The 57,671-nt window shown below is 41.4% G+C and carries 50 protein-coding genes (2 of these 50 running past the window's edge); 32 read left to right on the top strand and 18 right to left on the bottom strand.

Annotated elements, in window-relative coordinates:
• The 8 genes from BS1321_RS11240 to BS1321_RS11205 form a co-directional block, all read left to right on the top strand.
• Window positions 1-1,834: the 3' portion of a heavy metal translocating P-type ATPase gene (locus BS1321_RS11240; RefSeq protein WP_063236196.1), read on the top strand. Its footprint begins 293 nt before the window's first position; 1,834 of the gene's 2,127 nt are visible here — the last part of the coding sequence; the start codon falls outside the window, past its left edge; it ends in the stop codon at window positions 1,832-1,834.
• 284 nt (window positions 1,835-2,118) lie between these two features.
• A complete protein-coding gene (gene hflX / locus BS1321_RS11235; RefSeq protein WP_063236195.1) occupies window positions 2,119-3,384 on the top strand; it encodes a GTPase HflX in 1,266 nt (421 codons plus the stop codon).
• Window positions 3,385-4,085: 701 nt separating this feature from the next.
• Entirely contained in the window at window positions 4,086-5,444 is a 1,359-nt protein-coding gene (locus BS1321_RS11230; protein ID WP_411836496.1) for an NAD(P)-dependent oxidoreductase, read from the top strand.
• 26 nt (window positions 5,445-5,470) lie between these two features.
• Window positions 5,471-6,757, top strand: a complete 1,287-nt coding sequence (preA, locus tag BS1321_RS11225) for an NAD-dependent dihydropyrimidine dehydrogenase subunit PreA (protein ID WP_063236193.1) — start codon at window positions 5,471-5,473, stop codon at window positions 6,755-6,757.
• 14 nt (window positions 6,758-6,771) lie between these two features.
• Window positions 6,772-8,190, top strand: a complete 1,419-nt coding sequence (hydA, locus tag BS1321_RS11220) for a dihydropyrimidinase (RefSeq protein ID WP_063236192.1) — start codon at window positions 6,772-6,774, stop codon at window positions 8,188-8,190.
• 42 nt (window positions 8,191-8,232) lie between these two features.
• Entirely contained in the window at window positions 8,233-9,717 is a 1,485-nt protein-coding gene (locus BS1321_RS11215; protein WP_063236191.1) for an NCS1 family transporter, read from the top strand.
• A gap of 16 nt (window positions 9,718-9,733) precedes the next feature.
• Window positions 9,734-9,949, top strand: coding sequence for a hypothetical protein (locus tag BS1321_RS11210; protein ID WP_063236190.1), 216 nt, complete (start codon window positions 9,734-9,736; stop codon window positions 9,947-9,949).
• A 167-nt stretch (window positions 9,950-10,116) separates the two neighbouring features.
• Window positions 10,117-11,751, top strand: coding sequence for a PucR family transcriptional regulator (locus BS1321_RS11205; RefSeq protein ID WP_063236189.1), 1,635 nt, complete (start codon window positions 10,117-10,119; stop codon window positions 11,749-11,751).
• A 126-nt stretch (window positions 11,752-11,877) separates the two neighbouring features.
• On the opposite strand, the gene yhfH (BS1321_RS11200) is transcribed toward BS1321_RS11205, so the two are convergent.
• From yhfH (BS1321_RS11200) to yhfH (BS1321_RS27485), 5 genes are read right to left on the bottom strand one after another with little or no spacing between them, the layout of a single operon-like run.
• Window positions 11,878-12,018: a protein YhfH gene (yhfH, locus tag BS1321_RS11200; RefSeq protein WP_082201098.1), complete on the bottom strand. Its 141-nt coding sequence runs from the start codon at window positions 12,016-12,018 to the stop codon at window positions 11,878-11,880.
• Window positions 12,019-12,046: 28 nt separating this feature from the next.
• Window positions 12,047-12,184 carry a protein YhfH gene (gene yhfH, locus BS1321_RS11195; protein ID WP_094246607.1) on the bottom strand — a complete coding sequence of 46 codons (138 nt, stop codon included), beginning with the start codon at window positions 12,182-12,184 and terminating at the stop codon, window positions 12,047-12,049.
• Between the two features lie 28 nt (window positions 12,185-12,212).
• Window positions 12,213-12,350, bottom strand: a complete 138-nt coding sequence (gene yhfH, locus BS1321_RS11190) for a protein YhfH (protein ID WP_094246607.1) — start codon at window positions 12,348-12,350, stop codon at window positions 12,213-12,215.
• A gap of 29 nt (window positions 12,351-12,379) precedes the next feature.
• Window positions 12,380-12,517, bottom strand: coding sequence for a protein YhfH (gene yhfH, locus BS1321_RS11185; RefSeq protein ID WP_081108660.1), 138 nt, complete (start codon window positions 12,515-12,517; stop codon window positions 12,380-12,382).
• Between the two features lie 42 nt (window positions 12,518-12,559).
• Window positions 12,560-12,694: a protein YhfH gene (gene yhfH / locus BS1321_RS27485; protein ID WP_098372155.1), complete on the bottom strand. Its 135-nt coding sequence runs from the start codon at window positions 12,692-12,694 to the stop codon at window positions 12,560-12,562.
• Window positions 12,695-13,197: 503 nt separating this feature from the next.
• Between yhfH (BS1321_RS27485) and BS1321_RS11180 the strand changes: the two genes are divergently transcribed.
• The 10 genes from BS1321_RS11180 to BS1321_RS11135 all read left to right on the top strand — a co-directional run bounded on the left by BS1321_RS11180 (window position 13,198) and on the right by BS1321_RS11135 (window position 24,374).
• Window positions 13,198-14,088 carry a diacylglycerol/lipid kinase family protein gene (locus BS1321_RS11180; RefSeq protein ID WP_063236118.1) on the top strand — a complete coding sequence of 297 codons (891 nt, stop codon included), beginning with the start codon at window positions 13,198-13,200 and terminating at the stop codon, window positions 14,086-14,088.
• 312 nt (window positions 14,089-14,400) lie between these two features.
• Window positions 14,401-16,434, top strand: a complete 2,034-nt coding sequence (locus BS1321_RS11175; RefSeq protein ID WP_063236119.1) for a Na+/H+ antiporter — start codon at window positions 14,401-14,403, stop codon at window positions 16,432-16,434.
• A 118-nt stretch (window positions 16,435-16,552) separates the two neighbouring features.
• The gene (locus BS1321_RS11170) at window positions 16,553-17,071 is read left to right on the top strand and encodes a GNAT family N-acetyltransferase (RefSeq protein ID WP_063236120.1); all 519 of its coding nucleotides are present in this window, start codon (window positions 16,553-16,555) and stop codon (window positions 17,069-17,071) included.
• Window positions 17,072-17,257: 186 nt separating this feature from the next.
• Window positions 17,258-18,643: a protoporphyrinogen oxidase gene (locus tag BS1321_RS11165; RefSeq protein ID WP_063236121.1), complete on the top strand. Its 1,386-nt coding sequence runs from the start codon at window positions 17,258-17,260 to the stop codon at window positions 18,641-18,643.
• Window positions 18,644-18,812: 169 nt separating this feature from the next.
• Entirely contained in the window at window positions 18,813-19,355 is a 543-nt protein-coding gene (locus tag BS1321_RS11160; protein WP_063236122.1) for a helix-turn-helix domain-containing protein, read from the top strand.
• Between the two features lie 63 nt (window positions 19,356-19,418).
• The gene (locus BS1321_RS11155; RefSeq protein WP_063236123.1) at window positions 19,419-20,528 is read left to right on the top strand and encodes an ABC transporter ATP-binding protein; all 1,110 of its coding nucleotides are present in this window, start codon (window positions 19,419-19,421) and stop codon (window positions 20,526-20,528) included.
• On the top strand, window positions 20,518-21,321 hold the full coding sequence (locus BS1321_RS11150; RefSeq protein WP_063236153.1) for an ABC transporter permease: 804 nt from the start codon (window positions 20,518-20,520) through the stop codon (window positions 21,319-21,321). The genes BS1321_RS11155 and BS1321_RS11150 overlap by 11 nt, the downstream gene beginning before the upstream one ends.
• A 1-nt stretch (window position 21,322) precedes the next feature.
• Complete coding sequence (locus BS1321_RS11145) at window positions 21,323-22,126, top strand: ABC transporter permease (RefSeq protein ID WP_063236124.1); 804 nt, start codon at window positions 21,323-21,325, stop codon at window positions 22,124-22,126.
• On the top strand, window positions 22,123-23,196 hold the full coding sequence (locus BS1321_RS11140) for an ABC transporter substrate-binding protein (RefSeq protein WP_063236125.1): 1,074 nt from the start codon (window positions 22,123-22,125) through the stop codon (window positions 23,194-23,196). The genes BS1321_RS11145 and BS1321_RS11140 overlap by 4 nt, the downstream gene beginning before the upstream one ends.
• A 287-nt stretch (window positions 23,197-23,483) precedes the next feature.
• Complete coding sequence (locus tag BS1321_RS11135; RefSeq protein WP_063236126.1) at window positions 23,484-24,374, top strand: foldase protein PrsA; 891 nt, start codon at window positions 23,484-23,486, stop codon at window positions 24,372-24,374.
• 68 nt (window positions 24,375-24,442) lie between these two features.
• Here the strand turns inward: BS1321_RS11135 and BS1321_RS11130 are convergent, their stop codons facing one another.
• A complete protein-coding gene (locus tag BS1321_RS11130) occupies window positions 24,443-24,985 on the bottom strand; it encodes a hypothetical protein (protein ID WP_063236127.1) in 543 nt (180 codons plus the stop codon).
• 169 nt (window positions 24,986-25,154) lie between these two features.
• Here BS1321_RS11130 and BS1321_RS11125 point away from each other — a divergent pair, with 169 nt between their 5' ends.
• Window positions 25,155-25,619: a MarR family winged helix-turn-helix transcriptional regulator gene (locus tag BS1321_RS11125; protein WP_063236128.1), complete on the top strand. Its 465-nt coding sequence runs from the start codon at window positions 25,155-25,157 to the stop codon at window positions 25,617-25,619.
• Window positions 25,620-28,736: an MMPL family transporter gene (locus BS1321_RS11120; protein ID WP_063236129.1), complete on the top strand. Its 3,117-nt coding sequence runs from the start codon at window positions 25,620-25,622 to the stop codon at window positions 28,734-28,736.
• A 116-nt stretch (window positions 28,737-28,852) separates the two neighbouring features.
• On the opposite strand, the gene BS1321_RS11115 is transcribed toward BS1321_RS11120, so the two are convergent.
• The 4 genes from BS1321_RS11115 to nagA form a co-directional block, all read right to left on the bottom strand.
• Entirely contained in the window at window positions 28,853-29,575 is a 723-nt protein-coding gene (locus BS1321_RS11115) for an SIS domain-containing protein (RefSeq protein WP_063236130.1), read from the bottom strand.
• 62 nt (window positions 29,576-29,637) lie between these two features.
• On the bottom strand, window positions 29,638-30,360 hold the full coding sequence (locus BS1321_RS11110; RefSeq protein WP_063236131.1) for a GntR family transcriptional regulator: 723 nt from the start codon (window positions 30,358-30,360) through the stop codon (window positions 29,638-29,640).
• Between the two features lie 15 nt (window positions 30,361-30,375).
• On the bottom strand, window positions 30,376-31,110 hold the full coding sequence (gene nagB, locus BS1321_RS11105) for a glucosamine-6-phosphate deaminase (RefSeq protein WP_063236132.1): 735 nt from the start codon (window positions 31,108-31,110) through the stop codon (window positions 30,376-30,378).
• Complete coding sequence (nagA, locus tag BS1321_RS11100) at window positions 31,110-32,288, bottom strand: N-acetylglucosamine-6-phosphate deacetylase (RefSeq protein ID WP_063236133.1); 1,179 nt, start codon at window positions 32,286-32,288, stop codon at window positions 31,110-31,112. Before nagA ends, nagB begins: the two co-directional genes overlap by 1 nt.
• 311 nt (window positions 32,289-32,599) lie before the next feature.
• Between nagA and nagE the strand changes: the two genes are divergently transcribed.
• Window positions 32,600-34,510: an N-acetylglucosamine-specific PTS transporter subunit IIBC gene (gene nagE / locus BS1321_RS11095; RefSeq protein ID WP_063236134.1), complete on the top strand. Its 1,911-nt coding sequence runs from the start codon at window positions 32,600-32,602 to the stop codon at window positions 34,508-34,510.
• 358 nt (window positions 34,511-34,868) lie between these two features.
• On the opposite strand, the gene BS1321_RS11090 is transcribed toward nagE, so the two are convergent.
• Genes BS1321_RS11090 through BS1321_RS11075 form a run of 4 tightly spaced genes read right to left on the bottom strand, consistent with a single transcriptional unit; the run spans window position 34,869 to window position 38,719 of the window.
• Complete coding sequence (locus BS1321_RS11090) at window positions 34,869-35,690, bottom strand: ABC transporter ATP-binding protein (protein WP_063236135.1); 822 nt, start codon at window positions 35,688-35,690, stop codon at window positions 34,869-34,871.
• Between the two features lie 15 nt (window positions 35,691-35,705).
• The gene (locus BS1321_RS11085; RefSeq protein WP_063236136.1) at window positions 35,706-36,728 is read right to left on the bottom strand and encodes a FecCD family ABC transporter permease; all 1,023 of its coding nucleotides are present in this window, start codon (window positions 36,726-36,728) and stop codon (window positions 35,706-35,708) included.
• On the bottom strand, window positions 36,721-37,728 hold the full coding sequence (locus BS1321_RS11080) for a FecCD family ABC transporter permease (RefSeq protein WP_063236137.1): 1,008 nt from the start codon (window positions 37,726-37,728) through the stop codon (window positions 36,721-36,723). Before BS1321_RS11080 ends, BS1321_RS11085 begins: the two co-directional genes overlap by 8 nt.
• Before the next feature lie 22 nt (window positions 37,729-37,750).
• Window positions 37,751-38,719: an iron-hydroxamate ABC transporter substrate-binding protein gene (locus tag BS1321_RS11075; RefSeq protein WP_063236138.1), complete on the bottom strand. Its 969-nt coding sequence runs from the start codon at window positions 38,717-38,719 to the stop codon at window positions 37,751-37,753.
• Between the two features lie 491 nt (window positions 38,720-39,210).
• Here BS1321_RS11075 and BS1321_RS11070 point away from each other — a divergent pair, with 491 nt between their 5' ends.
• Entirely contained in the window at window positions 39,211-40,080 is an 870-nt protein-coding gene (locus tag BS1321_RS11070; protein WP_063236139.1) for an alpha/beta hydrolase, read from the top strand.
• A gap of 249 nt (window positions 40,081-40,329) precedes the next feature.
• Here the strand turns inward: BS1321_RS11070 and BS1321_RS11065 are convergent, their stop codons facing one another.
• On the bottom strand, window positions 40,330-42,063 hold the full coding sequence (locus tag BS1321_RS11065; RefSeq protein WP_063236140.1) for an AAA family ATPase: 1,734 nt from the start codon (window positions 42,061-42,063) through the stop codon (window positions 40,330-40,332).
• A gap of 250 nt (window positions 42,064-42,313) precedes the next feature.
• Between BS1321_RS11065 and def the strand changes: the two genes are divergently transcribed.
• Complete coding sequence (gene def / locus BS1321_RS11060) at window positions 42,314-42,892, top strand: peptide deformylase (protein WP_063236141.1); 579 nt, start codon at window positions 42,314-42,316, stop codon at window positions 42,890-42,892.
• A 42-nt stretch (window positions 42,893-42,934) separates the two neighbouring features.
• Here def and BS1321_RS11055 read toward each other — a convergent pair whose 3' ends face one another.
• On the bottom strand, window positions 42,935-43,636 hold the full coding sequence (locus BS1321_RS11055; RefSeq protein WP_063236142.1) for an SGNH/GDSL hydrolase family protein: 702 nt from the start codon (window positions 43,634-43,636) through the stop codon (window positions 42,935-42,937).
• A gap of 129 nt (window positions 43,637-43,765) precedes the next feature.
• Window positions 43,766-45,280, bottom strand: a complete 1,515-nt coding sequence (locus tag BS1321_RS11050) for an MDR family MFS transporter (RefSeq protein WP_063236143.1) — start codon at window positions 45,278-45,280, stop codon at window positions 43,766-43,768.
• A gap of 129 nt (window positions 45,281-45,409) precedes the next feature.
• On the opposite strand from BS1321_RS11050, the gene BS1321_RS11045 reads away from it, so the two are divergent.
• From BS1321_RS11045 to BS1321_RS11030, 4 genes are all read left to right on the top strand, one after another.
• Complete coding sequence (locus tag BS1321_RS11045) at window positions 45,410-45,889, top strand: MarR family winged helix-turn-helix transcriptional regulator (protein ID WP_063236144.1); 480 nt, start codon at window positions 45,410-45,412, stop codon at window positions 45,887-45,889.
• A 190-nt stretch (window positions 45,890-46,079) separates the two neighbouring features.
• Entirely contained in the window at window positions 46,080-46,925 is an 846-nt protein-coding gene (gene efeO / locus BS1321_RS11040) for an iron uptake system protein EfeO (RefSeq protein ID WP_063236145.1), read from the top strand.
• Window positions 46,926-48,212 (top strand): iron uptake transporter deferrochelatase/peroxidase subunit, encoded by a 1,287-nt coding sequence (efeB, locus tag BS1321_RS11035; RefSeq protein ID WP_063236146.1) that lies wholly within the window; start codon window positions 46,926-46,928, stop codon window positions 48,210-48,212.
• An 86-nt stretch (window positions 48,213-48,298) separates the two neighbouring features.
• A complete protein-coding gene (locus BS1321_RS11030; RefSeq protein ID WP_063236147.1) occupies window positions 48,299-50,053 on the top strand; it encodes an FTR1 family iron permease in 1,755 nt (584 codons plus the stop codon).
• Between the two features lie 41 nt (window positions 50,054-50,094).
• Here the strand turns inward: BS1321_RS11030 and BS1321_RS11025 are convergent, their stop codons facing one another.
• Window positions 50,095-50,520 carry a DUF4395 domain-containing protein gene (locus tag BS1321_RS11025; protein WP_063236148.1) on the bottom strand — a complete coding sequence of 142 codons (426 nt, stop codon included), beginning with the start codon at window positions 50,518-50,520 and terminating at the stop codon, window positions 50,095-50,097.
• A 535-nt stretch (window positions 50,521-51,055) separates the two neighbouring features.
• On the opposite strand from BS1321_RS11025, the gene BS1321_RS11020 reads away from it, so the two are divergent.
• From BS1321_RS11020 to BS1321_RS11000, 5 genes are all read left to right on the top strand, one after another.
• Entirely contained in the window at window positions 51,056-51,427 is a 372-nt protein-coding gene (locus BS1321_RS11020; protein ID WP_063236154.1) for a MerR family transcriptional regulator, read from the top strand.
• 190 nt (window positions 51,428-51,617) lie between these two features.
• Window positions 51,618-52,916 carry a hemolysin family protein gene (locus BS1321_RS11015; RefSeq protein ID WP_063236155.1) on the top strand — a complete coding sequence of 433 codons (1,299 nt, stop codon included), beginning with the start codon at window positions 51,618-51,620 and terminating at the stop codon, window positions 52,914-52,916.
• 317 nt (window positions 52,917-53,233) lie between these two features.
• The gene (locus BS1321_RS11010; RefSeq protein ID WP_063236149.1) at window positions 53,234-56,035 is read left to right on the top strand and encodes a response regulator; all 2,802 of its coding nucleotides are present in this window, start codon (window positions 53,234-53,236) and stop codon (window positions 56,033-56,035) included.
• A 28-nt stretch (window positions 56,036-56,063) separates the two neighbouring features.
• Complete coding sequence (locus BS1321_RS11005; RefSeq protein ID WP_063236150.1) at window positions 56,064-56,897, top strand: CheR family methyltransferase; 834 nt, start codon at window positions 56,064-56,066, stop codon at window positions 56,895-56,897.
• Between the two features lie 280 nt (window positions 56,898-57,177).
• Window positions 57,178-57,671, top strand: partial view of a PP2C family protein-serine/threonine phosphatase gene (locus BS1321_RS11000; protein ID WP_063236151.1) — the 5' portion only. Its footprint extends 649 nt past the window's final position; only the first 494 of its 1,143 coding nucleotides appear in the window; it begins with the start codon at window positions 57,178-57,180; its stop codon lies beyond the right edge, outside the window.

Below are 57,671 nucleotides of genomic sequence, written 5' to 3'. Positions count from 1 at the left end.
AATCAGCTGGATATTGGATAGTCGATATGCTGATGGAAGCATAATGCCGGTAATCGGTTATGCAGCTGCAATCATAGTTGGAGGATATTCATTATTTGTCAATGGATTGAAAAATCTTGTCAGACTTCGCTTTGATATGCACACCCTTATGACGGTTGCCATCATCGGGGCGGCCGTGCTTGGTGAATGGGGCGAGGGGGCGACCGTCGTCATCCTATTTGCGATAAGTGAAGCACTGGAAAAATATTCGATGGATAAGGCCCGTAATTCTATAGAATCATTAATGAACATCGCACCTAAAGAAGCCTTGATCCGTAGGGGGCATCACGAAATGATGGTTGCTGTCGATGAGATTGAAGTGGGCGACATCATGATCGTTAAACCGGGTCAAAAGCTTGCTATGGATGGCAGGATCATGAAAGGGGCCTCGACACTTAATCAAGCGGCCATTACTGGGGAATCCGAGCCGGTTTTTAAAACGGTTGAGGGTGAAGTATTTGCAGGAACCTTAAATGGTGAAGGGTTGCTCGAAGTGGAAGTCACGAAGCGAGTTGAGGATACGACGATTGCAAAAATCATCCACCTTGTGGAAGAAGCACAGGCCGAAAAGGCCCCTTCCCAAGCCTTCGTGGATAAATTCGCAAAATTCTATACGCCGGCCATTATGCTCATTGCCTTGGCCATTGCCGTGTTACCCCCGATTGTGATGAACGGGGATTGGAGTGAATGGATTTACCGGGGGTTGGCTGTACTGGTTGTCGGTTGTCCTTGTGCTTTGGTCATTTCTACGCCCGTCGCCATTGTGACAGCTATCGGAAATGCTGCGAAACATGGTGTGCTGATTAAAGGCGGGGTCCATTTGGAGGAAGCAGGAGCCTTAAAGGCGATTGCATTTGACAAAACGGGTACCCTAACAAAGGGCGTACCTGAAGTGACTGATTTCACAGTGTTATCTGATGAGTTGAATGAACAGGACGTGCTGGCTATCGCTGCTGCTTTAGAAAGCAGATCACAGCACCCCCTTGCCACGGCCATTCTTCAAAAGGCTGAAAACCACGATGTGGACTATCATTCTTTATTGGTAGAGGATTTTACTGCGATCACCGGTAAAGGTATAAAAGGGAAAATCAATCAAGGAATCTATTACATTGGTAAACCCGACCTTTTTGAAGAAGAGGCAGGTTTAGTTTTCTCTGATGAGGTGCTTAAATTAATCAGCGGCTATCAAAATACAGGGAAAACGGTTATGGTGCTTGGCGATCAAGTGAAGCTCCTGGCACTCATCGCGGTGTCTGATGAAATAAGGGAAAGCAGTAAGGAAGCAATTCGGAAACTGCATGCATTGGGCATTGAAAAAACGATCATGCTGACCGGGGATAATATCGGAACTGCAAAAGCAATTGGAGCGGCAGCTGGCGTTCATGAGATCGAGGCGGAGCTATTGCCACAAGATAAATTGGGCATCATCAAACAATGGAAACAAAAATATGACCGAGTGGCCATGGTAGGCGATGGTGTCAATGATGCTCCGGCCTTGGCAGCTTCCACGGTAGGAATCGCAATGGGCGGGGCGGGTACAGATACGGCCCTTGAAACAGCCGATATTGCCTTAATGGGTGATGACTTATCGAAGCTGCCTTATACAATCAGCTTAAGCCGCAAAACATTAAAAATCATTAAGCAGAACATCACGTTTTCATTGGTGATTAAAATCCTGGCCTTATTATTGATAGCGCCGGGCTGGTTAACACTTTGGATGGCGATTTTTGCCGACATGGGTGCGACGTTATTAGTTACATTGAATAGTCTTAGGTTATTGAGAATAAAAGAATAGAATAATATTGGCTCCCTGGTGCATCTTAAGGTGCACCAGGGAGCTTTTATTTATGAGCTTCCAATTGTTTCATGTGAAACTTTGAAAAAAATTAATCGGTCCTGTTATTTTTTTTGTTGAATTTTCTTTTTTAGTAAAAGGAAGTCGAATAAAAACACTTGCTTGGGCAGCAATCGTTATGCAAGTGATGTCTGGTTTGCTACAATGTGGCTGGCTTTTAGGCAGCATGATACGTTTGTTGAAGTATAATATAGGGAGTAAGGTATGTACGGAAGGGATTTGAAATGATGGAATTACAGCAGAGGGCAATCTTGGTTGGAGTTAATCTCAACGGTCAAAAGGATTTTGAGTATTCAATGGAGGAATTGGCCAATTTAACGGAAGCATGTGAGGTAGAGGTTGCAGGGACCATCACACAAAATTTGCATCGGGTGAACTCATCACATTTTATTGGTACCGGGAAGATCGAGGAAGTAAAAAATCTCGTTGAGTATAAAGAAGCTAATGTCGTCATTTTTAATGATCAACTCTCCCCTTCGCAACTTCGTAATCTGGAGAGGGACATGGATTGCAAGGTGATCGACCGGACAATCTTGATTCTGGACATCTTCGCGCATCGGGCGAAAACGAAGGAAGCACAGCTTCAGGTAGAAGTGGCAAAGCTTCAGTATATGCTCCCGCGTCTCGTTGGCTTGAGGGAGTCATTAGGGCGTCAGAGTGGCGGAGTCGGTACGAACAAAGGAGCAGGTGAAAAGCAGTTAGAGCTTGACCGCAGGAGAATCGAGGAAAATATAAGTGTTTTGAATAAAGAACTGGAAGACCTTGTTGCGCACCGGCAAACGCAGAGGAAACAGCGGAAAAAGAATGCCATCCCTGTCGTATCCTTAGTCGGTTATACCAATGCAGGTAAATCTTCGATCATGAATGCTCTGATTGAGATGTTCCATCCAACAGCCGAGAAGCGGGTGTTGGAGAAGGATATGCTGTTCGCTACGCTTGAGACATCCGTAAGAAACATTCCACTACCGGATAAAAAGGAATTTTTATTGACGGATACAGTGGGATTTGTGTCTAAATTGCCCCATCATCTAGTGAAAGCATTCCGATCCACATTGGAAGAAGTGGTAGAAGCGGATCTGTTGATCCATGTTGTCGATTTTTCCAATCCTAATCATGAGCAGCAAATAGAGATAACGGATAAGACTTTAAACGAGATAGGCATAAAAGGGATTCCAACGATTTTTGCCTATAATAAAGCGGACCTTACCGAATTGGATATCCCTCAGGTTAATCGTGGCTCTGTGTATATGTCAGCAAAAAACAAAGTCGGCATCGAGGAATTGATAGATCAAATTCGCAAGCATATTTTTGTCGACTATACTCACTGTGAAATGCTGATTCCATTTGATCAAGGGCAGCTGGTTTCTTATTTCAATGAAAATGGTCACATAACGGAAACTGAATATGAGGAAAACGGTTATCGAATAAAGCTTGAGTGCAAGAAAACGGATTATGAGAAATATAAACGATACGTTATTCATCCAAAATGAACCTGCCTGTTGATAAATTGTTTACGGTTTGTTGATAAGTGAAAAAGTCGATTTGTTAATGTGGATAACTTTTGTCGAAATGCTTCTGTTCCGCAAAAACAAAGAGAATAATGCCATATAATATGTGAATAAGTTGTGGATAAAATTGAAAAGCCCCAGGAAACCAAGGATTGAGTTTCTGGGCTTTTTTTATGTGGACAAAGTGTTGATAAGTATGTTTTCAGAACAAATCATCCAAAGAGTATCAGTAAGTATGATTAAAAGTAAGTTTGAATGTAGAAAAATGCCGATGTTTATCACTTATTGTTAGGAAATATAACATGAATATTACATATTGCATATGTGCCAGATGGAAATACTTTACACTTTGTATAATGTAACTTGCTTTTTAACATTATAAAATAAAGAATACTCAATTCTCTGATCCATCATCAGGATTTGAGTTTTTAAGATTAGTAGGGGGGGCTTTTTGTGGCCGAAGGAAGCAGGGACCGAGGCGTGACCAGTGAGAGAATGATAGAAAATAATAATAAACGGAACGAGAGAATTTTGGCTAGGAAATCGCCATGACTGTTTGTTGAATAAATTGAAAAATCATGTTGGCAATGCTTTTAATATGAGGACAGTAGAGAGAAATGAATGCAATTCCTCCCTTTTTATTTTTCAAAATAAATTTTTGGAAGGAGAAATAGTGGATGAGTATGACGAGCCCGTTAAAAGGTGGCCTAGAGATTAACTTTCAGGAAGCGGAGAGGGGTTTATCCCCAAGGGAAGCTTTGGAAGAATCGAATCGATGTTTATACTGCTACGATGCTCCATGTATCCAAGCCTGTCCGACCGGAATAGATATTCCAGGTTTTATTAAGAAGATAGCTTCAGGTAATTTTAAGGGATCTGCCAAGACGATCATGACGGCCAATCCTGTCGGTGCCAGCTGTGCGCGGGTATGTCCGACTGAAGAGTTATGTGAGGGGGCATGTGTCCTGAACCATTCTACAAAGCCAATCATGATTGGCGATCTCCAGCGTTATTCCACAGATTGGGCCATCCAAAATAAACAAGCCCTATTCAAGGCCGGGAAGAAGAATGGCAAAAAGGTTGCCATTGTAGGAAGCGGTCCGGCGGGGTTGTCTGCAGCAAGGGAATTAGCCTTGCTTGGCTACAGTGTAACCATTTTCGAAGCGGAAAAGAATCCAGGCGGATTAAATACTTACGGAATTGTATCGTTCCGTTTGCCTCAGAGCATTTCTTATTGGGAGGTTGAACAAGTAAAGAGTTTGGATGTTGATATTAAAACGAATACACGGGTCGGAGTGGATGTTTCCGCAAATCAGCTGACTGCCGACTATGATGCGGTCATTTTAGCGATCGGCATGTCCGATGTTCCTAAGCTTGGAATTGAAGGGGAGGATTTGGCTGAAGTTTATGATGCAATCGATTTCGTAAAAGCAACGAAAACAGGGGCAATCACTGATAAATTCATTGGGAAGAAGATGGCGGTAATAGGGGCTGGAAACACGGCGATCGATGCCGCGACCTGTTCTGTACGCCTGGGCGCCGAACAGGTGAGCATTATTTATCGTCGGACCCAAAAGGAAATGACAGCCTATGATTTTGAATTTGAGTTTGCCAAACAAGAAGGTGTCGGGTTTCACTGGCTGACTGCCCCCTCCAGGATCCTATCGGATGAAAGCGGTCAAGTAACGGGCATCGAGTGCGTAAAGATGGTGCTAAGCGAGGCAGGGGAAGATGGCCGGCGCCGTCCAGTCCAAATTCCCGGTTCAGAGTTCGTCATCCCAGTCGGTGGGGTCATTCGTGCTATAGGCCAATCCAGGTATGTAGGATTGATTGAACAGTTCGGCATTCAACATGATGATGGCGTCGTAATATTGGAGGGTGATTCCTACAGGACATCGAATGAAAAGATCTTTGCGTGCGGTGACGTGGTCTTCGGAAAAGGACAAGGTGAGGCAATGGTTGTTTCAGCTGCCCAGCAAGGGAAGAAGACAGCCTATGAAATTGACTCGATTTTGATGGGCGAAGCGGTGGATATTGTTTAATAACTATGAAAATTAGGAGGCTTATCATGGCTGATTTATCAATTGATCTTGCAGGTATTAAATCTCCCAATCCTTTTTGGCTTGCTTCAGCACCACCTACTAATTCGGGTTATCAAGTCCAGCGCGCATTTGAAGCTGGTTGGGGAGGAGCAGTTTGGAAGACATTGGGTGATCCCATCCTGAATGTCTCATCACGTTTTGCAGCGGTCAGTTTTAATGGACAGAGAGTTGCCGGGTTCAACAATATAGAATTGATTACGGATCGTCCGCTTGAAGTGAATCTGAAAGAAATATATGAAACGAAGAAAAGGTTCCCTGATCATGCAATCATTGCATCGGTAATGGTTGAGCCACAACAGGAAAAGTGGCATGAAATCATCAAGCGTATAGAAGATGTAGGGGTCGATGGTTACGAGTTGAACTTTGGCTGCCCGCACGGTATGGCAGAGCGTGGGATGGGAGCTGCTTCGGGACAGGTTCCCGAACTTGTCGAAAAGCAAACATACTGGGCGAAGGAAGCTGCATCCAAACCTGTCATCGTCAAGCTTACACCCAATATAACCGACATTACGGTTACGGCTGAAGCGGCGGTGCGCGGCGGTGCGGATGCAATAAGCATGATCAATACGATCAACAGCTTGGCAGGAGTGGATATCCATTCATGGAATACGATTCCCCATGTAGGCGGTAAGGGGGCTCACGGAGGGTATTGTGGTCCAGCTGTGAAGCCGATCGCTTTGAATATGGTGGCAGAGTGTGCAAGGAATAAAATGATCAATGTTCCCATTTCCGGAATAGGCGGCATTTCTAATTGGCAGGATACTGTGGAATTTTTATTGATGGGTTCGACTGGAGTGCAAATTTGTACGGCTGCCATGCATCACGGTTTTAGAATAATAGAAGACTTGATTGATGGCCTGTCCAATTACCTTGATGAAAAAGGGATTTCTTCCGTAATGGATATTGTCGGTAAGTCCGTACCGCGCTATTCCGATTGGGGGAATTTAGATCTTAATTATAAGGTCGTTGCGCGCATTAATAATGATGTGTGCATTAACTGCAATAAATGCCATATTGCGTGTGAAGATACATCTCATCAATGTATAGATATGTTAAAGGACACGTCAGGCAGCTCCTTCTTGAGAGTGCGCGAAGAAGATTGCGTAGGCTGTAATCTTTGCTCGATCGTCTGTCCGGTCGATGGGGCGATCGATATGATCGAATTGACAAATGAATTACCGCCAATGACGTGGAATGAACGCCAAGCGTTCCTTGGGGGCATAGGCAGTGAAAGTGTTGATTTCGTAAAATGATGGAGGGGTCGAATATGAAGAAAATCATTAAAAATGGAACGATAGCAACCGCTGCAGATACGTATCAAGCGGATATATTGATTGAAAATGAGAAGATTGCAATGATTGGCAAGGACCTGCCGGCTGAGGGGGCTGAAATCATTGATGCAAAAGGCGCTTATGTTTTTCCGGGGGGCATTGATCCGCATACCCATCTCGATATGCCGTTTGGCGGGACAACGACAAAGGATGATTATGAAACGGGTACGATCGCTGCTGCATATGGAGGCACGACAACGATCATCGACTTTTGTCTGACCGAAAAAGGGGTGCCGTTAAAGAAAGCAATTGAAACATGGCATGAAAAGGCCAATGAAAAAGCGGCCATAGATTATGGTTTTCATTTAATGATCAGTGAGATTAATGATGATGTATTGGCTGAGTTGCCAAGTATCATCGATAATGAGGGGATTTCTTCCTTTAAAGTGTTCATGGCTTACAAGAATGTTTTTCAAGCTGATGATGCCACGCTATACCGCACTTTGTTGCAAGCAAAGGAACTTGGCGCACTTGTCATGGTTCACGCTGAAAATGGTGATGTCATCGATTATCTTACAAAGCAGGCGCTCGCTGAAGGTAACACCGATCCAATTTATCATGCATTAACAAGGCCTCCGGAACTTGAAGGGGAAGCAACTGGACGGGCAGCTAAACTGACGGAGATGGCAAATGGTCAGCTCTATGTCGTTCATGTCACCTGTCAAGATGCGGTGGAAAAGATCACTGAAGCAAGAAATAAAGGGGTGGATATTTGGGGGGAGACTTGTCCGCAATATTTGGTTCTTGACCAGTCTTATCTTGAAAAGCCACACTTCGAAGGATCTAAGTATGTATGGTCACCGCCGTTAAGGGAGAAGAAAAACCAGGAAGTGCTATGGAATGCTTTGAAAACGGGACAGCTGCAAACGATCGGCTCCGATCAATGCTCTTTTGATTTTAAGGGACAGAAGGAACTTGGACGTGAAGATTTCACGAAAATACCGAACGGCGGCCCAACGATTGAGGACCGCATGAGTATCCTCTTTTCTGAAGGGGTCATGAAAGAGCGTATTACCTTAAATCAATTCGTCGACATGACATCTACGCGTGCTGCCAAACTATTTGGATTATTTCCGAAGAAAGGGACGATTGCAGTAGGTTCGGATGCTGATATTGTCATTTTTGACCCGAAAGTTGAAAGGGCCATTTCTGCAGATACTCATCACATGGCTGTGGATTATAATGCGTTTGAAGGTATGGAAATTACAGGTGAACCGGTTACCGTTTTATCGAGAGGTCAATTCGTCATTAAAGACAAACAATTTGTAGGCGAAGCTGGAAAAGGGCAATACTTGAAACGGGCCAGATATAATGCGGCGCTGAAGCCGGATGCCGGGAAAAAGCTTCCAGTCTAACTTCGGTAAGGAATCCTGCAAATTAATTTAGGGGGATTATCTATGAGTGAGAAGAAAGATTATTTAAAGTCTCCCGATTTGCTGCCTATACCTCATAGTGAGAAAAATATAAGTGCAGCCGGATTTGGTTTCATTTGGGTGGGCATGGCTGTAGTATTGGCTGCCTTCGCAATCGGTGGGAACGGTGTTCAAAGTTTATCCTTAGGCTGGGTCGTTCTTGCAACGGTCATTGCCTGTGTGGTTCTCGGCTTTTTGATGACAATGACAGGGGATATTGGTGTTGAACATGGAATATCATTTCCAGTCTATATGAGGGCGCCGTTCGGTACGATTGGCACCCACATCCCTTCGGTTGTACGGGGTTTTGTAGCGTCATGCTGGTTCGGCCTCAATACTTACTTTGGAGCTACTGCAATGAACGCTATCTTCACAACCCTTTTTGACTTTGATAATTGGTTTATCTGCTTCCTCATTTTTGCCGTTTTACAATTAGTCAACACCGCAATGGGAATAAAGTCGATAGAACGATTCGCCGACTTGGCGGCTCCCGTTATCATTTTAATTTCTGGCTGGATGTATTTCACTCTATCCGATCAGGCTGTGGCTCAAGGAAGAGATGTATGGTCCTGGATTGAAAGTCCGGTCACTGGCGGGGCTGCCGCCACGGCTTTCATGGTCGTCATTATGGCAAATATGGGATTTTGGGGCACGTTGACTGCAGATATGCCCACGCTTTCCCGCTATATAAAGGCACCAAAAAATGAAAAAAATTGGTTCAAGCGCAATAAGGGGCAAATAATTGGGAATATTATCACCTATCCCATCACTCAGACGTTCATGGTGATTATCGGAGCGGTTTCTTATATGGCTGTTTCCAATTATGATCCTGTAGTTGCCATACAGGGATCAGCAAGTGGAATTGCTCTCGGCGTCCTTTTAATCATGATCGTATTTGCTCAATGGTCGACGAATACTACGGCCAATGTCATTCCCGCAGCTACCATTTTCTCCAATGTAATGGGTCCTAAAATGCCATTTTGGGCGGGAGTCGTTGTAGCGGGGGTTATTGGTATAGTAGTTCAGCCATGGAGCCTGTTCGGCATCATAATAGAAGTTTTATTAATAATAGGTGGAATCCTGGCATCCATTGTCGGCATCCTGATAGCGGATTACTATTTCCTCCGTAAACGGAGAGTGAATGTAAAAGAACTCTATGAGAGAGAAGGCCAGTATAAATACTTGAATGGAGTGAATTGGGCAGGAATCATTTCTTGGGTGATTGGTGGAATTGGTGCCACGATTTTTTCAAACTATTCATTTATTATTGGCTTTCTTCTCGGCGGTGCAAGTTATTATATATTAGCTAAGTATTGGTGGTTCAAGCAATATGAACAAGCTGAAATCATTGATCCCAGCGATGAGAAATATTTAGGTATTTCCGTTGGAAGGGATTGGAAAATTGGAAAAGGTCCAGAGCTTGAGGAAGAGATTGTTTTTACGGCTTCAACCGGCAAGGAGAACGTGTGAAAAAGGGGGAATGGAAATGTCCGAATATCAAGAGTATCGCTTGGAAAGGGAACAAATCGATTTTTTACTTGAAAGAGGATATCGAATCACCCGGGTTTCCGAAAGTTTAAGTGGAGCTTTTCTCGATTTTGAACTGATTGAAGGAACGAAGCAGGAATGGAAACAATTGAACATCAAAACCCCGGAAGGAAGGAAATACTTCTCTACATTGCTTTTCAAAAAATTGAATTGAAATAGTCATGAACCGGCCCCATTCCTCACGAATGGGGCATTTTTTCTTGTACCTGTTCGAGTTTTTTGTAGAATTTTGACGTTAGATATTCTAACAAGTGTCTGGAGATTTAAGGATTGTCCGTTTATAATAGATTTTAAAGCAGTTTTATAAAAGGATGTGGATGGATGAATACATCGATTACAATCGAGGAGATTCTAACACGCAAGCATTTTAATCTGACGGATATAATTGCAGGTAGCAGTGGGATAAAGCGTCAAGTGAAGTGGGTCCACTGCATGGAAGTCACCCAAATCAGCCATTTGTTAAATGGAAATGAACTGATTCTGACTACCGGTTTAGGGTGGAAAGATTGCGATGACACATTTCTATCCTACTTAAGACAGTTAATTGAATGCGATGCAGCTGGACTCTGTATAGAGATTGGCGCCAACACAATGGCAGTGCCGCAATGTGCCATTGATCTCGCAAATGAACGGCAATTCCCTATCATCCTATTTCATGAAGAAGTCCCTTTCGTAGAAATCACGCAGGATATTCATTCCCTTATCATAAATAAACAATATCAGATGATCTCCAACTTAGAAAACTACTCCCAGCAGTTAAATAAAAATCTCCTCGAAATTGACCATTATGAACCAATTCTAAAATTTCTCCACAGCTATTTAAATGTACAGGTTATTCTTATCTTTAATGAAAATGATATAGCCAGCATTCCAAAAATAAAGAAAAAAATAACCTATCAAATGGTAACGGACATATACGAAGAGAAGCGGAAATTGGATAAAACCGTTCTTGGACAGCCGATTCAAGTGCTCGGTGAAAATTATGCGGAACTGCTCATTTGCAGTAACGACAGAGAGTTGACTGATTTTGATTCACTGATCTTGGATCGAACGGCTACCGCATTGGCACAGCATCTATTAAGAGAGTTATATATAGAAGAAAAGAAAATGTCGGAAGAAAGTAAATGGCTTACAAATTGGATTGAAGGTGAATATAGTGACGAGGCAATTCGGGAGAGGCTTTCCTATATTGATCCGAAAATGCAGTTGGATGGCGGAATTGTTTGCATTTGCAAACAACACCAAAAATATAATAAAAGTTCCACAAAATTAGATGGAACCTATTTTAAGATAATGTTTAGGACAGTTTTTGAACAGTACGGCTTTCAGATATTTTCCATGGAAATACATCAGCATCTTGTTTTTATTTTAGGTGATAATCGTTCATCTGAAGATTGGAAATCAAGGGTTTCAAGCGCGGTGGATCGAATCATGAAAATGGATGTAAGCGGGCGTAATCGTATGGGGCTGCTTTCCATTGGGTTTGGAAAGCATGTTCAAAGGTTAAGTGAGATTTATAAAAGTTATGAAACGGCCCGTGAGACTTTACTGCTTCAGGATACACTACCAGAGGATAACAGGAGCTTCTTTTATCAGGACTTACATATGCACCGCATGATTTCGCTCATAAATAAACATGGTAATCTGGAGGAAACGGTGTACGAATATTTAGGTCCGGTCATTGAATATGACAAGCAAAACAATGGTGAGTTAATGCCTACCCTGAAGACCTATCTTGCTTGTAACGGTTCTAAACAGGAAACATCGAAACAACTATTCATTGTCCGGCAAACGCTATATCATAGGCTTGAAAAATTGGAGAAACTGCTAGGTTCTGATTTTATGCGTTCAGATAAGCGTCTAGGCCTTGAATTCATGATTTTTGCATTGGACTTCTTACAATACAGCAGCAGGAAGATCAGTGGAAAATATGTAGACAAATATATTGGGAGATAAATAATAAGTACGGCTGAAGGGTGTCCCAAGGACATCCTTTTTTGAATGCAAGGAAAGGGAAGCTAATACAAGGTTAATGCTGACATCAAATTGGCCTACATAGCTTCTTGATGTCAGCATCTTTTATTAATATTCATCTTTTTTGGAAAGGCAGCGGTCACATTCCAAGAGGTAGGATTCAGCTTGTTCAATGATATGGGTCCCGCATTCCGAACATTGTTTAGGCGGCAGTGTCCTGAAGAATTCCAATGGGTTTTTAGTTTGCATGCTGATTCCTCCTTATGATTTGGTTTAATCAGTCTTCATGTTTCGAAAGGCAGTGATCACATTCCAAGAGGTAGGATTCAGCTTGTTCAATGATATGGGTCCCGCATTCCGAACATTGTTTAGGCGGCAGTGTCCTGAAGAATTCCAATGGGTTTTTAGTTTGCATGATGATTCCTCCTTATGATTTGGTTTAATCAGTCTTCATGTTTCGAAAGGCAGTGATCACATTCCAAGAGGTAGGATTCAGCTTGTTCAATGATATGGGTCCCGCATTCCGAACATTGTTTAGGCGGCAGTGTCCTGAAGAATTCCAATGGGTTTTTAGTTTGCATGATGATTCCTCCTTTTTGATTTGGTTTAATCAGTCTTCGCGTTTGGAAAGGCAGCGGTCACATTCCATTAAGTAGGATTCAGCTTGTTCTATAATATGGTCACCGCACTCGGGGCAATGTTTAGCAGGGATATTGTTAAAAAACTCAATGGATTTTTTCATTTGCATGATATTTCCTCCTTTTAATATTAGATATATTTTCCGATCGCTTTATTCTTCACGTTTGGAAAGGCAGCGGTCGCATTCCATCAGATAGGAATCTGAGTGGTCCACATGTGTTTCACCACATTCCGGGCAATGTTTAAATGAATCGATTATGAATAAATCTGATTGATTTGCTTGCATGTCTCGCTCCTCCTCTTTATAGTACAGTTTTTATTGTTTGCTTGTTGTTATAATACAGTATATACCCGAATTTGGAAAATGTATAGGTATTTTACAGAAAATTTGAAATTTATTTCGCGGATCGTCTGAAAACCCTATAGGAAAGGGATTTATCATCTATTTATTTTTGTATTTTTCTTCGCGCCAAGTAGGAAATTGAAGAAATAATGCTTTTTATAAAAGGAAAAAACAAAGAGGGAGCGAAAGGGACAGACAATTTTCAATTGATTGAGATAGGTATTAATGTAACAGATGAGGAACAGGAAAGTTCAGTGATCAATGAATGGCTGTTTCACAGTCCATGTAACATATAAGAGCTTGTTCTAAAAGGTCAGCAAAATTCAAGTGGCAGCGATTATTTGTGAGTTACTGGAAAAATGCTTACAGAAAAATTGTCCGTGTGGTTTTAGTACATCAGTAAAGAGGTAACTTGCTAGTAGAAGTACAATAATGGGAGGTAGCATATGTCGAAAGCGATGATTATCATCAATCCATCTTCAGGTAAGGAAAAGGCAGGAAAGATTTTGCCGAAAGCGGAAAAGGCACTTGGTGAAATTTTTGATGAGGTATGCGTTCGTAAAACGGAAAGAGAGGGGGATGCTACGGATTTTGCTAAGGAGGCATGTGCAGAAAGGTTCGATGCTGTCATTTCCATGGGTGGGGATGGTACCGTGAACGAGATAGTGAATGGCATGGGCGAGCAGCAACATCGGCCTATTTTCGGAATCATTCCACTAGGAACTATTAATGATTTCGCGAGATCTTTGGGAATACCCCTGAATCCCAATGCAGCCATTGAGATATTAAAGGATATGCATATTAAGGAATCGGACATAGGGAAGATCAATGATCGTTATTTCATGAATGTGTTGGCAGTAGGGGCGATCGCCGAGGCTACCTATAATGTTACCGTTGAACAAAAAACCCGTCTGGGGTCTTTTGCATATTTCATTGAAGGAGCAAAAGCGATTATTAAAAAGACTCCGTTTCCTTTAACGGTTGAACATGATCAGGGAAAGTGGATAGGCGAGGCTCATCTACTAATTGCAACAATGACTAACTCTGTCGGCGGTTTCGAACAACTTGCACCAGAGGCGGAAGTGAATGATGGAAAGCTGCACACATTCATCATTAAGGATTTATCTCTGCCTCTCATCGTCAAGATCATTCCCAGTTTAATTAGGGGGGAGATCAAGGGGCATGATGAAGTTGAATATATTAAAACATCCAGGCTCCATTTAGCCACATCAGAGGAACTTGCAGTCAATATCGATGGCGATGAAGGGATTCTTCTTCCTTTCCAGGCAAATATACTGCACAAACATCTTCGTCTCTTTGTCCCGGGAACTAAATAAGTTTTTTAATCCCAACTTCTTATGTGGGTTGTCTTTCATCATGTGGGAAAAGCTGATTATGGTTAGCCAATCAGCTTTTTTCTGTTTTATGCGGTTACCCAAGTTTGTTGATGGAGTTGATTTTGTAAAAAATCCAATCACCTCGATCTTCATGATGGCTCATCGCGTACAACTCAAGCTTCTTTGCTTTTATAAAAGGTATCATTATTCAGGAGGATTCTAGGTTAGAATAGTTAATGCATGAATGAATGGGTATAAATATGTTACGCTTATAGTTACGAAAATAGATGAGAGAGGAAGTTTGATGTTTGTATGGAGTTTTTTCTTGTTATATTAGCCCTTCTTATATTGATTGGAGTGTCTAATGTAATTAACCATTTTATACCCTTTATACCTGTACCATTAATACAAATAGCACTGGGTGTCATATTGGCACTTTTACCCCTGGGTATACATGTTGAGATGGAGACGGAACTATTTTTGCTGTTATTCATCGCGCCCCTATTATTCAATGATGGCAAAAATGTACCCCGAACAGCATTATGGAAGTTGAGAGCACCCATTCTAATGCTTGCACTAGGCCTGGTATTCATAACGGTTTGGGCAGGCGGGTATTTAATTAATTGGATGATCCCTTCGATACCATTGCCGGCAGCGTTCGCTTTAGCGGCCATTTTGTCACCTACGGATGTTGTGGCAGTAAGCGCTTTGGCGAGTCGGGTCAAGTTACCGAAGAGCATCATGCACCTTCTCGAAGGAGAAGGGTTAATGAATGATGCCTCAGGTTTAGTTGCCTTTAAGTTTGCCGTTGCAGCTACAGTCACTGGTGTTTTCTCCTTAGTCGACGCAACCTTCAGTTTCATATGGATTGCAATTGGTGGGTTTGTAGGTGGAGCAATACTTGCTTTCATCATTATCAGGCTTCGTTTATTTCTTCGCCGTTTAGGGATGGAAGACGTCACGATGCATATGCTGATCCAAATCCTAACTCCTTTTATTATTTTCCTCGCTGTGGAACATTTCCACCTTTCTGGGATTTTAGCGGTCGTGGCCGGGGGAATCGTCCATGCCATTGAACGGGATCGGGAAATATCACCAACTGTAGAACTTCAAGTCGTTTCAAAGAGTACATGGTCCGTCATTTTATATGTATTGAATGGTCTTGTATTCGTTTTGCTTGGCTTGCAAATCCCAAGCGTTGCGAAAACTATCTTTCAAGATCCAGCCTTCAATAATGGACAAGTGATCCTTTATATCGTGATCATTACACTTTTCCTCTTCGCTTTACGATTCATTTGGCTTACGGCTGCCTGGTCGATTGGTTGGATGACGAGAAAAGCAGGCGCCCAAAAACCGGACTTCAAAGCGGCCGGAATCATTACCATTTCCGGTGTTCGCGGAGCTGTAACGTTAGCGGGTTCGTTCTCGATTCCGTATGTGTTGGCAGATGGAAGTCCTTTTCCTGAGCGTTCGTTAATCATCTTCATTGCAGCAGGTGTCATATTGCTTACCTTGATTGTTGCGAGTGTATTTCTGCCAATCGTGGCACGGTCAGAAGAAGAGGAAGTGGTGGACAATCAGGCGGATAAAACGAAAGCTGCTGCCATTCACTCACATCAAGCGGCCATTCGGGTGATTGAGTCCCAAATGACAGATGAAAACCGGGAAGCGGCTTTATCAATCATTTCTAGGTACTGTACCAAGATCAATGAATTGTCCTATGTAGAACAGGAGAAAGAACCGGCTGCATTAAGGGAAGAAGAGAAGGTCCTTCGCTTCAAGGCCCTTGAAGCAGAGCAAAGATTCCTAGATAAACTTATTAAGGATGAAAAAGTGGACCGGGAAACGGCGTATATATGCAAGGAATACATCCAGCGTATGGAAGGTGCCGTAACAAATCGACTGAAGTTCCGTTTTTTCAGGTCAGTAACGCTTTTCAGAAGAAGTATGCTGAGGGTTTTAAAATTATTTTTCCCTAATAAAAGAGAAATAAGAAAAATCAATCTTGAGAGATTGGAAAAGGTCAGGGAACTTAAAATCAGGATGTATAAAGCTGCCATCCAAGAGATTCAAGCCGGAATTATACCTGATAATCATGAGACATCCTCGATGATCATAGAAGAGTATAAAGTGTTGATTTTAAAATGCAAACGTGAAAATAGAGGCCGTATGCCTAGTAAAATGGCCGATTATGAAAGAGAGCTATTCTATAAAGCGATCCAGGCAGAACGGGATGAGGTGCAGGATATGTTTGAAAAACGACAAATTTCCCGTGATGTTGCCAACATACTTCGCCAGCAAATCAATTTACGAGAAGCACTAACAATCAATGAAAATACACATTGATAACTTAAGGAGCACTGCCGATATATTCGGCAGTGCTCCTTCCGGTTCGTGAAGGGAATGTCGGACGGGGCATCGAATCATTAATGTATCCAATAATTGATGAAAGAGGGTGTGCTGAATGAAACAGGACAAGGAAATCGAGACCACCACCTTAACGCCTTATTTACCGGAACATCGTCACATGCTTTCCCAGTTTTATTTACCGGATACACAAACCCTTTTTTCTGCTCTGCCCAAAGAGTCACTGAAATATTGCCGGGAAGATTGTGACAGGCATCCTATCGTTATATTGGCGGAGGGTATCCCGGTTGGCTTTTTCGTTCTACACATTGGCGAGAACATCACCCCTTTCACCAACGATAAAAAAGCGATATTACTCCGAGGATTTCTTGTTGATCAAAAGCATCAAGGTAAAGGGATTGCGAAGAAGGCCTTGCAAATCCTTCCGGAATTCGCAAAAGGGATTTTTCCAAACAAAGATTTGATCGTTCTGGCAGTGGACGTCAGTAACGTGATTGCAAAAACGCTTTATACGAGATCGGGGTATCAGGATACAGGGATTCAGAAGGAAGGCAGAAGCGGGTTGATGGAGATAATGGAATATAGATTAGATACGATGAACAAGGATATGGAATAAGGAACGAAATAACAAGTACTATATGATGGCATGTAGACTTTTCGAATGAGGGAAGGTCTTTTTTTGTCCAATTTGTTACAGGCTTCATTATGAAACCAATGATTTAGAAGGGCCGCTTTTAATAATGCCGCCGCCTTATGGTACACTTTACTTAATGCAAAATTCGTTAATCGAGGTGTAGTCCTAATGAAAACAGTCGTAGTCGTAGGTGGAGGCATTACCGGTTTATCAACCATGTATTATTTACAAAAAACAGTTAAAGCAAGGAGTCTCTCCGTACGATTGATATTAATAGAAGGAAATGAGGATCTAGGCGGTAAAATAAGGACTGTGCACGATGGTCCTTTTAAAATTGAAGCGGGTGCCGATTCGATTGTCGCCAGAAAACAAAATATAAAACCATTTCTTAAGGAATTGAATCTAGAGGATCAAGTTGTCTATAATGCCACGGGAAAATCATTTATCCATACAGATGGGATGCTGAAGGGAATCCCCGAAGATGCCCTATTCGGAATACCGATGAGCCTGGAGTCGCTGGCGAAAAGTGATCTGGTTTCCGCCCAAGGGAAGGTTGACGCCTTAAAGGATTTCTATACAAAAAATGAGACGTTTACGAAGAATGACTCAATCGGTTTATTTCTTGAAAGCTTCTTAGGTAAGGAATTGGTGCAAAAGCAGATATCGCCTGTCCTATCTGGCGTTTACTCAGGAAAATTAAATGAATTGACCATTGCCAAAACACTGCCAGAGATGCTGGATTATAAAAATGAATATGGCAGTATAATACGCGGTCTATCGGAGAATAAGCAGAAATACCAAAGCAAGGGAAATAAGAAGTTCCTTTCGTTTAAAAATGGCTTATCAACTTTGGTTGAACGAATTGAGGAAAGCCTCGATATGGTGGAGATTTTAAAAGGGGTAAGTGTAGATAAAATTGGAAGAAATGATGAGGGGTATATCATTTCATTGGCAAATGGTGAAACGCTGGAAACGGACTTTATCGTATTGAGCACACCGCATACAATTGCCCAGAAATTATTGGGTGATCGGGAGTTGGATGAGGACTTCGACGGCTTGATCAATAGTTCGATGATTAGCGTTTATCTTGGATTCGATATCCCGGACAGCATGCTTCCCAAAGACGGGACAGGTTTTATTGCAGGTGATAATAGTGATTTGATCTGCAATGCGTGTACCTGGACAAGCCGGAAATGGGAGCATACTTCTGAAAACAGTCAACTTTTGGTAAGGCTTTTTTATAAAAGCTCAAGTCCGGACTATGAACGATTACGGTCCCTTACAAACCAGGAACTGATCCAGGTGGCTTTACGCGACATTAAAAACAGTCTAAGCATTTCCGGGAATCCAATTACGAGTGAAGTGACGAATTGGCATGAAAATATGCCGAACTACCATATTAAACATCCTCAAATCGTTCAATCACTGGAGGCAAAAATCTCCGAGAATTATCCGAATGTTTTACTTGCGGGCTGTTCATATAATGGTGTCGGAATACCGGACTGTATTGCTGATGGGGAAAAGAAAGCGCAAGAGATATATCTGAAGTTGTAAAAGGGGGACTGCCAGGTGGCAGTCCTTTTTTTAGCATGACTGGAAATTCCGTTTGAAGTTTCCGGCATTTCCTGTATAATGATATTCGTAAAATTAAACTGAAAGTTTACTTATATAAAACTTTATCTACTGAGGGTTTACTATAAGTAAACCGATTGAGGGTAATGGGATGCAAATTGGGAAAAAAATAAAGAACCTTCGCTTGAAAAAAGGATTGACCCAGGAAGAATTGGGGGAAAGAACGGATTTAAGCAAAGGATATATTTCACAGTTGGAAAGGGATCTTAGTTCCCCTTCAATTGAAACTCTTTTCAATATTTTAGAAGTACTCGGCTGCAAGCCGAAGCAGTTCTTCGATGAAGAGGATCAGGTCCAAAAAGTGGTGTATGAAGAAGAAGCACAAACATTTTTCATCGATGAAGAACGCGGGTATCAAATCCAGTGGCTCGTGCCTGAATCGAATGAGAAGGAAATGGAACCTATCCGACTGACTCTCCAGGAAAAAGGGGAGTTCAAACAATTTGAACCATCCCTGTCGGAAACATTCGGTTATGTATTAAGCGGAAGAGTCATTGTAAAGCTTGGTACACATACGTATTTCGTCAAGGCAGGGGAATCGATTTATTTTCATGCTTCAGATGAACATCAAATCATCAATGATTTTGAAGGTCAGTCCGAGTTAATACTCGTGGTGACGGAATCATACTTATAGAATTAAAAACAAATGCAATCGTTGAAGGTTGATGAGTAAGGTAATGGAGAGAGGGAAGAAGCTATGGCAAACGGGAATATAATACGCTTCGATCAGGTTACGAAGCAATTTGATGATGAAACGGTAGTTCTCGATAATGTTAGTTTTGAAATCGAGAGAGGGAAGTTCTATACGCTCTTGGGTCCTTCCGGATGTGGGAAGACCACCATCCTTCGCTTGATTGCCGGATTTACGGAAGCCTCCAAAGGTGATATTTACTTTGAAGGAAAAAAGATCAATGATGTGCCAGCCAATAAAAGGCAAGTGAATACGGTATTTCAAGATTATGCACTTTTTCCACATTTAAATGTGTTTGAAAATGTAGCATTCGGTCTTCGGATCAAAAAAATGAAGAATTCGGAAGTGGAAATCAAGGTGAAGGAAGCCTTAAGCTTTGTTAATTTGGAGGGTTATGAAAAACGGGAGATCAGGGAAATGTCCGGCGGTCAGCGGCAACGGGTAGCGATTGCCAGGGCGATTGTTAATGAACCTGAAGTCATCCTTCTGGATGAACCGCTGTCTGCCCTCGATTTGAAATTACGTACAGAAATGCAATATGAATTACGGGAGCTGCAACAGAGGCTTGGAATCACGTTTATATTCGTCACTCATGACCAAGAGGAAGCATTAGCGATGTCAGATGAGATTTTTGTCCTTAACAAAGGGAAAATTCAGCAAAGTGGGACCCCTACGGATATTTATGATGAACCGCTGAACCGGTTCGTTGCCGATTTCATCGGTGAGTCTAATATTGTAAAAGGAAAAATGATTGAAGATTACCGCGTGGAATTCGTCGGCAGACAGTTCGAATGTGTCGACCAAGGATTGAACGGTAATGAAGCTGTCGATATTGTCATCCGCCCGGAAGATTTAGAGATTACTTCCGTCGATCGCGGAAAACTGCAAGTTCGGGTGGACTCCCAGCTATTTCGCGGTGTTCATTATGAAATCAGCTGTTATGACCATGATGGAAATGAATGGCTTGTCCAATCAACGAAAAAAGTGGCAGTTGGAGATGAAATAGGTCTTTATTTCGATCCAGAATCGATTCATGTCATGCGATTGGGTGAAACTGAAGAAGAATTCGATAAGCGTCTGGAAGCGTATCATGATGGGGAAAGTCATGAAGAATAAAATATCCCGGAATATTTACTTCATACCCTATGTCTTATGGATTGCTTTATTCGTGATCGCACCCATTTTGTTAATCCTTTACTATTCCTTTTTTGACATCGAAGGCAATCTATCTTTGATTAACTATCAAAAGTTCTTTACGCCAGTATATTTAAAAATGACTTTAAGCTCATTTTGGTATGCTTTCCTGATTACGGGAATATCCCTTTTAGTCGCTTACCCGACCGCATATTTGTTAACGAAAACCAAGCATAAGCAGTTGTGGCTTTTGCTGATTATCGTCCCTTCCTGGATCAATTTACTTTTGAAGGCTTATGCCTTCATTGGTATTTTTGGCACGTATGGTGTGGCGAATGGTTTTCTAGAGGCTGTAGGAATCGGAAAGCAACAGATTCTCTTTACGGATTTCAGCTTCATATTCGTTTCGGTTTATATTTTCATCCCGTTTATGATCTTACCGATATTCAATGCGCTTGATAAAATGAATCCAACCCTTTTGGATGCGGCCAATGACTTGGGAGCGTCCCGATGGATGACATTCCGCCGTGTCATTTTTCCATTGACGTTAGATGGTGTAAAGACGGGATGCCAGGTTGTCTTCATACCGGCACTTTCATTGTTCATGCTTACAAGACTGATTGCCGGTAACCGCGTCATTACTCTTGGTACGGCTATCGAGCAGCACTTCCTTGTGACACAGGATTGGGGAATGGGTTCCACAATCGCGGTATTTTTGATTATTATAATGTTCCTGATTATGTTTGTAACGGGTAACCGAAAGCAGGGTGTGTAAATTGGGCAATAAATTATCACCAATATCAAAAGCGTTTCTCGTTTTGATTTTTCTCATACTCTATGCACCGATTTTCTTTTTAGTCTTTTACTCTTTTAACAGCGGTGGAACGATGTATGACTTTAAAGGGTTCACGATGGAGTGGTACAAGGAGCTATTCCAAGATACAAGGTTGTTAATCATTGTATTGAATACACTTGTGATTGCTTTATTATCTGCACTGATCGCAACGATCATAGGGGTGATAGGGGCGATTGGAATTCGGTCATTTACGAGCAGTAAAGCTAGGAATACAGTATTGTCATTGAATAATGTATTGATTGTCAGTCCTGATGTTATCATCGGTGCTTCCTTCCTGATTTTATTCACAATGGCCGGAATCAAGCTTGGATTCTACTCTGTACTGTTGTCGCATATCGCCTTCAGTATCCCGATTGTTGTTCTGCTGGTCCTTCCGAAACTTCAGGAAATGAGCCCTACCTTAATTGATGCGGCCCGAGATTTAGGGGCAAGCCGGTGGGATGTATTGACGAAGGTCATCCTTCCATACATCTTACCAGGTATCTTTGCCGGTTTTTTTATGGCATTGACTTATTCACTTGATGATTTTGCGGTTACGTTCTTTGTGACTGGTAATGGCTTCTCCACTCTTTCTGTGGAAATCTATTCCTTGGCCCGCCGTGGGATTTCATTGAATATCAATGCACTATCGACACTGCTGTTCGTCGTGACACTGCTGTTGGTTGTTGTATATTACTTTATAACTCAACGTGTAAGGCAAACGGGAATGGGGGGGAAACGATGAAAAGGCTTGTCCAAATGTTTTTAATCATTTCCCTCGTATCCGCTTTGCTGCTATATGCGATTTCAAGATTGAATTCATCGCAGGGGTTTACGAGCAGCAATACGCTTACCATCTATAATTGGGGCGATTACATCGATACGGATCTAATCGAACGTTTTGAAGAAGAAACAGGTATAAAGGTCATTTATGAGACGTTCGATTCGAATGAGGCAATGATGACTAAAATTGAACAGGGCGGTACGACTTATGATATTGCCATTCCGTCTGAGTATATGATCGATAAGATGAGGCAAGAAGACTTGTTGGTTCCCTTGGATCATTCCAAGCTTCCGAATTTGAAAAATATCGATGAGCGATTTATCGATCTGCCATTCGATCCGGAGAATAAATATTCCGTGCCATATTTCTGGGGAACGGTTGGAATTGTTTACAATTCCAAGATGCTCGGTGGCAAAGAAATAACGGCCTGGGCGGATTTATGGGATAAAGATTTAAAAAATGAAATCCTTTTGACGGATGGCGCTAGAGAAGTGATGGGCATGGGTCTGAACTCTTTGAATTATTCATTGAATGATATGGATGAAGAACACCTTCAAGAGGCAAAATCCAAACTTGATGCCCTCACCCCGAATATTAAAGCGATAGTAGGAGATGAAAGCCGCATGCTATTGGAAGCCCAGGAAGCGGCAATTGGCCTTGTTTGGTCGGGAGTTGCTTCTGAAATCATGGCTGAAAATGAAGATCTCGAATACGTTGTTCCAAAAGAGGGGTCCAATTTATGGTTTGATAATATGGTCATCCCGAAAACAACCAAAAATGTCGATGCGGCTCACCAGTTCATCAACTTCATGCTTGACCCGAAAGTTGCGGCACAGAATGCTGAATATGTAAGTTACTCGACACCTAATAAAGAAGCACTGAAATATATGCCTGAAGAAGTGGTGAAGGATGAACGCTTCTATCCGTCACCGGAACTGACAAAGAAACTGGAAGTATACGAAAACCTTGGGAAGAAAAACTTGGCCCATTACAACGAACTCTTCCTTGAATTCAAGATGCATCGTAAATAACACATAAAAAAAGCATGGTGTAGGAATTCCCTCCGTACACCATGCTTTTTTGTTTCTATGTTTTTGCACTCAGTTACCTATATATCAAAGTCGATATAACGGTATAATTTTTTTTTGTAATGATCAACCAAATCTCAATGTAAATTGGTAGCAGAATGAAATACTCTAAAATATCTGTAGGGATATATGTATGTTAGTATAATGATGGGTTAGTGCATATTAAGGAATCTTAAGGATTAATTAATATTTCTAAGCTATCATTATAGAAAAATTAAGGGAGAGTATTCATGAAACTATTAAGAAGCACGAAGGCATATATTTGGGCAGGGAGCATTTTAATCATTGCCGGGATCATGGTATTTGCGATGATCTCGTCCACTGATAAGACAATGGCGAGCATCGATGGCGAGAAAATCAGTAAGGATGAGCTGTATGACGCGCTTGTTGCGGGGTACGGAGCAGACACTTTAGACCTGTTAGTTACGAATAAATTGGTTGAATTGGAAGCGGAAAAAGCGGGAATTAAAATAAAGGATGAAGAAATCCAGAAAGAAATCGATACTATGGTTGAGTCCTATGGTGATGAAAAGTCGTTAAAAGAGCAATTGGAAGCAAGCGGTTCTTCCATGGAGGCCTTAAAAAAGGACATCGTGGTTTATCTGCAAACGAAAAAACTGGTCGAACCGAGAATTACCGTGACGGACGATGAAATCAGTACGTATTTTGAAGATAATAAAGAAACATTTGATCAAGCTGAACAAGTGGAAGCTAGTCATATTTTAGTCGAAGACGAAAAAACGGCTAAAAAAGTTGCGAAAGAAATTGCAGAAGGCGGTGATTTCGCTAAATTGGCAGCTGAATATTCCACTGATACACAAACGGCGGATAACGGCGGAAGCCTAGGGTATTTTGGGAAAGGTGATATGGTGGGAGAGTTTGAAGATGTCGCCTTTGATCTTGATATAAATAAAGTCAGTGACCCAGTCAAATCCGATTATGGGTACCATATCATAAAAGTAACCGGTAAGAAGGAAGCAAAAAAGGCTAATTTAGAAGACAGTAAAGATGTAATTAAAGAAACGCTTCTTTCTGAAAAATTACAAGAGGAATATCCAGTTTGGTTGGCTGAAGTGAAAAAAGACCATGAGATAACGAATAAATTAGAGGGTTCTAACTAAGATCATCGTGTGAGATGATATATGGAAAAACAAAAGCTGGGGCATCGTGCCCCAGCTTTTTTTATATATTAGAAGTTGGATGAAATGGATTTTTGATTGGATAATCCTGATTTTTTAACGATTTCATCACTCTCTTTTTCATCTTTATCATTATCGGCTTTCAATGATTGTGATGGTGTTTCTTTCAGCTGTTTACCGGCAACGACCACTTTTGAACTGATGTCTTTCAATTCACTTGTTGCATCTTTAGCTGTACCAAGGGCATCAGTGGAGATATCCTTTACTTCGGATACTTTACCCACCACGTCTTCATTAACGGTTTCATATAGTGTTTCAACGTCATTGATTGCCTCTTTAATCGTCTCCGTTGCCCCTTTGACTCCTGATACCACCTGTTCCTTCATTTCTCCGGGATTTTCCTTGACCTGTTCAATCATATTCATGGAGTTGTCTTTTAAAAGGACGGCTGAACGCTTTACTTTATTTCTTGTATTGGAGTCAAGCAAGGTCAACGCACCACCAACAAGCCCCCCAATTAGAATCCCTTTTAAGAGTTTGCTATTCGGTTGATTTTCGATAGTCGATTGATTTTCGATAGTTGATTGAGTCATTTATATTTCCTCCTTTAGAATAGTAGATTGTTTTCTTACTTTGGGTTTTCCCTTATTTACCATAAGTTAAACTGGAAATAATAAACTGTCATGGGATTGACATAATAAATAAAACAATAGTAATCTACATATAGTTAAATGACTGAACTACTTTTTGGGAGGTGCAACGATGACTAATGAAAGAGTTTCTGGCTTGATTGATCGATATATGAAGGTTTCCTTCTATGTCAATAAGATGGGGGAGCTTTTAATAAAAGATCAGATTTGTGATGTGCTGACGAACGAACAATACTATACTTTACGGTTCATTCAACAACAGAGGTTGTGTACATCGACGGAAATCAGTGATGCCTTTTATATTAATAAGAGTGCCGTCACTTCCAACATCAACAGGCTGGAAGGCAAAGGATTGATAGAACGGGAACAGGACCTGGTTGACCGAAGGGTCTTTCACTTGAAGCTTTCCATAGAGGGGGAAGCATTGTTACAGGAAACGGAAAATAAGATTCATAAATTGGTAGAGAGCATCATGACGAAATTCGATTATGAAGAGATTGTTAAATTCCTTGATACATATGAGAAACTTTCACAAATTTTCATTCAAATGAAAAATGAGCAATGGGAGGAAATATAAATGAGGGGGATCATAAAGGGAAGATGGCTGGTCATTATCGCTTGGGTTGCAATTACGGCAGGTTTATTGTTTGCGGCACCGAATATGGCGGACCTTGTCCGGAATAAGGGACAGCTGGATGTACCGGCAGAGTATTCCTCTGGGCTGGCCAATGAGCTACTGAAAGAGATCCAGGATGAGGATGAGTCACAAGTGGCTCTCGTATTTCATAGTGATAAGAAGTTGTCTTCCTCGGAATTGAAAGAGATTGAGATAGCGATCCAAAAGCTTGAAAAGAATAAAACAGAGCTTGGCATCAAAGAGATCATGACCCATTTTAAAGAGCCCTCGCTTAAGGAACAGTTGGTCTCGGAGAATGAATCAACAGTTTTGACATCTATCACGATGGTCAAGGGGGACCGGGAAGCTAAGGAAGTGATCGATGCCCTTTATAAAGAGTTGGAACAAGTGGATGTCGAGCATTATTACACAAGCAGCTGGATGATCGATGAAGATCTTAATACCAATTCCCAAGAGGGGCTGAAGAAAACTGAAGGCATCACGGTTGTCTTCATTATGGCTGTATTGCTAATAGTCTTCCGTTCAGTGGTGACACCGATCATTCCGTTAGTAACAGTCGGTTTCACTTATTTATGTTCACAATCCATCGTCTCATTCCTGGTGGATAAATGGGACTTTCCGATTTCGTCTTACACCCAAATATTCCTGGTAGGTATTTTATTTGGAATTGGGACTGATTATTGCATCTTGCTTCTTAGTCGTTTCAAGGAGGAGCTATCGTCAGAGGAGTCCTTACCTGAAGCCATCGTGGAGACATACCGAACCGCCGGTAAGACGGTCTTCTTCAGTGGGCTGACCGTAATGATTGGCTTTGCGGCAATTGGTTTTTCTACTTTTAAGCTCTATCAATCTGCGGCGGCCGTTGCCATAGGGGTTTTCATTTTAATGATCGCCCTTTATACAATCGTTCCATTTTTCATGGCGGTTCTTGGCAAGAAGCTATTCTGGCCGGCAAAAGGCAAGCTTGCGCATAGTGAAAGTAAACTATGGGGAATTCTGGGTAACTTCTCCTTGAACCGCCCATTGTTGGCGCTAATGATCGTTGCAATCGTCTGTGTTCCCTTTTTGTTTATGTATGATGGGAAGATTTCTTATAACTCCCTTGAAGAAGCGGGTGATGACGTTCCTTCCATCATGGCATTTAATATCATTTCCGATGAATTCGGCCCTGGACAATCCATGCCAACACAGATTGTCATCAAAAATGACGAACGTATGGATTCGGAAGATTACGTCGCACTTGCTGAAAAAATCAGCCAGGAAGTCGTCAAGGTGGATGAAGTCGATGTAGTTCGATCCATGACCCGCCCGACAGGTGAACCCATTAAGGACTTATTTGTCTCCAACCAAGCCGAAACTTTGGAAAAGGGAATCGGGGAAGGAAATGAAGGCATTAAACAAATCAGTGATGGATTAAAAACGGCAGGCAGTGAGCTTTCCGATTCAGGACCGCGCTTGAAGCAAGCGACAGACGGAATAGGGGGTCTCATTTCCGGGACCAATGAATTAAAGAGCGGCGTAGGTCAGGTGGAGAAGGCGTTAACAAGCATTGAAGCAGGCATTCGCGATGGTTCTTCAGGAACTAGGGATATAAAAAACGGACTGAATGAGGTCAAGGCAAACTTGGAGAAGCTCGCCACCGGAAGCGGACAGCTCCTCGAAGGGTATAAACAATCAGCTAATGGGTTAGGTGAGCTCACAGGCGGATACAAAGAGATTCAAACTAACCTTATGGGCGTATCACAAAGCCTTGCTGGTTTAAATCCTTCCTTTGAGCAAATGGAAGCCACTCATCCAGAATTACAGGCGGATGAGTCCTATCAAACGATCAAACAAACAGTACAAGGGGCACAGGGGGGGTTGGAGCCCATGGCAGCAGGCCTTTCCGAGCTCAATAGGAATCTTGGTTCAGTGTCCGAAGGATTGAATACGGAGAACCAAAATATGGCAGAGATCGTAAAGGGTCAAAGTTCTCTTGGGGAGGGCCTGAACCAATTGATTTCAGGTGTTGACACTTTACAAAAAGGTCTAAGCACGATGGCCAATGGTCAGAGTGAAGTCATAAATAATCTGTCAGGATTTAAAGGAGGCCTTACTAGCTTAAGTAATGGGCAGCAAGAACTCCTAAATGGTTTTTCAAGCCTCGGCGGGCAACTTACTGATTTGACAGATGGCTTAAATGAAAGTGCGGATGGTCTAAATGAAGTCCATGATGGTCTATCGTCTGCACAGGGTTATTTATCAGGACTGGCAAAAACGGATAAAACGGTAACAGGCATGTACATTCCCAAAGAAGTAGTCGAAAGCGAAGAATTCGGGGAAGCATTGAACGCGTATTTATCTGAAGATGGTAAAATCATGACCATGGATGTGGTATTCAAGGCGAATCCATATTCCAATGAAGCAATCGAGCAAATCGATTCGATTGAGGCAACCGTTGAAAGAGTAACGAAAGATACAAAACTTGAAAATGCGCAGGTGGCGATAGGGGGAATCACAAGTACACATCATGACTTGGGCACGATGTCAGAAGAGGATTTCTCACGGACGGTCGTTTTGATGCTGTCGGGTATCGCAATCATTCTCTTTTTCATGCTGCGATCTCTGGTCATGCCAGTCTATTTGATTGTGTCGCTCGTTTTGACTTATTATACAGCGGCAGCCATTACAGAGTTGATTTTTGTTAATATTCTCGGTTATGCCGGCATCGGCTGGGCAGTTCCTTTCTTTGCTTTCGTCATCTTGATTGCTCTTGGCATAGACTATAGCATTTTCTTGATGGATCGCTTTACCGAGTGGAAAGATAAACCGGTCAAGGAAGCGATGTACTTGTCCATGAGAAAAATGGGAACGGTGATCATCTCGGCGGCTGTCATTCTGGGCGGAACCTTTGCTGCCATGATGCCAGCAGGAGTTCTATCGCTCTTGGAAATAGCCACTTTAATATTGGTGGGGCTTGCTTTATATGCGTTTGTCATATTGCCATTGTTTATTCCGGTGATGGTTGCGACGTTTGGAAACGCGAATTGGTGGCCGTTTTTAAAAAATAAGGAATAAAGGGGAGTACCCCTTAAATTAAAGAAGGCATCCGCATGGATGCCTTCTTTAATATTTATCGTGACTGCTTTATGAGGAACATAAAAGCTTATGTATTCCTTTGTGGCTAAACCGATTCATAATTGGGGGATTCTTGTTTTATATTTCGCGATGATCTTTTGATTGTGTTCATCTGCCCCTTCGATATTACTGCTTAGGAATACGGGAGGGGTCTTCCCTGATTCAATAATCGTTTGGATGACTTGCGTGAAAATCATATTGAGGAGAACGGCCCCGATCACGGTCGATCCAGAACCAAAAGATATATTATTTGATTTCAGTAATGTGTCACCTTTGGAAATATGATTGTCTATGACCAAATCAACGACATCGTGGAGATAATGCTTCTGTTTATGCCGTGAAGGACAACTTTTTGCATACTCCGGTGATGTTAGTCCAATGACAAAGGCTCCTTTTTCTTTTGCGATAGTGGCGACATCTATGGGAACGGGATTTACGCCGGATGATGAAATGACGATACAGACATCACCAGGACGGATATCCTCATCATGCATGAATTTCTCTGATAGGTCATTTTGCCGTTCGAGTTGGGAAGACCTTGAAGCTCCCTTAAAAAGCATCAAATCTTCAACGAAAATAGGACGAATTGCGGCTAACCCACCTGCCCTGTAGAATACCTCTTCTGTCAAAATATGAGAGTGTCCGCTGCCGAATAGATGGATGATTCCATCTGACATCACTGCTTTTGAGATATGTTCCACAGATTCCTTAATTGATTGCTTTTCCTGTTCTCCCACAATTGTGAGTAAAGCCTGCACTTCTTCAAAGTATGAGTTCATATATGTGACACCCTCCGATTACCTTGGCAATTAAAAGACTATAGTGATGAAAATATTCAATTTTATCTGCTTATAGTGATAGTGAACTTATACCTGTCCGCACGATAAGCCGATTTAACATATTCAAGGGGAGTTCCATCTATTAGGAACGTATGCCTTTGAATGAATAGTATGGGGGAGTGCTTTGGAATCGCTAAATGGGTGACTTCTAATTCAGATGCAATCGATGATTCCAACGTTTGTGTAGCATAGTCTATTTTAAGTTTAACGTAATTCTCCACATATTGGTAAAGAGAAAGGTTTATGATTTCTTCCGTTAATCCTTTAATTAAATTGGCAGACATGTACACGGTCTCGAGCGCCATTGGAACATCATCAGCCAACCGAATGCGTTTTATTTCATAAACGGGAGCATAAATGGAAATGTTCAATTCACTGGCAATTTTCTTATCAGCCGGAATGATTTCAAAGCTCAGCAGCTTACTGCTTGGGTTTAATCCCCGGGCTTTCATGTCCTCGGTAAAACTGGTCAACCCATTGAGCTGCTGCTCCAACTTCTTATCGGCAACAAAGGTTCCCCTTCCTTTTTGACGGTATAGGTATCCGTCATTCACCAAATTATTTATGGCTTGCCGGACGGTCATCCTGCTAATTTCGAATTGCTCGGCATATTCACGTTCAGATGGAAGGGCATCGTGCGCATGGAACTCACCGTTTTCTATTTGTCTTTTTATTTGTTCTTCGATTTGAAAATAAATCGGAAGAGGTGAGTTTTTATCAATCATCGACTTTCGCTCCTTTTAGGGTATTATCACTCCGGATAACGCTTTTTGGTCTGCGATAATTGTAACACTATTATGTTTTTTAAGGATAGATGCAGGGAATTCCTCGGAAATGTCACCGTGTATCAATTTCTTCAAGGTTTCGGCTTTTTCTTCACCAGATATAAGCAGCAGAATTTCTTTGCTTTTCATGATTGTTGAAATGCCCATCGTAACGGCATGTGTAGGAACTTCGTCAATGGAATCGAAATAACGTGCATTCGCTTGGCGCGTTGAATCTTCAAGTGTCACGACATGTGTACCGGATGTGAATGAAGTTCCAGGTTCATTAAAACCAATATGGCCATTTTGCCCAATACCAAGTATCTGAAGATCGATCCCTCCCACGGAATCAATCATTTCGTCATACCGTTTACATTCTCCGTTGGTGTCATCGGCTGTGCCATTTGGTAGGTGAGTGCGCTCCTTATTTATATTGATGTGAGTGAATAAGGAGTCATCCATATAATAATGGTAACTGTTTGGATCATTTGGTTTTAATCCGATATACTCATCAAGATTAAAAGACGTTACATTTTCATAAGAAGTATGATTACGCACGTGATCTTCAATCAAATTATCGTACATTCCTTTAGGGGTACCGCCTGTTGCAAGGCCCAATTTGATATTTGGATTTGCTTTGACTTTTCCGGTCACTATTTCTGCAGCTGTCCGGCTCATTTCCATGTAGTCCTGCACTTGTATGATTTTCATTATACATTCTCCTTTTTAAAAGCTAAATTTCCTCTGCAGAACGTCATTTCAACGTCCAAGCGGTCATTCAATATTACAAGATCGGCGTCTTTTCCGACCTGGATGCTTCCTTTTCTGTCAAAAATCCGAAGCTGTTTGGCAGGGTTTTCTGCCGTCATTTTTATAATGTCAGTCATGGAACAATCGGTATATTCCAGTGTGTTCTTGATGGCATCATTCATTTTCAATATACTGCCTGCTAGAGTACCGTTTGAAAGCGTTGCTTTCGTTTCGTTTACATACACAGGCTGACCACCTAAATCATAGGTTCCCTTTTCAAGCCATTTGGCACGAAGCGAGTCCGTTATCAAGATCATGCGTTCACTGGTAATCTGGTTATATGCCAGCTTCACCATTTCCGATCTGCAGTGAATGCCGTCGGAAATAAGTTCAACATATAGCTCGTCTCGAAGATAAGCAGCCCCCAAAACACCAGGTTCGCGGTGATGGAGTCCACGCATCCCATTATAAAGATGTGTAACGTGGGTAGTTCCTGCCTGGATAGCTTCATCTATTTGGTCATATGTTGCATCTGAATGTCCAATAGAGGCGACAACGCCAGTTCCCCTTAAGTGAGCGGCAAGGTCTAATCCATTTGGTTGTTCAGGAGCAAGCGTTACTAGCTTGATTTGATTTTCGGCCATTTCCTGCCACCTTTTAAATAGAGTGACATCAGGATCAATGATATACTCCTCAGGCTGTGCTCCTTTACGGGCAGGTGAAATGAAAGGACCTTCTAAATGGATCCCAACTATTTCAGCGTGTTCTTGAGTTTGATTTTCGATATATTTACCAGCATTAAGAAGTGCTGATTCAATGGCTTCGGTAGATTGAGTCATTGTAGTGGCCAGAAAGCTGGTGGTTCCTTCCTTGGGAAGAGTCTCTGCCATTGTGGATAATGCTTCATGTGTGGCATCCATTGCATCGGAATTGGATGCTCCATGAATATGAATGTCGATGGCACCGGGAATTACCTGATAATCCGGTGAAAGAGTAATTACCTTGGCATCATCATCCTGTTTGTATTGGCTGACTGGACCAACTTCGGCAATTTTTCCATCCACGACTTTAATATACCCATTTTTGTATGTTTCCTTTTCGCCATGAACTATTAGATTATTAATAATGAATGTTTTCATACATAATCTCCTTTATGAAAGTAAAACTTAATGAATGAGTCATGAAATGGTCTCATATATTTTGCCCTCATTTTATCGTTTTTATCAAAAGTTGTCTAGACCAGTTGAGGCGTATCAGGAATAAAAAAGCTTTTTTTGCTTCATTTTCGAAGAATATAGTATATTTTTAAGTAAATTGGTATAGACATCTATATATTTTCTGTGCTAGTATAAGCCAAAGAAAAGTTATTATATTGATAAAATGAAAACGCTTTATACGTCTTTTCGTTCTGCTGAATCAAAAGAAGTTAGGAACAAGGGAGATGAGTTCGATGTTAAATTTTTTACAAAAGATTGGTAAGGCTTTAATGTTACCGATTGCTGTTTTGCCAGCAGCGGCTTTATTGCTTCGTTTAGGGCAACCAGATTTACTTAATATTCCATTTATGGCTGCCTCGGGACAAGCTATTTTTGATAATCTTGCCATATTGTTCGCTTTAGGTATAGCGATTGGATTATCCAAAGATGGAAGCGGTGCTGCGGCATTGGCAGGTCTTGTTGGTTACTTTGTTTTAACGAATGGTACACAAGCGATTAATAAAGATATCAACATGGCTGTTTTAGGCGGTATTATATCCGGTATAGTTGCCGCTCTTCTATATAATAGATACTCCGAGATAAGACTCCCTGAATGGCTTGGATTCTTTTCAGGGAAACGATTCGTCCCGATCATCACTTCGCTTGCGATGATTATACTTGCGGCAATATTCGGATTTGTTTGGCCGCCGATTCAAGATGTAATCAATAGTGTTGGAGACTGGATTACAGGTGCAGGGGCATTGGGTGCCGGCGTATTCGGCGTATTGAATCGCTTATTGCTTCCAGTAGGACTGCATCATGTCTTGAATAGTATGGTTTGGTTCGTCTTTGGTGAGTACAATGGAGCGACAGGTGATATAAATCGTTTCTTCGCAGGGGACCCGACTGCTGGGCCCTTCATGACCGGCTTTTTCCCGATCATGATGTTCGGTCTTCCAGCTGCGGCATTAGCGATGATTGCAGCTGCTAAGAAAGAGAAACGTAAATTGGTGACGGGGATGCTTGTTGGGTTAGCTTTCACTTCTTTCCTTACAGGAATCACTGAACCGATTGAATTTCTGTTCATGTTCATCGCACCGGTGTTATATGTAATACATGCCCTGTTAACCGGGGTCTCTCTGGCACTTGCTGTTATATTGGATATCCATCATGGTTTTGGATTCTCCGCAGGAGCCATTGATTATTTCTTGAACTTTGGTATTGCGCAAAAACCGCTATGGTTAATACCGATTGGCTTAGTATACGCGGCAGTTTACTTCGTGATTTTCTATTTTGTCATCAAGATCATGGATTTAAAAACACCTGGCCGTGAAGACGATGAGGAAGAAGTGGAAGAAGAAACTATTGTGAAAACAGGAGATAAATATACCGATATGGGATCGCTTTTCATACAAGATCTTGGCGGTAAAGAGAATATAAAACTAATTGATAACTGTGCAACACGCTTGCGTTTACAAGTGGCCGATTCAGGAAATGTGAATGAAGCAGCCTTAAAAAGGCATGGTGCGCGCGGTGTCATGAAGTTGAATAAATCTAGTGTGCAGGTCATTGTTGGAACGAATGTTGAATTCGTTGCAAATGCGATGAAACAACTAGTCAAGAATGGCGTTGACCCAAGCCAAGTGAAAACAAGTCCATCCGCACAAGTGGCAGAGGATAGAATGGAAGAAAACCAAGCTTTGGGTGCAAATGACTTTGTCCTTCCAATTGAAGGAAACGTTTTACCGATAGATCAAGTTCCCGATCAAGTGTTTGCTATGAAAATGATGGGGGATGGCTTTGCTATCGAGCCAGTCAACGGAAAACTAGTATCCCCAATCGATGGGGAAGTCCTAAGTATCTTCCCGACAAATCATGCACTAGGATTGAAAATGGATAATGGTCTGGAAATTCTGATCCATGTTGGCTTAGATACAGTTAAATTAAATGGAGAAGGGTTTACATCTCTTGTGCAAGAAGGTCAAAGAATAACAAAAGGAACACCTCTTTTGGAAATTGATTTAGATTTCATAAAACGGAATGCACCATCAACGGTCACTCCTATTATATTCACTAACTTACCTGAAGGAACGGCAGTGAAATTGCAAAAGTCAGGGATCCAGAAACAAAATACACCAGATATCATCCAGTTGGAAAAACTATAAAACGTGTAAAAAAGGGGATGTCGACTTGTCGACATCCCTTTAGACTGTAGACAAACTCAAAGAAAAGCGAGTTTGCCTGCAGTTTTTTTATGGTTTGTACAATTTGGATGTTGATTTCCGCTCAAGAAACTTGCTTTCCGCGGGCGGTCGTGGAGCCTCCTCGGCTTGCGCCTGCGGGGTCTCCCCTAGACGCGATTTTCTAAGCAGGAGCCTCGCACACCCGCTCCAATCAACTATGTTATAAAATTTAGATGGAAACAATACCTGAGGAGTTGAAGGTGTTGGTTTGGGTCAGTTGATTCGGGAATATCATTTGATGAAATATACGTTTTCCGAACCACTTTTAGAAGCACACCTTTTAATTGGATAAAACAGCTTCTTTATATACTTCTTGCTGTGATAAATTGTCATAACCAAAACAAACGGGAGCCCCATTGGCAGGATCTATCATCACCCTTGCCTGAATACGAAAGACTTCTTCTAAAACGGCAGGTGTAATGATTTCGCCCGGGGTACCGATTTTAATGATTTCTCCTTCCTTCATCGTTATGATTTCATGTGAAAACCGAGACGCATGGTTGATATCATGCAATACCATCACGATGGTTTTTTTTTGTTCCCTGTTAAGCCTCTCAACAATTTGTAAAACTTCTAGTTGATGAGCCATATCAAGGTAGGTGGTAGGTTCATCTAGTAATAAAATCTCCGTTTGCTGTGCTAAAGCCATTGCTAGCCAAACTTTTTGTCTTTGACCACCGGAAAGATTTGCGATCTGCCGGTTTCGAAATGAAAGGGTTTTTGTGATATCCATGGCCCATTCAATCGTTTCTTTATCTTCTTTAGTTAGTTTATTTACATTATTGCGGTGCGGATACCTTCCATATGAAATAAGTTCCTCTACCTTCAATTGGGCTGGTGCAACCGGGTTTTGGGGAAGTAATGCCAAGTGCTTGGCAATCTGTTTGGTATGGATTTTATGTAATTCCTGACCTTGTAAATAAACGCTTCCGCTCTTTTGTTTTAGAATACGGCCTATCGTTTTCAGTAATGTGGATTTACCACATCCATTCGGACCAATGATGGTCGTGACCAGCCCCTTTTTTATTTCTAAATTCAAGTCTTTGAATACCGTGAATTTCTCGTAATTCGTTTCCAGATTTTCCATACGGAGAATACTCACTTATCATCTCTCCTTCTATGCTTTTGCTTTAATTAATAAATAGAGAAAATATGGTACACCAATAATTGAAATGACTATCCCAACTGGTAATTCAGCGGGTGCAAAAAAGGTTTTTGCGATAAAGTCGGATAGGATGACCAGTAATGCGCCGACTGCCCCGGATACGGGGATGACTTGATTGTGATGGATTCCTACAAGATGCTTGGATATGTGGGGAGCCATTAAACCTACAAATCCAATATTGCCCGAGACGGAAACACAGGCGCCCACTAACCCGATACTGCAGAGCAAGAGGATGATTGTTTCCCTTTCCACTGAAATCCCCAAACTTTTTATACTCGATTCTTCCAATTGATACAAATCCAGTAAATACGCTTTTTTCTTAATAATGGGGATCAAGATTATCATCCAAGGTAGCATGGAAGCGATGTATTTCCAATTAGCATCATAGATCGTTCCTGAGAGCCAAACCGTTGCCATTTCGAAATCCGTGGAATTCATTTTTAATGATAAATATAAGGAAAGGGCTCCAAAAGCTGAGCCAATGGCGATACCGGTCAATAAAAGCCTGCCCGTATCGAGTGTCCCATTTTTCCACGAAAAAAGGAAAATCAATAGGGCGGCCAAAAGACCGCCAACCAACCCGAACAACGGTAAGCTTATAATGGAGAACCAATCCGGACTAGCATTATGACCTTGATAGAAAAACATGAAAATGACAATGGCCGTACCAGCCCCGGCATTAATACCCAAGATCCCCGAATCGGCCAATCCATTTTTCGTAACGCCTTGGATGACGGCTCCTGCAATTCCTAAACTCAGTCCCACCAAACCGGCGATTACAATGCGGGGGAGCCTGAAATCAAAGATGACCAAATCATAATCGGACATTGGATTCACCCTGAATAATGTCTGAAAAACAGCTTTGATGGTCATGTCGAATGTACCGCTTATTAAGCTAAAATAACTTGAAACAACGATTAAACATACAATGATTGTCATCGTGATGGTGAATCGCCACCGTGAATTCTTATCCATTCTTTTCTCCTCCTCTAGTTCTGATTAAGTACAGGAAGAAAGGGATTCCAATCAAGGAAGTAACGACTCCTATGGGGGTTTCGAATGGGTAATTCACAAACCTGCTCAATACATCGCACAGAGCTAGAAAAACGGCACCGATTACACCTGCACAAGGAATGACCCACTTATAATCTATCCCAATTAAAAAACGGGTAATGTGAGGAATGATAAGCCCAACAAAGCCGATTTTCCCTACTAGGGCAACGGCAATTCCTGTTAAACATATGACGGAAAGGAGGGCCGCTGCTTTTACCAGCTTTGTGCGTTGACCTAAATTAATCGAAATTTCATCGCCTAAAGATAAAATGGTAATGGACTTAGAAATGCATAGAGCAAGAATGATTCCCACCATTCCACAAGGAATCGCCAATTTTAGTACATTGGGATCGATCTGGTGCAGCCTGGAGTTGTACCAAAAACTTACATTTTGGGAAATCTGGAAATAGGATGCTATGGCAGCCGAAATACTGCTTAGAAATGTCCCGATGACGGTTCCGATTATTGCCAATCGAACGGGGGATAATCCATTTGGAAGCAGCGATCCAAAACCAAATACAATCCCGGCCCCCAATGCAGAACCTATCATGGAAAAGAGGATCATTTGGAAAGAAGACATACCCGGAGCAAAAACCATACAAAGTGTAATCATGAAAGCAGAGCCATCAGTCACTCCCATAATTGAAGGGGATGCAAGATAATTTCTTGTCATCCCCTGCATGAGTGCTCCTGATATGGCTAGAAATGCCCCGACAAGGAGGGCACCCAAAACTCTAGGCAAGCGAGAAGCCATAATGATGGTATGGTCGACGTTACCAGAGTCATAGTGGAAAATCGCATTCCATACCGTAATGGAATCTATATTTTTGGCACCGTATAAAATGGATAAAACAATCGATATACAAATTAATAGAGGTGCCATACAAAGAATTATTATTGGTAATGAATTTGTTTTTGCCATATCATTCAACGCACCTTACTGTTTATTTAGCTAATTCTTCCGTGGCAGCCTTCAGGAAGGCCGTTTTACTCCAAGCCGTTCCACCTTGAGCAAGAGGATCAACCGAGTTTACAAACACTTTATTATCTTTTACTGCCGTGATGCTCTTCCAGATTGAGTTATTTTGCAGTTCTTTTAAAGCTTCAGGTTTTTGTGCATTTTCACTTTCCGTGAATTGTAAGAAGATATAGTCTGGGTCCAGTTCCGCAAATTTTTCTAGTGAAATCATTTCTTGCGCTTTAATAGGCTTTATTTCTTCAGGGACAGTCAAACCTAAATCTTTATATATAACTGGGTTGAAATACACATCCTCAGGATAAAGGAAGAGGCTGCCGTTCCTGATTCTCACCACTAAAGCCTTTTTATCCTTCAGTTTTTCACCAATTTCCAGTTTTGCTTTTGCGGCATCATCATTATATTTTGTAATGATTTTTTCAGCTTGATCTTTTTTACCGGCAAGGCTGGCCATTAACCGCAGGTTGTCTTCCCAATTTGTCGAAATATGTGAATAAGGGAATGTTGGCGCCACTTTTTCCAACTGTTCCGTCACATTAGCTGGAGATTTAGAAGACCACATGATGACATCAGGTTTCATATCAAGGAGGGTTTCATAGTTCGGTTGCATTTTTTCGCCGATGGACTTAGCACCTTCGAGGTCTTTAGCTAAATATTCAGGTATTTCTCCACCTACAGTAACAACACCAGAAGGTTTAATCCCTAATATCGCTGCATCTTCCATTGATTCCAAACTCGCAGTTGCAATATTGGTCACCTTGGATGGAATTGTATATTCTTTATCCAGATAGGATATGGTCTGTGTTTCTTTTTTTGCCGAATCCGTCACTTTGCTTTTTTCTGAAGCATCGCTTGAAGTCTTTTCGGCATTGCCGCAAGCGCCAAGTCCTAAACTGAATACTGTTGCCATACCAAGTACGAATAATTTCTTTTTCATTTGTCGATTCCCCTTTTTAGATTTATAGAATATAAAATTTATCGCTTCTTCATGGTTCCTGCAGAAAAACCTTTATTGGTTATGACCGACTTTTTCACTTCCTTTACCAGCTGAGTTGCAAAAAAAAATGAATATTTCTATGTAATGATTGATAACGATTATCATTATCACTTTAACATGCTATTAAATATATAATTAATTTTTTATTTATTCAAGAATAATTTTCCAAGGTAATGTTATTGGTCATTCAAAAACGCTTTAAAAATTAGGGAAGAAAGGGAAGGGAAAGCTCCTTTTTGTAAAATGATAGGGGGAGAATTATCAGCGTATGGTTGATATATTAATTGAGAAAGATTATCATTATCGGTGTCATGGTAATCTTTCTCAATTTCATTCTTTTAAACTAGGCTGATATTAAGAGAGCTTGAATTATTTGAGAAGTGAAAAATGAATAAAATTACTAGTATTAGAGGTTGGGGGAATTCATTTAGATGATGCATAAAAAAATGGACAAAAGCGTAATGGACAAAACTACTGCCGGTACAGAGGTTACGATTAAAGGAACTCAACAGTTTCTCATGCATTCGAGTAGTGGGGAACGTGAATACCAAATCTTTGTCTCAAAGCCATTGGAAGAGCCGCCACCCTCGGGATATCCGGTCATTTATTTGCTTGATGCCAATTCTGTATTTGGAACGATGGTTGAGGCGGTACGATTGCAATCACGCCGGCCGGAAAAGTCAGGGGTGGTTCCCGCCATCATTGTGGGTATTGGATATGCCACCAATGCACCATTTTCTTCTGAACGTTATTATGATTTCACTCTGCCTGTTGCGGTTAACGAGTTACCTGTAAGACCAGATGGAAGTCCATGGCCTTCACATGGAGGAGCGGAAAACTTTCTGAGATTCATAGAAGAGGATTTAAAACCGGAGATCGATAAAAGATTTAAGGTCGATCATAATAGCCAAACGCTCTTCGGGCATTCCCTTGGCGGCCTTTTCGCTTTATATGTTCTTTTTGAAAATCCGTATGCTTTCCAAACTTATATAGCTGGAAGCCCATCTCTCCATTGGAATAAAAAGTGGTTCCGTGAGGAGGAGGATAGGTTTCTTTCTCGATTAAATCAAGGAAATGGTGATATTTCTTTATTGCTTGGCGTGGGGGAGCTGGAGGGCACCCATAAAAGCGGCATGAACGAAAATGCTTTAGAATTATCAAAACGATTATCCTTGAAGGATAGCGGAGTGAATGTTCAATTCAAGGAGTTTGAAGGGGAAGGGCATCTTTCGGTTTTACCACCTTTGATTAACAGGGCCTTACGTTTTGCTTTGAAGAGAAACGTGCCTGGTAAGGAATAGGTCTTTCTCAGTAAATCCATGGAAGGCACTTGACCAAATATTGTTCTTTGGATTGCAGCAACAAGGGCAGGAAAAACCGTAAAGGAACATATCGTGTTGAATAGGATGAGGAATTTCCATCTGGTTAATTCCCCTGCATCATTTCTGCTTTTCGGCTTGCCTGCATATATGATCAAAAAAAAGAGCCTGTTCGATTGAAAACAGGCTCTACATATTATATTAGGTCTTAAGACTCAGTAAAAAAGAGTATTATGCATTCGAGCATATGCCGGTCATTTCTGATGCATCGACGATACGCTGAACTTCTGATCCATCGAGTGTCTCTTTTTTCAATAACTCTTCAACGAGCTCTTCATACTGTATGCGATTCGAGTCAATCAACATTTCCGTTTCAGAAATCGCCTTCGTGAATAATTCCTGCATCTTTTGCTCCTTCTCACCTTTATTAAAGGTGAGGGTAAATCCATCCTGAAGCATTCCGGTATCGACCATTTGTTCAAGCAGGTGTTTCGCCTGTTGTACATCTCCGCCTACACCGATGCTATGTTCTCCTAAATACATTCTTTCAGCCACGCCACCTGCTAAGATCATTTTGACTTGATCAAGCAATTCACTGGCTGTTGCCAGATGGAGTTCTTTTGGTATAGGCGCTACATATCCAAGGGCTTCCCCACGCGGAATGATGGTCGCCTTTCGAACGGAACCGGGCTTTGTCAAAGCTGCAATCAGGGCATGTCCACTTTCATGAATGGCCACGCGACGCTTCGTATCCGCATCATTCAAGGTACGTGATGTCGCTCCAAGTATCGTACGGTCAATGGCGTAATCAAGATCCTGTTTACGAATCATATCCTGTTCATTCCTCAGGGCATGACGTGAGGCAGTATCGAACAGTGAGCTTAAGTCAGCGCCGGAGAAACCGGATGTACTTTCAGCCAACTCATCCAGGGAAGCAAGGACATCTGTCGCCAGACGCTTGCCCTTCGTATGAATATCGATGATTTCCTTTCTTCCTTGTGTATCTGGAAGAGGAACTTGGAAAGAAAAATCGATCCTGCCCGGACGTAGAAATGCCTCATCAAGCATATCTTTCCGGTTGGTCGCTGCAATGAATAAAATGCCTTCATTTGGATGGCCTCCATCCAATTGCACAAGCAGTTCAGTTAACGTTTTTTCGCCTTCTTCCCCGCCATGAGCTTTCCTTTTACCAGCCAACGCGTCCACTTCATCGATGAAAATGACAGCTGGCGATTGCTTACGTGCATTTTGAAAAAGGCTGCGGACACGGGCTGCACCGACGCCAACAAACATTTCGTTGAAGGCTGAACCGCTCGTTGAGAAGAAGTTTGCACCAAGCTCTTTTGCGATTGCCTGTGCAAGCAGCGTTTTCCCCGTTCCAGGGGGGCCGTATAATAAAATGCCTTGAGGCGGTTTAATTCCAATCTGTTCTGAACGCTCAGGCTCCTTTAATGTAGTAAGGGTCTGTAGGAGTTCTTGTTTGATTTCGGATTGCAAGCCGCCTACATCATCCAAAGTTATCTCTGGCAGGGGCTTTGGGGTGGAAAGGCTTTGCTTTTTACTGCCGATCCGCAATCCGCCCTTTGATTTTTTCTGTATAATGACAGCGGTTGTGACGAGAGCCGCCATTAATCCGCCTAAAATCCATAATGCTGATTTATTAGTTGATGAAAAAGAATATTGAACGTTATAAGTTTCGACAAGTTTATTGATCATTTGACTGTTAGGAGGAATACTGGAAACGTATTCTCCATCTGGTGTGGAGATGTGAAGAGTGCCATTTCTTTTTTCTTCAATGGTGACAAGGGCTCCATCTTGGGCTTTAATCGTCTTTTCCACCGAAGAAAAAGGAATGACCATATCCTTTGACTGAGTAACAACATACCAACTGATTCCAGAAATTATCACAATGAGAGCCGTCAGGAACGGCAGCAATTTCGAAACTAATTTAGAGTTCGAGTTCAATTTTTCATCTCCTTTAAGTATATATATTCAGTATAAAACTTTTAAACATGTAATCTATAGGTCTTTATGCCTTGAATTAAAGGTAAATAATGTAAAAGTAAATAAATAATGATTATTATGGAAGTTTAAAGAGTTCGGATTTTAGAAATTAGTTAATCTAACCAGCATATTAGACTTTTTAAATGTGAAATGCTAAAGTGAAATGGTCTAAGTCATGAAAAAATAAAATGGTAGAAGAGTGTGAAGTTCTATGAGTAAATTTATAAAAGACTATATGATTACGATGAAGGATATCGTTAGAGAAGGGGATCCCATTCTGCGTCAGGTAACGGATGAAGTTAGCCTGCCGATTTCGGATGAAGATCGTGAAACGTTGGAATGCATGATGCAATACCTGAAAAACAGCCAGGACCCAAAACTCCAAAAGAAGTTCAACTTGCGTGAAGGAGTTGGGTTGTCTGCAAATCAGATAGGCTTGAATAAACGCATGTTCGTCATGTATTTTCCCGACGAAAAGGGGAAGCTGTTTGAATATGCCCTTGTGAATCCGAAAATCATCAGTCATTCGGCCACAATGATCTATTTACCGCAAAGTGAAGGCTGCCTTTCTGTCGACCGTGATATTAAAGGATATGTACCGCGTTATGAACGGGTTAAAATTAAAGCGGTGGATGGTAATGGTGAGGAAATAGTGATGCGGCTGAAGGGCTTTGCCGCAATCGTGTTTCAGCATGAGTTAGATCATTTAAACGGGATGATGTTTTATGACCGGATCAACACCGAAAACCCTTTCAAGCTTCCGGAAAACGTGGAAGTGAAAAGTCTGTAAGGCCAGAAAAGGCAAAGCGCCATGCTTTGCCTTTTTACTGTTTTATGGCTGCGGATGTATATCCTCTTCCATATGCTTCCGCAAATCACTGAATATGGCCATGCCCATTTGCTGGTACCCTTCTGAAGTGAGGTGGATGCCATCATCGCTAATCAAGCGATCCAAGTCGCCGGAGGATTTAATATAGGAACGGACATCGATCAGAGGCACCTTTAGCTCCAATGCAAGGTTTTTCAATTGGCGATTATACATCCCATGCCAATGTTCAATACCACCGACATGGGAAACGAAATGCCCTATCGAATGACCGAACTTATCAGCGATAGATCTGTAATACCTGGCAGGATCAAGTGGCGGGAGAGTTAAAAGAAAAGGTGTTACATGCTTGTCCTGAACCTGCTTGACAAGTTGTGTGATATTTTCCAGGTAGCGTTCGATTGGAACGATAGGCTCATGGTCGCCTTCTGGATTCTTGGCCACTTCGTCCCAATGGAAGTTACAGTCGTTTCCACCGACCTCTATTAATACGATATCGGGATTTTCCGACATGACGTCTTTCTCGATCCGGCTAACCAACAGGTCGGAGTTGTCATTGAAAACCCCTTTATTCAAAACTTCCACGAATGGCAAAGATTCTGTTAGTTTAGCTAAAGAGTTAGGATAATTTTCTTTAATGATGCGAAGGCGCCCCCTAACATAAGATATGCCTCTGGTTAAACTGTCTCCAAAACATACGATCTTCAAACTTCTCACCTCGGAATGTGAATGTGTTACTTATATTTTAGTAGTGGAATGATTTTTCGGCAATCTTAACCTCCTTTATAGAAGGGAGATGAAAATAACAAAAAGCGCTGGAAGTGCAGCGCCTTTTGTTTATTGCAATGATTCCTTTTTTGAAGGTGTTTCCACTCTTGTTTTTCCCATGAAGAACACAGTGATTGCTGCAAGACCGATCGGAATGAGAGCCAAGGTGAATATTAATGAAATCGAATCGGACATCGCATGAACGATTTTATCGAGGATAAAGTCCGGAATCTCCGCTCGTGCGTCCGATTGGAAGAGCTGACGTGGGTCCTCCATCAATCCGGCTGTATCCGGACTTCCTTGCATTCCTTTAAATGCGTCAGTCATTTTACTTGTGAATACATTGGTCTGAATCGCTCCATAAATCGTTACACCGAGTGTCATCCCAAAAGAACGGAGGAATGAGTTTGTTGAGTTGGCCGACCCCCGGAATCTAGGTTCCAAGTTGTGAATGGACGCAATAGGCAAAAGGGAGAAGGAAAAGCCCATGCCAAAACCAGTCAGAATCATGTACAAAGTTAATAAAGTCCTGCTGGTATCAGGGGTGATGGTCCCTAATAGAAGCATTCCTGCAAAATAACAGATGACGGAAATCGTCATTAAGTTACGAAAGCTTGTCTTTGTATTGAATATCCCGCCAACTGCACTGCCGAATACAGAACCAAGCATCATGGGAGTGAGGATCAATCCGGCATTTGTTGCGGAACCACCGTAAACTGCCTGCACGAAAATCGGGATATAGACGGTTAAAATAATGAATGTACCGCCATAAAGAATGGCTAAGATCTGAGAAGTGGCAAATAATCGCCTTTTAAACAGCCATAATGAAATGATTGGATCTTTTGCTCTTTTTTCGAAAAAGAAAAATGAAACGAAGAAAACCACAAAACTGGCAAACAGACCTATGATAGGAGAGGAACTCCAGCCATACTCGCCGCCCAGTTCGAGAGCGAACATTAAGCTGATAACGGCAATGACGAGAGTTGCTGCGCCACCCCAATCAATTTTTTGCTCTTGGGTGTTGGGTGACTCCTTGTAATAATTCCAGATGAAAAATAAAGAAATGATTCCAATCGGAACATTGACGTAGAAAATCCAGTGCCAGCTGGAGTATTCAGTAATATAAGCACCTAAAAGTGGTCCCAATACGCTTGAGGCCCCAAATACAGCGCCGAAAAGGCCAGTTAATTTTCCGCGTTTTTCAGGTGGGAAAATATCGAAAATGATCGTAAAGGCTATAGGCATCAAAGCGCCTCCGCCTATCCCTTGGATTGCACGGAAGATACTTAACTGCACTATGCTCTGAGCCATACCACATAATGCGGAACCGATTAAAAAGACTATAAGTCCAAAAATAAAAAACCTCTTTCTTCCATACATGTCGGAAAGCTTACCGAATATAGGCATACTTGCCATCGTGGCGACCATATAGGCAGATGTCACCCACACAAACTTATCAAATCCGCCTAAATCAGAAACGATCGTTCCCATTGCAGTCGCAACAATCGTATTATCCATTGCTGACATCAAGATACCCAATAGTAAACCGGCAACAATGAATTTTTGTTTTTTTTGAACGTTCATTTATTTTCCTCCTTCGTCTCAACCAGCCAATGAATTTCCTTTACATGGTTGAAGGGTAAACGTTAAGATTAAACAAAACATTTATCTTGAAAATCAAGATAAATTTAAGTGTAAAAGGGGTGGCATTTTATGTCAAGCGATAATAGGGTGAATGCAGCTCTGTTAGAGAGTTTAACACACAGATTGCAGCGGTATGGAATGAGATCCGTTTTATTTCAACAAAATATGGCCCAGAAAATAGGAGTTTCCCATACGGACTTAAAGAGTGCTGAAATATTGAATGAAACAGGACCGATAACCGCTGGTGAATTATCCAAAATTACAGGATTGAGCACGGGCTCGGTTACTGCACTGATCAATCGCCTTGAAAAATCCGGTTATGTTAGAAGAGAACGAGATCAATTGGACGGAAGAAGGGTAATGATCGTGCCGATACCCGAAAGACAGGAACAGATTAAATTGCACTATCAATCGCTCTCTGTGGCAACAAAAGATTTATGCTCCGCTTATAATGAGCAAGAACTAATATTGATCAATCAATTTGTTGAGGATATCACAAAAATCATGGAAAAAGAAAATGACAAGTTAATGAGTGAGCGGGAAAGGTAGCCGATATGAAGGCCGCCTTTTTTATTTTTAGCCAGCTGGCAGCTCCTTATCCTACGAAAGCAAAAGGGATAGAGGTGTTTTTATTTAAAGAGAATGAATAATGTCACATTTCCATTAAAATATATATTGATAATGATTTTCATTATCTGATAATATGAATCTACAAATCATTTCAAAGGGAGAATACATTATGAAGAAAGCAAAGGCGTCATTAGCAGTCTTACTATCAACCAGTCTATTATTTGGCTGTGCGCAGGAAAAGGAAGGAACTAAGCCGGCAGATGATAACGCCAAAGAGGCAAGTGCTAGTAAGCTTGATGATGTATCCAGCGAGTACCGGGAATATGCGATTGGTGAAATAGAAGAGTTTGTAGACGCAACGGAAGAATTCACTACGGCCGTATCTGCCGGTGATATTGAAAAGGCGAAGGAATTATACGCACCAGCCCGCATGCATTATGAGAGAGCGGAACCCATCGCTGAAGTATTTGGAGATCTTGATCCCAAAATTGATGCGCGTGAAGGGGATGTCAAAGATGAAGAATGGGGCGGTTATCATCGGATTGAAATGGGGTTATGGGAAGAAAATACAACGAAGGGATACGAAAAGTATGCAGATCAATTAATGAGTGACGTCAATTTGCTTCGTGCCAAAGTTGAAACGGTTGAGGTAACACCTGATTTGTTGATCACGGGTGCGGTGGATTTATTGAATGAAGTTTCCACGAGTAAAGTGACAGGAGAAGAGGACCGATACTCCCATACCGATTTATATGATTTCGTGGCAAATGTTGAAGGTGCAGAGAAAATCTATGAACTGCTTAATCCAGCGCTAAAAGAAAAGGATGCGAAGCTTGCTGCGGAAATCCAACAACGTTTTGACGATGTATACGGCTTGCTTGAAAAGCATAAGGAAGGGAATGGCTACATCTCATATACGGATTTAAAGGAATCTGAAGTCAAAGAGTTAAGCCAAGCAATTGATGCATTAGCTGAACCACTTTCGCAAATAGGGATTGTAACGGAGGAATCTTAATTGAAAGAACATACGCCGAAAGATGAAATCGGTCTTTTTACAAAAAAAGTGAGTCGTCGAAATATGTTGAAAACGGCAGGAGTCGGTGGAATCGGAGTCGTGATAGGAGCGTCTGGATTTGGAGGGCTGCTGACACTTTCTGAACAAAGGGCAAAGGGACAAACTAAGGATATTGTTCCTTTTTATGGAGAGCGTCAAGCCGGTATAACCACTGAAGCGCAAGATAACCTTTACTTCGCATCATTGGAAGTAACCACAGATAAAAGGTCCGATTTAATCCAGTTATTTAAGGATTGGACAGAGGCTGCGGCACAGATGACAGCGGGGAATTTGATTGGCGAAGCATCACTTAATACTAATATGCCCCCAAAGGATACGGGGGAGGCGAAAGAATTATCACCTTCCAATTTAACGATCACTTTTGGAGTGGGTCCGACCCTGTTTTCGAAGGATGGCACAGATCGATTTGGTTTGAAATCTAAAAGACCTGCTGAATTAAAGGACCTGCCCAAATTTCCTTTAGATGCGTTAGAAGATGAATGGAGCGGTGGGGATATTTGTATTCAAGCATGTGCAGATGATCTTCAAGTGGCTTTTCATGCCGTCCGGAACTTAGTGAGGATCGGAAGAGGGAAAACGATCATTCATTGGGCACAAACAGGTTTTCAACGGACTAAGCAAGCCGATTCACAAAAAACGACACCGCGGAACTTATTCGGGTTTAAGGATGGGACTGTCAATCCAGATACGAATGATAACAAGGAAATGAATGAGCATGTTTGGGTGAAGGCTGAGGACGGTCCTGACTGGCTTGTTGGAGGCAGTTATATGGTGGTGCGCCGAATCCAGATGTACATTGAAGTTTGGGACCGGACAATATTGAAAGAACAAGAAAATACGTTTGGCCGTCATCGTGACAGTGGAGCTCCACTAGGAATGAAGAATGAGTTCGATACCGTGGATCTCGAAGCTAAAGACCCAAATGGAAACCGGATCATTCCAGAAGATTCGCATATGAGTCTCTCCAGGGGGGACGGAAAAGCAAAGATATTGCGGCGTCCATATTCTTATGCTGATGGAATGGATCCTAAAACAGGAAGCTTCAATGCCGGCTTGCTATTCATTTGTTTTCAGCGAAACCCAAGTAAACAATTCATTCCCATACAAGAGCGACTAGCGAAAAATGATAAGCTCAACGAATATATCGTTCACAGGGGCAGTGCCATGTTCGCTTGTTTACCAGGTGTGAAAAAGGGTGGCTATATTGGGGATTCACTTTTTGGATAAATATAATTTCAAATGAGGACGTGAAAATCGCCAGCATGGATATTATCCGGTTGGCGATTTTAGTTCATGAAAAAGGAGGGAACAGTATGACCGTTTCTAAATGGAAGAGTGGGATATTGGTTTTAATAGTCAGCCTTTTATTTCTTTCGACTGCTGTAAGGGTTGTTTCGGCGGGTGAAAACCATGATCAGCTTTTTGTTTATATTGGCGATAGCCTAATGAAGGTAAAATCCGGAGACCTTGAGGAAGTATCGAAAAATATCGATCTATTCGAGAAAGATTGGAAAACGATTAAAACGGACAGCGCAAGTGCGAGGAAAGTCGATGAGAGGCTATCCGCGGTAAAAAGTGCTGTGAGAGACCAAGCCTCCATAGATGAAATCAAGAAGCGATTATCGGCATTATCAAGTACTCTTGTTATTTATGATACCAAGGAAAACCCTGTTGATAAGACGGACTATAAAGAACGGTTAGAAGCGATACTTCCTTTAATAGGTGAGTTGGACGCTTCGATAACTGAAGGTGACTTTGATCAATCTAAAGTTCTATATACCGACCTCCTGAATCAATGGACCGACGCAGAGGTCATTGTCAGGGAGAAAAGTGTAGCTACATATGGTGAAATTGAAACGAAAATGGCCTTTGTACGAATAGCGGTTACCCAAGACCCGCCTGATCCGGAAAAAGCCCAAAAAAATCTAACTGAATTGAAGGGTCTAATCGAGGATTTCCTTGCTGGTAAAGTTGAAGAAGGGAGCCAGAAGAATACCTATTCACTTGGGGATGTAACGCAACTTTTACAAGGAAGTGCAACGGATATTGAAAAGGATGACATCGATTCCGCCGTTGATCAGCTAAATGAAATTTTAACAATTTGGCCTAATGTCGAAGGGGAGGTTTCCACAAGGGACAGCAAGCTTTACAGCGATATGGAAACGAAAGTCCCTACCGCAATCAGCCTATTGCAGTCGAAAAAGGTAAAGGCGGAGGAAGCGAAGGGAATCGTATCCGATTTAAACACAAGGTTACTCCCTTTAATTGATGATACGAGTTATACAACATGGGATGCCGCGCTGATCCTTTTACGGGAAGGGCTGGAGGCACTCTTGATTGTAGCTACATTATTGTCTTTCCTAAAGAAAATCGGGCAAGCGGACAAACAAAAATGGATTTGGACAGGGGTTGGTGCGGGTTTAGTTGCCAGTTCCATATTGGCGGTCATAATCAATATCGTTTTCTCTCAGATCACAGCTGCGTCAAGCAGGGAATATATTGAGGGAATCACTGGGATAATAGCCGTATTGATGATGTTGACAATTGGTCTTTGGCTTCATAGTAAATCGAATGTCCATGCATGGAACCGGTATATCGACAAACAAATGAACCAAGCCATTGCAACGGGAAGCATCATCTCTTTCGCTTTAATCAGTTTTCTATCCATATTCCGTGAAGGTGCCGAGACCATTATCTTTTATGCAGGAATGGCTCCTTATATGGAATTAAAGCAGCTGCTGAGCGGGATTTTTCTTGCCTTCCTCATATTGGTGATAATAGGTTTCGTCATGTTGCGTTATAGTGTGAAATTACCGATGACCCTATTCTTTAAAGTGGCAACAATACTCATATATGCCTTGGCTTTCAAGATTCTTGGAGTCTCCATCCATTCGCTTCAAGTATCGCAAATGATACAGACAAATACGATCAGCTCCTTCCCGTTTGTAGAAACGATAGGTCTTTATCCAACAATGGAAACGCTGGTGCCGCAAGCTGTATTAATTTTGCTGATTGCATTGGCCACTATTTGGGTCAAAAGGAGCAATTCCTTACGTGCAACCAAATAATAAATGGGACTGACGCATGTCAGTCCCATTTATGTGCAGCTTTAGCGAATAGATCGGCGATAGGAATATTGCTTCCATTGATAAAGGATAAAGCAGCCGATGCAAAATCCAAGAATGGCTATGAGAGAAGCCATTCCGACCATCAAGGTGAATATATAACCGGTAACATTCCAACCCAGCGAAAAAGAAGTGAATCCAAGTCCTAAGCAAACGACTGCAATGGCCTGGTTGAATTGTTGCTGTGAATGATCTTCAGGAATATAATCGGAGGTTTTCTTTTTGAGAAAGAGCTTGGCGAGACGCATCACTGGATTGAAATTAAAGAGAAGACCTAAAAGTCCTGCTGTTAAAGGAATCACCAATATCCACATTTGTCCCGTTAATAAGGCGGTGGCTACGCTTAACAAAATGACCCATTGATTCGTTCGTACTAAGGGACGGGGAATGGAGCGAATTTCATTCGTCATACTAATACCAACCTTCCTGGTGTGTTTTGTTTATATTTTATCACTTATGAAGTGAAAAGCTAATAAAACAAAATAAAAAAACTACTTATTTATAATAATTTTAATTTAGTATTGATTATCATTATAAAAGTAGTATAATATGTATAACAAGCAAATAAAGTTAGGAGGACGGTATAAATGGTAGCAAAAGTTTGTGAAACATGCGGAACACCAATAAAAAAGCTAAAGCATTCTTCCCTATGCCAATGCGGTCCTAAGATATTGAGCAATCAATTCTCAGTTAAAACAAAAAAATAAAATCCCGTGGATAGATCATAAATAAAACCGATTATTCAATTAATCGGTTTTTGTTTTTCCAATGACGGGTAAAGAGGATAATAAATATTTTTCATTTCAATTAAAATAATGTACGATTATGGAATAGAATAAAACGTCATGGAGGAAAAGACATACTTTCAGTTTGTCAAACCATCACGTGACGGTTAGGAGGGGTTAAGTTGGGAACGAGACTTTAAAAATTGGCGAGTTGGCGGAAATGGCGAACGTTACGAAACGAACCGTAGATTATTATACGAACCTAGGCTTGCTTAAAGCAGAACGTTCCGCCTCTAATTACCGTTATTATTCAGTCGGTGAACTTGAAAGGCTCCGCCGTATCGAGGGATACAAAAGAGAAAACCTTTCATTGGAAGATATTAAAAAAATACTTAAAAAGGATAAGGAAGCCGCATCAGCAATTGAGGAAAAAGGTCTTCAACTCAAGAATAAAATGGATGGCCTGAACGATGAACTTCAGGAATTCATCAGCTTGATTGAAAAGGACGGAAAAAGTGAGCTTCTTCTAAAAAAACAGATATCTCGTGAAAGCATGGCCTTGATCCAATCATTACTAGTGTTGCTGGTATGATTAAAATTTATCTCTATAGTTTTATGCACAAAGGTGCATATTAACGATATAGGCTAAATGGTTTTGGTTCATGTTATAAGGCAAAAATCGCTTTTTGAAACGAAAATAACCATTTATACAGGAGGTGCTTGGGATTAAGCCGTACATGTCTAATCCGAAGGATAGGCACTATATGGCGAACCCGCACATATTGGAGATTTTTATAAAATTATTAGCAGTAGCTGTATTAATAGCATTAACCGCTTTTTTCGTTGCTTCGGAATTTGCAATCGTGAAAGTCAGAAGTTCCCGAATCAATCAATTGATTGAAGAAGGGCATAGAAATGCCCTCGCGGCCAAGAAAGTGACATCACATATCGATGAGTACTTATCTGCCTGTCAATTGGGGATTACAGTAACCGCCTTAGGTTTAGGGGTGTTGGGTGAACCGACGGTAGAGGCGATCTTAAAACCATTATTCACTAAATGGGGATTAGAGGAATCTGTAAGTCACATCATCTCGTTCCTGATCGCTTTCGGTTCTGTAACATTCCTTCATGTTGTAGTCGGCGAACTGGCACCGAAAACGGTTGCGATTCAAAAGGCAGAAGAGGTAACCTTGCTTTTTGCAAAGCCGTTAATTCTCTTTTACCGCATTTTGTACCCCTTCATTTGGTTACTTAATGGTTCTGCGCGTCTCCTGACGGGTATATTCGGATTAAAGCCTGCATCTGAGTCCGAAATGGCCCATTCTGAAGAAGAGCTGCGCATCATTTTATCGGAAAGCTATAAAAGCGGTGAGATCAACCAATCGGAATACAAATATGTAAATCAAATATTTGAATTTGATGAGCGTATTGCCAATGAAATCATGGTTCCCCGTACGGAAATGACCGTTATCGAAAAGGGCATGCCATTATTGGAAGTTGTTGAACTGATTCAAGAAGAACAATACACAAGGTATCCGGTCATAGACGGTGATAAAGATAACGTCGTGGGAATGGTCAATATCAAGCGACTTTATACAGCGACGATTACAGAAGATAATGTAACAGCTTTGACGGTGGATTCCTTTGTAACACCCATCATCCGTGTTCTTGAAACGATCGCCATTCATGATCTGCTGCTGAAAATGCAGAAAGAACGGATCCATATGGCTGTTTTGTCTGATGAATATGGCGGAACTGCTGGTCTTGTTACGGTTGAAGACATCCTTGAAGAAATCGTTGGGGAAATCCGTGATGAATTTGACCAGGATGAACGTCCTCTCATTCAAAAAATTGATGAAGGTCATTATGTATTCGACGCTAAAACATTGGTTGAAGATGTCAATGATACCCTTGCGATCGATTTGCCTGAGGAAGATATCGATACATTGGGAGGATGGTTCCTGACAGGCAGATTTGAGATTGCTGTCGGGGATAAAATTGAATACGCAGGATATGAATTTACTGTAAAGGAAATGGACGGACACCATGTTTTATATGTTGAAGTGAAGAAGATTAAATAAACAGGATCACAACAAGAGCCGAAGGTGGAAACTTTCGGCTTTTATTAATGTTCCTCGGTTCGAACAAGTCCTTTGAGTTTATGACAATGGTTAAGGCAGACTGTTACTTAATTGGAAAAGGAATTCATTTTAAATAACACTGCAGGTAACTATTTTAGCTTGGGAAATGTTAAAATTGAGTTTGAACAATGAATCTATCTATATATCATTTTAAAAATTTCAAAGAATATAAGGGAAATTCTGGTATTAAGTTATATTTTGCAATGCCGTTTATTTATGGCTGGTATAAATAAGTATTGAAGAAGGTGGGCGGGAAAATGGGTTTTAAGAAGAAGCAAATGTTGGGATTTGGTTTGATCTTGCTTTTCTTGGCTATTTTACTTTCTTTCATGATGTTTACGCTTAACAATTTAAAGAGCAGCATGACTGAAATAGTTGAAAATCGCTATGAAAAAGTTCAAGCTTCGATGGAAATCCGTCAGCTTTTTTCTAGGTCGGACCGTGAGATTCTGTTTGCAGCAAATGACGCAAACAAGGAAGAAAGAGCAGTGAGCCTCGAAATCATCAGCGAGAATCATAGTTTGATTGAATCAAAAATTGCTGGGTTATCAGGTTCGTTAAATAAGGCGAAAGCAAAGCAATTATTGAAAGAGTTCGAAACTCAATATGCTTCTTACTCCATAACAGAGGCTGAGATCATCCAAAAGATAAAATCGGGAAACTCTTCGGATAATCTTTCAAGCTTGATGGACGACCAGAGGGAAAAACGAACGAAAGTCATCAGTACGATGGATGACTTTAAGGATTACCAAGAAGGTGTCATGAAAGATACATTGAGTAATTCGAAACAAACCTATGAAGATATGATCGGTTTTGTGATTTTTGCGGTTATTCTCAGCATTTTGGTTATTTCCGTAACGGTTGTTTGGATGATTCGCAGTACATCGAAAGATCTGCAATCGATTACGAAGGTCATCAAAAATATCGATTTTAAAAATTTATCGGTCATACCAAGAATTCCGGTTCGGACTGCTGATGAAATTGGTGATATCGCGAAATCGTTCAATGATATGGCGGAATCGCTTGAAGTTTATAATCAAAAAGAGAAAGATTTCACTGAAAAGATCAGTGAACAGAACTGGATCCAGACTCGTGTCGCAGATATAGCTACCATGTATCAGCGCATTGTTGATGTGGAAGTTCTGGCTGACCGGTTCATTACAAGACTTGCACCGATGATGGGAGCTTCAATTGGAGCTTTTTACGTCAAACGGGGTGAAGGTGTGGATATGCGTTTTGTGAAGCTTGCCAGTTTTGCTGGAGATGGCGAAGATTCGGGCAGACGTGAATTCCGTATGGGCGAAGGTTTGATCGGACAATGCGCCCTTGAAAAGAAATCGAAGGTCATTGACGATATCCCTGAAGATTTCCAATTGGTTACAACAGGATTAGGGGAAGTCAACCCGAAAAGCATTGCCATCGCGCCAGTCGTTTTTGAGGATGAAGTTGTGGCGATGGTCGAACTGGCAAGTTTGGAGGCCTTTACGAAGCTGCAAAAAACTTTCCTGAACCAGGTTCTTGATACTTTAGGCATCACGATTAATAATGTAGAGGGCCGGATGGAAATAGAGCGTTTATTGAAAGAATCACAGGCACAGACCGAAGAGTTACAGGCTCAATCGGAAGAATTACAATCACAGTCAGAGGAAATGCAAGCCCAATCAGAGGAACTGCAGACACAGGCTGAAGAGTTGCGAATGATCAATGAACAATTAGAAGAGAGAAATCGTGAAACTGAAGAAAAATCGAAAGAGCTTCAAGTAGCTAAACTAAATCTTGAAAAACAAGCGGAAGAATTAAAGTTAAGTTCAAAATATAAATCTGAGTTCATGGCAAACATGTCCCATGAATTGCGGACACCGCTCAATAGTATTCTGATTTTATCAGAAATGCTTTCGGATCCGAATGATAGTAAATTAAATGAAGAGCAACAGGAATTCGCTCGTGTCATTAATTCATCAGGCCAAGACTTATTAACGTTGATCAATGACATTTTGGATTTATCAAAAGTTGAAGTCGGAAAGCTTGAAGTGGTCTTTGACGAAATGAATTTAAGTGAACTTCCTGAGTTATTGCACCGTAACTTCGATCATGTAGCGAAGAAAAAGAACATTGACTTTATAATAGAAAAGAGTAAAAACGTTCCGGACATTTTCTTTACGGATGAACAGCGCTTCCAGCAAATTTTGAAAAACCTATTATCCAATGCATTTAAATTCACGGAAAAAGGTTCTGTGTCTGTCCAAATCCAAAAAGCTGATGAAGAAAATGTAGCACAATGGATACAGACAAAAGGAGCTAGCAATTGGGTTGAAATTAAGGTGACGGATACGGGCATCGGAATTTCAAAAGAGAAGCAAAAACTTATCTTTGAAGCGTTCCAGCAAGGTGACGGAGCTACAATGAGAAAATATGGCGGTACAGGACTAGGGCTATCGATTTGCCGGGAGTTTGCCAAACTTCTGGGAGGCTGGGTCATTGTAGATAGTGAAGAAGGGCAAGGCAGTACCTTTACTTTCTTTATTCCAAGCATGCCAGAGGGCTTCAAAAATGTCGGCGAAGCAATAGCTGCTTCTCCAGAAGTGGCAGCAGCTAACCACGATGATTCTGCCGCGCCTTTTGGCGGTCAGGGAGAACCGGATGTAGTTATAATGGATGAAGAAGATCGGGATAAGGTCAAACCATTCTGCAATAAAAAAGTACTTGTCGTCGATGATGATCACCGTAATATATTTGCTCTGAAAAATGCGCTGAATCATGAGGGGATGGAAATCCTTACAGCTGAAAACGGCTACGAATGTTTGGAACTCCTTGAAAAAGGAAATGATATAGATGTTATTTTGATGGATATCATGATGCCGGGCATGGACGGTTACGAAACGATGACCAGAATTCGCGAGCAAAGTAAGTTCGAGGATCTTCCAATCATCGCGCTAACTGCGAAAGCGATGAAAGGCGATAGGGAAAAATGCCTGAAGGCCGGCGCTTCCGATTATGTCAGCAAGCCATTAAAATTGGATCAGCTGCTATCCGTCCTAAGAGTATGGCTGACTAATTGATTGATAGTACGGGTAAGGAAGGTTTTGCATGAAGGATACTTTAACGATTGAAGAAAGAGAAGATTTAGAACTCGAATTATTGTTAGAGGCCATTTATTCCGTATCTGGCTTTGATTTTCGTAAATATATGCGTTCTTCAATAAAAAGAAGAGTTGAAAATAGAATGAGACTGGACCATATTCGCAGGATTAGCGGAATGATAGAAATGGTTTTATATGAAAAAGGGTATGTCGAGAAGCTTTTGAAAGATTTTTCAATAAATGTCACTGAAATGTTTCGCGATCCGGAGTTCTTTAAAGCCTTTCGTTTAAATATTGTACCGCTCCTGAAAAAACTTCCTGAAATCAGGATTTGGCATGCGGGTTGTTCGACCGGTGAAGAAGCCTTTTCCATGGCGATCATCCTCAAGGAAGAAGGACTCTATGATAAGGCGAGGATTTATGCCACTGATATGAATGATGAAGTCCTCCGTCATGCGGAAAAAGGGATATTACCTTTAAATAGAATGCAGTCTTATACGAAAAACTATTTGCAAGCTGGAGGTAACCAGGAATTTTCGGAGTATTATACAACCGATTATCAAAATGCTTATCTTGATTCGAATCTCCTTAAAAACATTGTGTTTTTCCAGCATAATTTAGTTACTGATGGCTCGTTCAATGAGTTTCATATCATCATGTGCCGGAATGTGATGATATACTTTACCGGTGAATTACAGACCTATGTTAATCAGTTGTTTTATGACAGTCTTTGTAAAGGGGGCTTCCTTGCGGTTGGCAGCAAGGAAACACTTCATACATCATCCTTTTCGGAAGATTATGAGGACTTTGACTCAAAGGAACGAATTTATCGGAAATTGTAAAAAGAAAGAGTTCGCATATAAGCGGACTCTTTCTTTTTAATTTAGTGCATCATTTTTCGCTTTTTTTACATTTCTATGTTTAAGGTATCGGAAGAAGGGGTATAAATAATGAGTTGGTCTCCATCTAGAATCACTACCGTGGTTTATTTTTATTAAAAGAGACTGAACTTCGTTATAATATAATAGAAAAATCCCTATTAAGGGAGCTTTATTAAAGTACTGATTCATATAAAAGAGATAAATGTTGCCGCTCGATATAAGCCAAAAGGGGAATGAAAGAATGACGATTTTAATCGTAGATGATAACCAGGTTAACCTTTTCGTTATAGAGAAAATTCTAAAACGAGCTGGCTATACGGATTTTCTATCATTAACTTCAGCTGTTGAGATGTTTGAATATTTACAGGTGGATAGTCCGCAACCTAAAGAAACTTCAGTTGATATCATTCTGCTTGATATCATGATGCCGGAGATCGATGGGATAGAGGCGTGCAGGAGACTTCAAAGTATTCCTCACCTTAGAGATATTCCCGTCATTTTTGTGACCGCCCTTGAAGATTCAAACAAGGTGGCCGAGGCACTTGATGTTGGCGGAATTGATTATATAATGAAGCCTATCAATAAAATAGATTTACTTGCGAGGATTCGCGTGGGGTTAAGACTTAAATATGAAAAAGATTGGCATAAAATGCAGGATGAAAAAATCCGCAATGAATTGGATCTTTCCATGCAGGTTCAAAGCAGTTTATTAAGTGAACCCATTATAAATGACCA

This window comes from Peribacillus simplex NBRC 15720 = DSM 1321, assembly GCF_002243645.1.
Lineage (GTDB): Bacteria > Bacillota > Bacilli > Bacillales > DSM-1321 > Peribacillus > Peribacillus simplex.
The sequence above is the reverse complement of the archived record's forward strand: the minus strand, read 5'-3'. Positions and strand labels throughout refer to the sequence as shown.

What these genes read in the sequence shown, in the direction of transcription:
- hflX (WP_063236195.1), top strand. Translation starts at nt 2,119, where the DNA reads ATGATGGAATTACAGCAGAGGGCAATCTTGGTTGGAGTTAATCTCAAC.
- BS1321_RS11230 (WP_411836496.1), top strand. Translation starts at nt 4,086, where the DNA reads ATGACGAGCCCGTTAAAAGGTGGCCTAGAGATTAACTTTCAGGAAGCG.
- preA (WP_063236193.1), top strand. Translation starts at nt 5,471, where the DNA reads ATGGCTGATTTATCAATTGATCTTGCAGGTATTAAATCTCCCAATCCT.
- hydA (WP_063236192.1), top strand. Translation starts at nt 6,772, where the DNA reads ATGAAGAAAATCATTAAAAATGGAACGATAGCAACCGCTGCAGATACG.
- BS1321_RS11215 (WP_063236191.1), top strand. Translation starts at nt 8,233, where the DNA reads ATGAGTGAGAAGAAAGATTATTTAAAGTCTCCCGATTTGCTGCCTATA.
- BS1321_RS11210 (WP_063236190.1), top strand. Translation starts at nt 9,734, where the DNA reads ATGTCCGAATATCAAGAGTATCGCTTGGAAAGGGAACAAATCGATTTT.
- BS1321_RS11205 (WP_063236189.1), top strand. Translation starts at nt 10,117, where the DNA reads ATGAATACATCGATTACAATCGAGGAGATTCTAACACGCAAGCATTTT.
- yhfH (WP_082201098.1), bottom strand. Translation starts at nt 12,018, where the DNA reads ATGCAAACTAAAAACCCATTGGAATTCTTCAGGACACTGCCGCCTAAA.
- yhfH (WP_094246607.1), bottom strand. Translation starts at nt 12,184, where the DNA reads ATGCAAACTAAAAACCCATTGGAATTCTTCAGGACACTGCCGCCTAAA.
- yhfH (WP_094246607.1), bottom strand. Translation starts at nt 12,350, where the DNA reads ATGCAAACTAAAAACCCATTGGAATTCTTCAGGACACTGCCGCCTAAA.
- yhfH (WP_081108660.1), bottom strand. Translation starts at nt 12,517, where the DNA reads ATGCAAATGAAAAAATCCATTGAGTTTTTTAACAATATCCCTGCTAAA.
- yhfH (WP_098372155.1), bottom strand. Translation starts at nt 12,694, where the DNA reads ATGCAAGCAAATCAATCAGATTTATTCATAATCGATTCATTTAAACAT.
- BS1321_RS11180 (WP_063236118.1), top strand. Translation starts at nt 13,198, where the DNA reads ATGTCGAAAGCGATGATTATCATCAATCCATCTTCAGGTAAGGAAAAG.
- BS1321_RS11175 (WP_063236119.1), top strand. Translation starts at nt 14,401, where the DNA reads ATGGAGTTTTTTCTTGTTATATTAGCCCTTCTTATATTGATTGGAGTG.
- BS1321_RS11170 (WP_063236120.1), top strand. Translation starts at nt 16,553, where the DNA reads ATGAAACAGGACAAGGAAATCGAGACCACCACCTTAACGCCTTATTTA.
- BS1321_RS11165 (WP_063236121.1), top strand. Translation starts at nt 17,258, where the DNA reads ATGAAAACAGTCGTAGTCGTAGGTGGAGGCATTACCGGTTTATCAACC.
- BS1321_RS11160 (WP_063236122.1), top strand. Translation starts at nt 18,813, where the DNA reads ATGCAAATTGGGAAAAAAATAAAGAACCTTCGCTTGAAAAAAGGATTG.
- BS1321_RS11155 (WP_063236123.1), top strand. Translation starts at nt 19,419, where the DNA reads ATGGCAAACGGGAATATAATACGCTTCGATCAGGTTACGAAGCAATTT.
- BS1321_RS11150 (WP_063236153.1), top strand. Translation starts at nt 20,518, where the DNA reads ATGAAGAATAAAATATCCCGGAATATTTACTTCATACCCTATGTCTTA.
- BS1321_RS11140 (WP_063236125.1), top strand. Translation starts at nt 22,123, where the DNA reads ATGAAAAGGCTTGTCCAAATGTTTTTAATCATTTCCCTCGTATCCGCT.
- BS1321_RS11135 (WP_063236126.1), top strand. Translation starts at nt 23,484, where the DNA reads ATGAAACTATTAAGAAGCACGAAGGCATATATTTGGGCAGGGAGCATT.
- BS1321_RS11130 (WP_063236127.1), bottom strand. Translation starts at nt 24,985, where the DNA reads ATGACTCAATCAACTATCGAAAATCAATCGACTATCGAAAATCAACCG.
- BS1321_RS11125 (WP_063236128.1), top strand. Translation starts at nt 25,155, where the DNA reads ATGACTAATGAAAGAGTTTCTGGCTTGATTGATCGATATATGAAGGTT.
- BS1321_RS11120 (WP_063236129.1), top strand. Translation starts at nt 25,620, where the DNA reads ATGAGGGGGATCATAAAGGGAAGATGGCTGGTCATTATCGCTTGGGTT.
- BS1321_RS11115 (WP_063236130.1), bottom strand. Translation starts at nt 29,575, where the DNA reads ATGAACTCATACTTTGAAGAAGTGCAGGCTTTACTCACAATTGTGGGA.
- BS1321_RS11110 (WP_063236131.1), bottom strand. Translation starts at nt 30,360, where the DNA reads ATGATTGATAAAAACTCACCTCTTCCGATTTATTTTCAAATCGAAGAA.
- nagB (WP_063236132.1), bottom strand. Translation starts at nt 31,110, where the DNA reads ATGAAAATCATACAAGTGCAGGACTACATGGAAATGAGCCGGACAGCT.
- nagA (WP_063236133.1), bottom strand. Translation starts at nt 32,288, where the DNA reads ATGAAAACATTCATTATTAATAATCTAATAGTTCATGGCGAAAAGGAA.
- nagE (WP_063236134.1), top strand. Translation starts at nt 32,600, where the DNA reads ATGTTAAATTTTTTACAAAAGATTGGTAAGGCTTTAATGTTACCGATT.
- BS1321_RS11085 (WP_063236136.1), bottom strand. Translation starts at nt 36,728, where the DNA reads ATGGATAAGAATTCACGGTGGCGATTCACCATCACGATGACAATCATT.
- BS1321_RS11080 (WP_063236137.1), bottom strand. Translation starts at nt 37,728, where the DNA reads ATGGCAAAAACAAATTCATTACCAATAATAATTCTTTGTATGGCACCT.
- BS1321_RS11075 (WP_063236138.1), bottom strand. Translation starts at nt 38,719, where the DNA reads ATGAAAAAGAAATTATTCGTACTTGGTATGGCAACAGTATTCAGTTTA.
- BS1321_RS11070 (WP_063236139.1), top strand. Translation starts at nt 39,211, where the DNA reads ATGATGCATAAAAAAATGGACAAAAGCGTAATGGACAAAACTACTGCC.
- def (WP_063236141.1), top strand. Translation starts at nt 42,314, where the DNA reads ATGAGTAAATTTATAAAAGACTATATGATTACGATGAAGGATATCGTT.
- BS1321_RS11050 (WP_063236143.1), bottom strand. Translation starts at nt 45,280, where the DNA reads ATGAACGTTCAAAAAAAACAAAAATTCATTGTTGCCGGTTTACTATTG.
- BS1321_RS11045 (WP_063236144.1), top strand. Translation starts at nt 45,410, where the DNA reads ATGTCAAGCGATAATAGGGTGAATGCAGCTCTGTTAGAGAGTTTAACA.
- efeO (WP_063236145.1), top strand. Translation starts at nt 46,080, where the DNA reads ATGAAGAAAGCAAAGGCGTCATTAGCAGTCTTACTATCAACCAGTCTA.
- BS1321_RS11030 (WP_063236147.1), top strand. Translation starts at nt 48,299, where the DNA reads ATGACCGTTTCTAAATGGAAGAGTGGGATATTGGTTTTAATAGTCAGC.
- BS1321_RS11025 (WP_063236148.1), bottom strand. Translation starts at nt 50,520, where the DNA reads ATGACGAATGAAATTCGCTCCATTCCCCGTCCCTTAGTACGAACGAAT.
- BS1321_RS11020 (WP_063236154.1), top strand. Translation starts at nt 51,056, where the DNA reads ATGGCGAACGTTACGAAACGAACCGTAGATTATTATACGAACCTAGGC.
- BS1321_RS11010 (WP_063236149.1), top strand. Translation starts at nt 53,234, where the DNA reads ATGGGTTTTAAGAAGAAGCAAATGTTGGGATTTGGTTTGATCTTGCTT.
- BS1321_RS11005 (WP_063236150.1), top strand. Translation starts at nt 56,064, where the DNA reads ATGAAGGATACTTTAACGATTGAAGAAAGAGAAGATTTAGAACTCGAA.